Below are 57,671 nucleotides of genomic sequence, written 5' to 3'. Positions count from 1 at the left end.
CCGATCGGGTAGTCGGGGGTGAGCTTGGCTCGCAGCTGCGGGTCCTCGACCTGTTCGGCCAGGTGCCGGGAGGCGATGCGGGCCACCCACCGCGCGATCGCGGGCACCTCGACCAGCCCGAGCGAGACGAACTCGGCGATCGACCACCACCCGAACCGTTCGGCCAGCAACGCGCCCGGCACCCGCGCGAACAGTTTGTGCTGGATCGGCGAGTAATCGGTGTCGAATTTGGGGATCACCCAGGCGGGCGTGCGCTGGAACAGCGTGAGCTGGGCGACCCGTGGCTGGATCTCCGGGATGAACTGAATGGCGCTGGCCCCGGTGCCGATGCAGGCTACGCGTTTGCCGTCGAGGTCGACCTCATGGTCCCACTCGGCCGAATGGAACGACGGGCCCGCGAACGTCTCGACGCCGGGAATGGCGGGCAGAGACGGCCGCGACAGTTGACCCACCGCCGAGATCAGTACGTCTGCGATCCAGCTGCCCCCGTCGGCGGTGCGGACGGTCCACCGGCCGGTGGCGTCGTCGAATTCCGCGTCGGTGACGCCGGTGCCGAAACGGATCGCCGCCAGCACGCCGTGCCGCTCGGCGACGCCGCGCAGGTATCGGTGAATGGCGGCACGCCCCGAGTACCGCTGCGGCCAGTCCGGCTTGGGTTCGAACGAGTACGAGTACAGCGGGGACGGCACGTCGCAGGCGGCGCCGGGGTAGGTGTTCTCCCGCCACACCCCGCCGATGTCGGCGGCGCGCTCCAGGATGGTGATGTCGTCGAAGCCGTTGCGGCGCAGCTCGATCGCCATGCCGATGCCGCCGAAGCCCGCGCCGATGATGAGGATCGATGGCCTGCTGCGCGCTGTCATGTGACACTCCTCACTGCGACCGTAACTGTCTCCACTGTAGGAGCCGCTGTGCCGTGGTATCGAGAAATTCGGCCATAATGTCCGCGTGGAGCGGGTGCAGGATCCGGAAATCCGCGATTGGAACTTTCCGCGCGGGGTGGCCAGCGTGGCGCTGATGGTCGGCTACGCGGCCGAACACGACGTGCCCGTCGCGCGCATGCTGCGGGGCACCGGCCTCACCGAGCAGCAGTTGCGGGATCCGGACGCGCAGATCGACGCACACACCGAACTGGCGGTCATCCGAAATCTCGTTCGCGAACTCGCCGACCGGCCCGCGCTCGGCGTCGAGATCGGCCGCCGCTACCGGATCACCACCTTCGGCATCTTCGGCTTCGCCTGCGTCAGCAGCCCGACGCTCGGCGAGGCGATCAGCTTCGCGCTGCGCTACCTGGATCTCAGCTTCACGTTCTGCCTGCCGGTCGCCGAGTGGGGCGAGGGCGAGTTCGTCGCGGTGGTGCACGACGAATCGGTGCCCGCGGACGTGCGCCAATTCCTCGTCGAACGCGACGTCACCGCCATGCATCAGGTGATGAGCGACCTGCTCGGCACGTGCTTGCCGCTGACGCGGGCCGAATTCCGTTTCCCCGCACCCGCCTACGCGGAGCGGATCACGGAGGTGACGGTGGTGCCGCCGCGCTTCGGCATGTCGCGCAACCTGTTCGCGATCGAACCGATGCTGCTGGAACAACCACTGCCGCAGGCCAACGAGCACACCTGGGCGATGTGCCTGGCGCAGTGCCGGGACTTGGTCCACCGCCGCAGGGCCCGCACCGGCATCGCGGCCGAGGTGCGCGAGCGCCTGGTGCCGCGCGGCGGCGCGGACGGGTTCGCCGCACCACCCGGCATCGACGCCGTGGCGAACGATCTCAATATGAGCACCCGCACGCTGCGGCGCCACCTCGACGCGGCCGGAACCAGTTATCGCGCGTTGCTGGACGAAGTGCGACGGGCATTGGCGGAGGAAATGCTCACCGCCACACCGCTATCGGTGAGCGACGTAGCGATCCGGCTCGGCTACGCCGAAGCCTCGACGTTCATCTTCGCCTTCAAGCGGTGGACCGGTAACACCCCGGCGGCCTATCGCCGCGAACGCGTCGTCCGGCGTTAAGCCCCTTCGCCGCGGCCGCTGCGGCTGCCGGTGTAGGCCAGCTCGCGGATCTTGCCGATGGCTTTGGGGAACAGCTCCACCTCGGGCGGGTGGTTGAGCATCGGATCGAAGTAGTCCGTCCGGTGCTCGGCGGATTCGGCCGGACGCAGCGTGAGTTCGGCGACCCGCCAGGCGGGTCCGCCGAGGCGGCTGGCGGTGAGGGTGAAGCTCACCAGGTCCTCTTGCAGGTGGGCTTGCATCGACTCGAGCGACGCCGACCCTGGCTGCACGCTGTCCGGCTCGGCGAAGAACCAGGTGGGCGCGGAGTTGTCGATCCGGTAGGGCATCAGGCAGCCGTAGCGTGCGCTGGCCCAGCCGCGGGCGGGGGTGATCACCAGCCTGCCCAGCGGTCCGCGGCCGGTGGTGGCCAGCGCGAAATCCCAAGGCTGGTCGTCATGGACGAGCACTCGGAACGCCAAGCCGAGCACATCCGGCAGCCCGTCCGGGAGCCCGACGCCCTTGGACAACCGTGCGATGACCGCTCGCTCGCCACTGCCGAAGAGCGGCTCGAACTCGGGTTCCGCGTGCAGGCGACCGGCCAGGTGCAAACCCGTCGGGTGGAACACTCGCGCATGCCGGATCCGTGCTCCGGCCGCGAACGCGTTCTTCACCACTGCGGCTGGTAGATCGACCATGGCGAATCCTCCCGGGTAGGCGTCGTGTGCCTCCCGATTGCCCCGGCTCGTGCCGGGTAAACCGCCCTCAGGCCGGTTGCACGCCGATCCGGCCGCCCAGCGGAACGGTCCGGAAGTGGGTGGTGATCCGCTGGTCGTCGCCGATGACGTGCAGCGCGACCGCCGGGTCCGGCGCGTAGTCCATGACGTGGTCGGGCATGTCCAGTTCCCACTCGCCGCTCAGCACCGACGCGGTGCTGGGGGCCACCAGCAGCGGGCGGCCCCCGAACGTGGTGGTCGCGGCGGAATGCGCGTGCCCGGTCAGTACCGCGACGATCCGGTCGTCACCGGCTACCAGCTCTGCCAGCCGCTGCGGCTCGGCGAGGGAGATCCCGTCCACGATCGGGCTGAACAGGTGCGCAGGCGGGTGGTGCAGCGCGAGCAGGATCGGCTTGCCCGCAGGGGCCGCGCCGAGCACCTCGTCCAGCCATTGGTAGGTCTCGTCGGCGAGCCGTCCACCCGCCTCCCCGGGAACGCTGGAATCCAGCAGCGCGATGGTGAGGTCGCCGATGCGATGCGTGCGGTTGATCGGGGTGTCCGACGCGGGCTCACCGAGCAGGCGCGTGCGGAAGCCCGCGCGGTCGTCGTGATTGCCGGGGATGGCGTACAGCGGGATCTCGGCGTCGAACGCGAGCCTGGCCTCCGCGTACTGCTCGGGTTTGCCGGATTCGGTGACGTCGCCGGTCACCAGGATGGCGTCCGGTCTGCGGCGCAGGCCGGCGATGAACGCCATCACCCGCTGCACACGCTCGGCATTGCGGGTGCCGAGATCGAAATGTGTGTCGCTGACCTGAGCCACCAGGATCATCGGCATTCGCTTTCGCTAGGGGTTCGCTGCACTGCGTCAGAGTGTGCGCGCGCCGCGGCCGCCGCACGTCATCAGGCTAATTGACCTGCGTATTACGCGTCGTCATGACGCTCGCCACCGTGCGAAAGGTCCCCGTCGAACTATGCTCGAGATCACATTGTGAAATGCGCGGGTGCCGTCTCGCGGATCAGGACGTGGAGCGTTCGGACACCGCGTCGGAGAGTGTGCGCAGGGCGCGCAGGAAGGTGCGGCGGTCCGGTTCGGGAAGCTGCTCGAGTAGTCGGTCCTCACCCGCCTGGATGTCGCGCTGGGCGCGGTCGCGCAGGGCACGGCCCACGTCGGTGATCGACACCAGGTTGACGCGCCGGTCCGTCGGGTCCGGTTCGCGCGTGATCAGGCCGCGGCGCTGTAGCTCGTCGAGCACGCCGATGATGCGGGTCTTGTCCGCGCCGATCGCCTTGGCCAGCGCCGCCTGGGTGTAGACGGGTTCGGCGCCCAGTCCGAGGAGGACGGAGTAGCCCCACATCGACAGCTCGTGGCGCTCCAGGATGGGCAGTTCGGCGGCCATGAGCGTCCGGATGAGCGGCGCGATCATCGCGGCGAGATCGGGACGGGCGTTCGGCATGGACCGACGATACTGCTTGGCAAATTGTAAGCTTGCACATACGATAAGCAAATGCTTACTAACTCGGTAGAAGATTTGCGGGCCAGGCACGCTCGGTCCGTTCGTTTGAGCGTGGACGTCGTCGCCCGTGTGCGCCCCGACCAGCTGGATGCCGAAACTCCCTGTGCGGGTTGGCGTCTTCGTGACCTGCTGGAACACATGATCGCGCAGAACCACGGCTTCGCCGACGCCGCGCGGGGCGGCGACGATCTCGGCGTCTGGGCCGTGCGCCCGTCCGCCGATCCGGTGGCGGATTACCGCGTCTCCGCCGACGACGTCCTGGCCGCGTTCGCCGCCGAGGACGTCTTCGAGCGCGCGCTCGTGCTCGCGGAAATCCTGCCGGACCAGGGCATCCCCGCCGACCGTGTGATCGGCTTCCATCTGGTGGACAGCGTCGTCCACGCCTGGGACGTCGCGCGATCGATCGGTGCGACCGTCACGCTCGATGCCGCCCTGGCGGATGAAGCGCTGAACATCGCACTCACCGTCCCCGACGGCCCCGAACGCTCCGCCCCCGGCGCGGTCTTCGCCCCAGCGCTGACCGTGCCGGGACAGACATCGACCCTCGACCGAATCCTGCTGGCCCTCGGCCGCTCACCGAACTGGCCGAACTGACCTGCTCGAGCGGGTCGGCCAAACCCCTCCTGCCGGGCTTCTGCCCCTCGGGCGGGCCGCTGGGCGATTCGCACTGGGGATGAGTGTGGGCGAACCGCACGCCGGTGGTCGCTCACTGGCCGAGTGATCCGCTTGCGCGGCCCGGCGCACCCCTCGGACAGGCTCCTGGTCCCTCGGACCGGCTGTGTGCCCTGGGTGATCCGGCTGGAGAAGAACGGCGCGGCGGCGGCGCCCTTTCAACTCGTCGAGCTGACCCGCGCGGGTGGCCCGGCGGCCCCTCCTGGGATGCTTCCGCCCTTTGTGCCGACTGTGCGCCCTGGGCAATCCGCCTGGGGACGACTGTGCACGAACTGCGTTCGGGGCGGCTCCTCGAACAGGCCGAGCCGCGCGGGTGGCCCGTCGGACCTTTGCGGCGCTTCTGCACCTGCCGGGCGTGCGCTCCGGGTGATCCATCTGGGGATGACTGTGGAAGAACCGCGCATCGCTGCCTGCGGCTCGAGCGGGACGAAGCGGGTCACACCGCTGGACTTCCTTGCGCACCGTTCCCCGCTCTCGCAGCGGTCGACGGCTTGCGCAGGGGCGAGTCCGTCGCTGAGCCTCACCAGTGTCGCCGCACAGCGTTTGGGATGTTCGCACCCGGCGATGCCCAGGTGGGGCGACGGCAGGAGGTGTGGAGAACGAAAGGGGCGGCGGGTGTGGCTACCGGATTGCGTGCAGGAGGTCGGCTGCGTGGTCCAGCGGGGGCGGTGCTGTGGATTCGCCGAGCGGGCGCCAGAAATCGGTGTCGGGCTCGGCGGTTAGCGACAGTTCGGGCGGGGTGCGCCACGAGGCGGTCAGGGCCAGGCGCCAGGAGTGCAGGTAGGTCCGCTGGTGGGCGGCGGAGCGGTCGAACAGCGGGTCGCCCACGATCGGATGCCCGGTCCAGGCCAGGTGGACGCGGATCTGGTGGCGGCGGCCGGTGACCGGACGCAGCGCGAGCACAGTGTGCGCCGGGCCGCGCAGCACCGTCACGAAGTGGGTGAGCGAGGGGTAGTTCTTGGCCGGGAGCAGGTCGGCGTCGTCGACGAACCAGCGGCCCGCCGAATGGCGGATGCTTTCGCGCGGCGCCGCGATCCGCACCCGGTTCTTCCGTCCCACGCTGAGCGGCAGATCGAACACGCCGGTATCGGGCAGATCGGTGGCCGCGACGACGGCCAGGTACGCCTTGTCGGCGGTCTGCTTGTTGAACTGCCTGGTCAGCTCGCCGTGCGCGCGGAGTTCCTTGGCGAACAGGATCAGGCCGGAGGTCACTTTGTCGATCCGGTGCACCGGATACAGCGTTTCGCCTGCCGCGGCCGCCAGCTCGACGAGGTCGGTGTCGTGGCGCTCGCCGGTGACGGAGATGCCGGCGGGTTTGTGCAGGGCCAGAATCGCCGCGTCCTCGTCGACGAGGGAACGCGCGCGCAGCTGTGACCAGTCCGTGTCCACCGGACGAGCCTAGGGCGGCCGTCGCGGGCAGGCGGCACGCGGTCGCGGCTACTTGCCGTTCTTGCCGTTGTGGCGCAGCAGGTGCGGCCGCAGGCGATTGAAGCCGCGCACCCGGACGCTGCGCAGGTGCCTGATGGTGAATGCCGGGTCGCCCTCCAGTGCGGTGGCAGCGTGGTCATCGATCAGGACGGTGCCCGGCCGCGCGACGCCGGTGAGTCGCGAGGCGATGTTCACCACCGAGCCGTACAGGTCCCCGAAGCGTTGCAGTACCGGGCCGTAGGCGACGGCGACGCGCAGATCCGGGGTGCCGCCGACCATCATGGTGGATTCCTGGATGGCGAGGGCGATGCGGGCGGCCTCGGTGGCGCTCTCGGTGGCGAACATGACTTCGTCGCCGACGTTCTTGATCACCCATCCGCCGTTCTCGGTGATGGCGGCGGTGGTGGTGGATTCGAACGCCTCCAGCAGCATGGACAGTTCGTCCGGATGCAGGTGCCTGGTCAGCCTGGTGTAGCCGACCATGTCGGCGAAACCGACAGCCAGTTCGCGCACCGACTCACCCGCACTCGTCCCCGGGTCCAGCGAGCGCGACAGCGCCGCCGCGAGATGCCGCCGCCACGCATAGGTGTTCAGCTGCTCGAGCGTGGCGATGGCGCCCTCGGTGGCGGCGCGCACCGTCTCCTCCGGGTCGGCGTCGGGATCCGCCCGGGCGATGCGCTCCTCGATCTCCGCCAGCACCAGGTCGACCTGCCATTCCGCCAGACGGGCCATGCCCTGGCCGAGCGTGCGCGCGGTCGCCGACTGCTGCCGGGTGTCCGCCGAGGACAACACGGTCAGCTGCTCGAAGTTGCGCACCGCCGCGACATCGGCGTCGGCGTAGTCGACCGCCTCGTCACCGATGCTCGACGGGAAACCGAGCGCCATCCACAAGCGCGTGGTGAGCGCCGTCGTCGTCCCCGACTGCTCGGCGACCTCGGTGCGGTTGTACCGGCGTGCTCCGTCGAGCAGGTAGGACTCGACGACCGACTGCACCAGCTCGGACCTCTCGGTGGCCATGATCGGTACCTTACGGGCCATATCCGACGACTCGGCCCCCATTGGGGGAGTTCACATACCGCCGACTACCCGACGGCGGATTCGCTTCCGCGGCGACGGCTTTCTCGGCGGTACCAGGCAGGCGGTACTAGGCAGTGGACGGGGTGCGGCCGCGGAAGGTGCGGCGCAGATCCTCGACCCACCGGCCCGGTATCTCCCACGGGATGAAGTGACCGCCGCGATCGTGGACGGTGAGGTTGACGTGGTTGTACCAAGCGCCGCGGTCGCTGTCGCGAAAGTTCTGCACACGGCGGTCGGTGGTGACGCCGGGCGGGTTCTCGTAGCCGACGAAGGTGATGCCGGTGGGGGCCTCGATGGGGGGCTGCCGGTCGTGCGAGGGGGTCCACGGGTAGCGATGGTTGTTGGCGTAGGTGCGGATCGACGTGCCGATGGAATTGGTGACCCAGAAGATCATCGCGTGGGTGAGCAGGTCGTCCTTGCCGAAGACGGACTCGATGTCGCCGCCGTTGTCGCTCCAGCTCACCCAGCGTTGCAGAATCCAGGCGAGCATCCCGGCCGGGGAGTCGGACAATCCGTAGGCGAGGGTGCTCGGTTCGAGCACCTGTGCGGCCAGGTGGACGGCGAAACGGCGTTCCAGCTCGATGATCCGTGCGTGCACGCCGGGAGGTATGCCTTCGGGAATGGGCCTGCCGCCACTGATGTCCCAGCCCCGGTCGCCGTCGAACAGGGTGAGCTTCTGGCCGGAGCCGATGTGGATGCCGTACAGCTCGTCGGCGTACTTGTGCCCGAGCTGGCCGGTGACCAGCGCGCCGACATCGCATCCCGCCGCGGCGTACTTCGGATGACCGAGCGTCTCCGTCATGAGGACGTGCCAGAGGTCGGCGACCTTCCAGAAGTTCATATCCGGGTTGTCGGGCAGCGGTGCGGAGAAGCCGAACCCGGGGAACGACGGGACGATCACGTCGAACGCTTCGGCAGGGTCGCCGCCGAAGGCCCCGGGGTCGGCCAGCGGGTCGACCACCTTCGCCCAGTGCCAGAAGGTCCATGGCCATCCGTGGGTGAGGATCAACGGCGTCGGGTTCGGCCCGACGCCCGGCCTGCGCAGGAAATGCACCGGCACGCCTTCGATCTCGACGAAGTAGTGTTCGTAGGCGTTCATCGCGGCCTCCGCCGCGCGCCAGTCGTAGCCGGTGCGCCAGTACTCGACCAGCTCCCGCAGATAATCTCGCGAGACACCGTAGGACCAGTCCTCGTTGCCCGCGTCGACCGGCCATCGGGTCAGGTCGAGCCGTACGCGCAGGTCGGCCAGAACCTCGTCGGGCACGTGGATGGGTGTGGGATCCAGCGGGAAAGGACGCGTCTCGACTCCATGTGACAAAGGCTCGTGACTCACGCGAAAAGTATGCTCCGCTGACCAGAGAGGTCATCGCACCCCACGGCGCACTCCGATAGCGTCGGGACGAGGGACGGGTCGCTGATCGGAGGACATCGTGGGCAAGAACGGACGGGCTGCCGGGTTCGAGGTCACGGAGGGCGTGTGGGCGCACGGCCTGCCTTATTTCGCGATCGGCTCCGGTCGGCCGCTGGTGTTTCTCCGGTGGTTCAGCCCCGACCACGCGAACCCCCGCGGGTGGATGCGTGACTCCGAGATCAAGACGCTGGGGCCGCTCGCCCGGAACTTCCGCGTCTACGCGGTGGGCCGCGCGCCGGGCATGGCGGAGGGCGTCACGATGGGCGAGATCGCCGCCGAGCACGCGGACGCGCTGCGCGGCGAGTTCGGCGAGCCGGTCGACGTGCTGGGCATTTCCTCCGGCGGCTCGGTGGCGCTGCAACTGGCCGCCGATCATCCGGAGGTGGTGCGCCGCCTCGTCATCGCGTCGTCCGGATACCGCTTGGATCCGATCGCCAAGGAAAGCCAGATGCGCTACGCCGAAGCCGCTCTGCGCGGCCGCCGGGCAATGCACCACCTGGCCTCGAGCGCCGTATCCTCGCCCGTCGCCGCTCGTTTCGCGGCCGCCGCCATGTGGTTGCTCGATCCGCTGAACCGGCCGGCCGACCCCGCCGACACGCATGCCTTCCTCCTCGCCGAGGACGATTTCGACCTCGGCGAGCGCCTCGGCGAGATACACGCGCCCACGCTCGTCGTCGGCGGCGAACGAGACGCCGCCTACAGCCTCGCCACGTTCCGTCGCACCGCCGACGGAATCCCCGATTCCCGCCTCGTCATCTACCCCGGCGCGGGCCACATGGGCGCGATCAAGCACCCCCGCTTCGCCACCGACGTCACCGACTTCCTCACCCGGCGCGCCTGAGTGCCCGTAAACCGCATCACCGGTATCTCGCCCACTACCCCTCGGCGGGCGAGGGCCTGTGCTCGGGCAATGGCTCATGGGACGCCTCTTCGCGTTCGTCGGGACGGTGGAAGTGCGGATCAGAATGCGGGGGTGGGTGTCCAATAGCCGGAGCGGCGATCGCCCGCGGCGGTGCGGAACGCCGTGTGGAGGCGCTCGGCCAGTCGGCCGGGAGCGGACAGGTCGTCCCAGGTCCAGCGGACGACCGTCCAGCCGAGTGCACGCAGTTGGTCGTCACGCAGCATTTCCGCGGTGACCGCCTGTTCGGCGGGCATCAGGGCTCGCGATGTGGTCCGGTACTCGGCCTTTCCGCCGAACTCGCCGATCACCCCGAAGTCGGGGAACAGGAAATCGACCCGACCGACGCATATCTCGCTATCGGAGAAGACGCGTGCTTGCACTTCGGGAGCGAGGAAACCCTGCTGCCGCAGCATGATCCGGCTGCGGGATTCTCCGACGCTCTCGCTACGGCCGTCGAGGAAGTCGAGGACGAGGGCGGCCCTGCGGCATCCCGGCCGGTGCCTGGCCCTGCGGAGATGTTCGCGCAGTTCCGTCGCGGTGGTCAGGCCCTGGCGCAAGGCGGAATCCCCGAGAGCGACGGATTGTTCGAAGCCTTCCGAGCGGGCGATGTCGAGGACGGTGCGCGCCGGGGTGGTCACTCGGATGTCGTCGACCAGGGTGATCTCGTCCGGCTCCACCTGGGCCGAATGGACCACGAGCCGCCTGCTCAGCCGACCGCCGTTGATCCGGTTCCTGGTGAGATGAACGCGGTCCAGCGGGATGCCCCAGATCGCCATTCCGTGCAGGACCGCCGCCGAGCAGTGGCTCGTGATGGCGGACTCGGACGTGGACTCCGCGGTCGCCAACGTCATCAGCAGATGTAGCCCGGTCGCGCCGAGACCGGACGCAGGCGAATCCAGATAGTGCCCGGCCCGCAGCCGCTGCCATTTCCCCGTTCGGCACAACCGGTGCAGGGCCTTGTCGGAGAGACCGGATGCCAGCGCTTGCTTACGCGAGATCAGTTGCGGTGCTTCCATACGACGATCGTGAGCGACCGGCGCCGCCAGGACACCCACCGCGCGGGCGAATGTGGACAACACGCCTGCTGTGGATAACTCCGGTGCGTTCAGCCCATCTGGGTCATGCCCGCCGCGACCACTCGGGCCACGTTCAGCACTTCGTCGGCGGTGGGCAGCGGCACTCCGTCGAGCGCGTGCAGCCGGTCCGTGCTGGCGATGGCGAACATCGCCGAGACCCAGGCCGCGGCGCATGCCCGCAGGGTTCCGGGGCGGACCGGGGCCGGGGCGCTCGCCTGCAGCACCTTGGCGGTCACGTCGAGCATTTGATCGCGCAGGCGGCGCAGTTGCCGTCGCACGTCGGGATGGGTGTCGGCCTCCCGCCACAGGATCACCCGCAGCACCGACGAGTGGTGGTCGCGCAGGTTCAGGGCGGCATCGAGATTGACCAGGCTGGTCGCCGGATCGCCCGGCGCCACCACCGTCCCGATGTCATCGATCGGCTGCGCGGGCACCCGCTCGGACATCAAGGCGGACAGGATCGAATCCTTGGTGGGGAAGTAGTAGAAGACGAGTCCTTTGGGGACGCCCGCCGCGGCGGCGATGGCCGCCGTCGCGGTGGCGTCGAATCCTTGTGCCGCGAAGAGCTTCTCCGCGGCGTCGAGGATGAGCTGCCGGGCGTCGCCGTCGGCTTTGGCGCTGCGGCGACGCCCGGCGCGCCGGGTTTTGGGCATCTGCATCAGTGATGCGGAGCCATGTCGTGCAGACGTCCCGACACCATCGGCAGCGCCGCTACCGCGACCACCGCCGTCACTACCCCGACCACCCATGCGGTCCAGGATGCGCTGCGGTACTCGGTGAAGTCCATGACCCAGGGGGAGATGAACAGCAGTGCGCCGCACAGGCCCATCACGTAGTCCGCCGCCGCCATCTCGGGGCGGGCCATCTGTGCGAGACCGGTGAGGGCGATGAGCACGCCGAGCACGATCAGCGACCACATGGCGTTGTCGTTGGTGTCCACCCAGAGGGGGGACAGTGCGGCGAAGGCTCCGAGCACGACAGCCAGGAAATCTTGCGCGCGGCTCTCGGTGAACATGTGTGCCTCCTCGGGCTGGGAATATGTTCTTTCCTCGGTATAACTCTGATTGACCGCCCGATCAATATCGGAATGGAAACGATTGCGCGACAGTCGCTCGCCCGCCGCGACGTGACCGTCCTCACAGAGGCGTGAACCAAGCAGAGGTTAGGGTGGGCTTCGTCGCACCGCTGGTTTCCCGGGGAATCGGCGGCCGGGTTCCAAAGAAGGGATGGCCGTATGACCGCGCCGATCGTGATCGTCGGAGCCGGCCTCGCCGGCCTGCGCACCGCGGAGGAACTGCGCCGCGCGGGGTACGCCGGTGCGCTCGTGCTGGTCGGTGACGAGTCGCGGTTGCCGTACGACCGGCCGCCGCTGTCCAAGCAGTTCGTGCGCGGCGAAACCGACGACACCACCCTGCGTCCGGGCGAGTTCTACGACGAGAAGCAGATCGAGTTGCGGTTGGGCACCGAAGCGGTCGGCGTCGACACCGCGGCGCGCCGCGTTCGCCTCGCCGACGGCACGACGCTGGACTACGACCAGCTGATCGTCGCCACCGGCCTGCGCCCGCGCCGCCTGCCCGGCCTGCCCGATCTGGCCGGCGTGCACGTGCTGCGCGGCCATTCCGACGCCGTCGCCCTGCGCGCCGATCTGACCGGCGCTGCCACGGCGCTCGTCGTCGGGGCGGGCTTCATCGGCTGCGAGCTCGCGGCGAGTTTCCGGGCGCAGGGGGTGGACGTCGTGCTGGTCGAACCGCAGGCGACGCCGCTGGCCTCGGTGCTCGGCCAGGAAGTGGGCGAACTGGTCGCGCGGACGCACCGTGCGGAAGGGGTCGACCTGCGCTGCGGTATCGGCGTGGAGACTCTTCTCGGCGACGACGCGGGGCGGGTGCGCGGCGCCCGGCTGTCCGACGGCACCGAGATCGCCGCCGATCTCGTCGTGATCGGCGTGGGTTCGCGGCCGGTGACCGAATGGCTGAGCGATTCCGGAATCGCGCTGGCCGAACCGTCGGCCGGTGGCGGCGTGCTCGCCGACGAGGTGGGGCGCACCTCCGCCGAAGGCGTGTGGGCGGTCGGTGACGTGGCGGCGTGGCTGCACGACACCGGTTCGCGCAAACGCGTCGAACACTGGACCAACGCGGGCGAACAGGCCAAATTGGTCGCCTGCGCGCTGCTGGGCGCCGAACCGCCCACGGCGGCGCGCGTTCCCTATTTCTGGAGCGACCAGTACGACGTCAAGATCCAGGCGCTGGGCACCCCCGGCGCGTCCGACGAGGTGCACATCGCCTCCGACGACGGCCGTAAGTTCCTCGCCTACTACTCCCAGGGCGGCAACCTCACCGGCGTCGTCGGCGCGGGTATGACCGCTCAGGTGATGAAGGCGCGCGCGAAGATCGCGGCGGGCGCTCCGGTGACCGAGCTGCTGGCGCCCAGCTGAACGCGCCGGTCGCGCGACAACGTCGCGGCGGGCTGCCGGCGGTTCTGCAGAACGTGCCGGGTGGGCGACAACGTCGCGATCGGTTCGGTCCGGCCGGTGTCCGGCATCGCGCTCGTGCCGGCTCGAATTCCTGAGCATGGTGATCACCGAGAGTTCCGCGCGGTTGCTCGGGCGGACCGGTGGCAGACCTCGCAGCTGGGTGTACTGCCCCGCCGAGTTGCGGGTGGCCGCGATCCCATTTCGCCGATGGAGCCCGGGCGGCGATCGGGTCCCGCTGACGGCACCGCGCGTCTCGGATCGCGGGCGTTCGGCGAAGGTCCGATCCGCCGAGGCCGGGGCGGCCTGCGGCTGTTGCCGGAGGGTGCGCCGGGGCATGAGCGGTCGCGTGGCTGTCGGTGGGGCTGTAATACGGTGGTGCGGTGATCGTCGCGCTCATCGACTCTGGTCTGGGGTTGCTGCCCACCTCCGCCTGGTTACGCAAGTTGCGGCCGGATGTGGATCTGCTGCTGCAACTGGACCCGGATGGCGCGCCGTGGGGGCCGAAGCCGGAGGACTGGGTGGTCGAGCGGGTGGTGAACGCCGCGCGGACGTCGCTCCGGATGGGGGCCGAGGTGATCGTCCTGCCGTGCAATACGGCCAGCGTTACGGCGCTGGAGCACGTGCGCGCGGATGTCGGGCCCGACGTGCCGGTGATCGGCACCGTGCCCGCGATCAAGCCCGCCGCGGCCGTATGCCGATCGGTAGCGGTCTGGGCCACGGCGGCGACCACGGCGAGCCGGTATCAGGCCGATCTGATCGCGAAATTCGGCGGCGACGCCGACGTGGTGGGCGTGGCGTGCCACGGATTGGCCGACGCCATCGACCGCGGTGATCTGGCCACCGCCCACGACGCGATCGCCGACGCCGCCGCGCGGACGCCGCAGGACGTCGAAGGCGTGGTGCTCGGCTGCACCCACTACCCGCTGGTGACCGACGCGATCGTGGCCGCGCTGCCGGACGGCGTGCGCCTGTTCGACAGCGCGCAAGCCGTTGCCGCGCAGACCATTCGGCGCATCGACGCGCTCGGCCGCCCCAGCACCGGCACCGGGGAGGTCCGGGTGCTCAACAGCGGCGAGCCCGGCGCGTTGCCCGCCAGCGCGGCCGCGTTCGAGTCCGGACGCGTTCTGGGCGCACAGGCGTGAGCCGCCGAGCGGTTCGCAACAGGAACACGGTGCGATGACCGACTCGGTGACCGCGGCCGACGTGCAGGCGGCCCTGCGGGAACTGGCGAATCCGGCTGATGCGACGCACCTGCGGCGGTTCTTCAAGACCGGCCCCGGCGAGTACGGCGAGGGTGACGTGTTCGTCGGCGTCCGGGTCCCGGCGAGCCGTGGTGTCGCGAAACGCTTCGCGGCGCTTCCGCTCGACGAGGTCGACAAGCTGCTCGACAGCGAGGTGCACGAGGAACGGTTCGTCGCGCTGGTCATTCTGAACGCCCGATTCGCCGCGGCGTCGAAGCCGCGCTCGTTCGACGATGCCGCCCGCGCCGCCATGGTGGAGCTGTACCTGGCGGCCGTGCGCCGCGGCCGAGTGAACAACTGGGATCTCGTGGACGTGTCGGCGGAGCAGATCGTCGGCCCGTGGCTGCTGGACAAGCCGCGTGACCTGCTGTTCCAGCTGGCCCGAGCCGACTCGCTGTGGGAGCGGCGGGTGGCGCTGCTGTCCACCTTCGCGTTCATCAAAGCGGGCGACGCCTCCACCACCTTCGCGCTGAGCGAACTGCTGCTCGGCGACCGCCACGACCTGATCCAGAAGGCGCTGGGCTGGATGCTGCGCGAAGTCGGCAAGCGCGTCGACCGCAGCCTGCTGACCGGCTTCCTCGACCGGCACGCCACGGCCATGGGACGCACCGCGCTGAGCTACGCGACCGAGCATTTACCGCCAGAAGTCCGCGCGGGATACCGCGCGCGTCGACCGTCGCAATCGATCCGTTAATGCCGCGATTCCGGGCGAACGCAAAATTGCGTTCGGGATCCTGGTCGGCTCAGAACTGGATCTTCAGGTGGTCGGTCACCGGGTGCGCTTGGCAGCCGAGGATATAACCGTTCTCGATATCCTCCGGGTCGAGAATTTCGGCGTTGTCCATTTCGACCTTGCCTTCCAGCACCGTGCAAGCGCACGAACCGCATTCGCCTTCCTGGCAGGAATAGGGCACGTCCAATCCCTTGGCCAGCATGATGTCGACCAGCGTCTGCTTGCGCGGCCATTTCAGCTCGTGCACTTCGCCGTCGAGTTCGACCTCGACGGTCGCCGCGTCGGCCGCCTCCTCGTCGGAGACCTCGACCGGCGCCTGATCGGCGAACGGGTCGCCGGCCAGCGAGTTGAACACCTCGGCGTGCGTGCGCGAGCGGGGCACGCCCAGTTGCGCGAGCGCGTCGTGCACGCGGTCCATGAAGGGCTTGGGCCCGCACATGAACGCGTCGTAGCCGCGATACGGCGCGACGAGGGTGGCCAGCGCGTCGGCGGTCGGCAAGCCCTGCAGGTATTCCAGCCAGTGGATCACGGTGAGGCGCTGCGGGTGCTTGTCCGCCAGGTCGCGCAGCTCGCCGGCGAAGATCACCGACTCGTGGTCGCGGTTGGCGTAGACCAGCACGATGCGGCCGTTGCCGCGGGCCAGCGCCGACTTCAGGATGGACATGACCGGCGTGATGCCGCTGCCCGCGCCGAACAGCAGCAGATCGTCGTCCAGGTCCTTCGGGGTGAAGACGCCCGAGGGCGGCAGCACCTCGATCAGGTCGCCCGCTTGCACGTTGTCGCACACCCAGTTCGACCCGAAGCCGCCGTCGGTCCGCTTGACGGTCACCTTCGGGCGGTCATCGGTGTAGGGCGAGCTGGCCAGCGAGTAGCACCGCGCCACCGAGCCGGTCCGGTCACTGGGGATGCGCAGGGTGAGGAACTGTCCCGGCTGGTAGCGGAACTTCTCGGCCAGCTCGTCGGGAACGTCGAAGACCAGCGAGCGGGTGTCGGCCGTCTCGGCGATGACCGCGGACACCCGCAGCACGACCGAGCGCGAGCCGTGTGGAACCTCGACAGTGGTCATGTCGTCCTCTCGAACCTGGCATGGGCATTCCGCGACGCCAAAACTAGAACGTGTTTCAGTTTCATCGTACGTCGGTGGTCGCCTGACGGACAAGCTGGGCTTCGAGACCGGCGATCAGCACGTCCATGCCGAAGTCGTAGGAATAGCGTCCGCGCAGGTCGCCGATGTAGCGGGTAGCCCGCTCGACAACGGGGGGCAGTGTCACGTCGGCCGGTGCGGAGCGGTCGCGCGGGTTCACCCGGCTGCGACCGAACAGATAGGTGTGGATCGTCGCGTAGGCGGCCAGTATGTTGCGGTCGCCGAAGCCCGCGTCGTCCAGGATGTCCATGATCGCGGCGATCAGGTCCAGCTGTTTGCCGAGCATCTGCTCGATGAGGATGTCGCCGAGACCCGGATGCTTGCGCAGCTTCTCGTCGATCTGGTCGACGAGGTCGCGCAACCGGTGCTGCCACGACCCGGATTCTGGCGGTGGCGTGCGCACTCCGGTCAGCGCCGCGCTGGCGACGAGGTCGAGCAACTCGCGCTTGTCCGCGACGTAGTAGTAGGGCGCCATCGGGGAGACGCCGAGTTCGCGGGACAGTCGCCGCATCGACAACTTCTCCACGCCGTCCTCGCGAACCACCCGCAGCGCGGCCTCGACGATCTCGGACTCCGACAGTGTTCGGCTCGTGGTGCTCGCGGGCCCTCCGTGGTTACGCAAGCTTCCGCCTCCGGGCCTGATGCTCGCACCACGGCGTGCTGCCGCCCCCGTTCGCCTGCATTCGTCCGACTCCCATGCCACCTCTACCACTGCGGGCGTGTGCCGCCCGTCACATTCCGTTCAGCTGCTTGCCACCCGCAGTCTAGAGCGCCGGATGTGGACTCCGTCGCCGCCTGTTCCCCTCGGCGTGCGGCCGAATCGGCCGGTCGTCCCGGGTGTGCGGCAGCCGGTATACGGGCGATCGCCGGTCCGGTAAGTGAAACCTGTTGTTTTGTCAGTTTATGACGTTATTGTGTGAGCACGGACTGCACCGGGCAGTCCGGCACACGGATCGTCCTCGCGGAGGTAGCCATGCCGGAATACGGGTCCATCGGACACGCCGACACCGACAACACCGGACGGATGGAGACCGCCGCGGCGCGGTCGGCCGACGAGGCGCCGCTGGTCGAGGAGAGCCTCATCGAAGAGGTGTCCATCGACGGCATGTGCGGCGTCTACTGACAGGCGGTCGAGAACCATGCTCGATCTCGATACCCGCTGGCAGCTGCACCCGCGCGTGGCGCTGCGGCCGGAGCCCTTCGGCGCGCTGCTCTACCACTTCGGCACGCGCAAACTCTCCTTCCTGAAGAGTCCGCGGATCGTCGAGATCGTGCGCTCGTTGCCGGAGCACGTCTCGGCCCGCACCGCGCTGCGTGCCGCGGGCGTGCCGGAGGCCGGTACCGCGGCCTACGTCGAAGCGCTGACACAGCTCGCCGATTCGGAGATGATCGTCGGTGCTCCGGCCGGCGCACCGGCGGCAGCAGCCGTCGCGAGCGCGGCTCCGGCGCCGTCCACGGCGGGGGTGGTCCCGCCGTCGGACGCGGCGGTGCGCCTGGTGGACCGCTTCGAGTCCGGCCTCGCCGCGCCGATCTGCCTGACCTGGGAACTCACCTACGCCTGCAATCTGTCCTGCGTGCACTGCCTGTCCTCCTCGGGCCGGCGGGACCCGCGCGAGCTGAGCACCGAGCAGTGCAAGGCGCTGATCGACGAGTTCGAGCGCATGCAGGTGTTCTACGTGAACATCGGCGGCGGCGAGCCCACGGTGCGCCCGGACTTCTGGGAGCTGGTCGACTACGCGACCGCGCACCATGTGGGAGTGAAGTTCTCCACCAACGGGGTTCGGATCACGCCCGAGGTCGCGGCCCGGCTCGCGGCCAGTGACTACGTCGACGTGCAGGTGTCGCTGGACGGCGCCGACGCGGCGGTCAACGACGCCGTGCGCGGTCCCGGCTCCTACGACATGGCCATTCGCGCACTGGAGAACCTCGCCGCGGCGGGTTTCCAGGACGCGAAGCTGTCGGTGGTGGCCACCAGGCACAACATCGAACAGCTCGACCAGTTCCGGGCGATCGCCGAAAGGTACGGCGCCACCTTGCGTCTGACCAGGCTGCGGCCGTCGGGGCGGGGCGCGGACGTGTGGGACGAGCTGCACCCGACTCCCGACCAGCAGCGCGTGCTCTACGACTGGTTGCTGCGCAACGGGGAGGGCGTGCTCACCGGCGACTCGTTCTTCCACCTGTCCGCGTTCGGCCAGGCGCTGCCTGGCCTGAACATGTGCGGCGCCGGGCGGGTGGTCTGCCTGGTCGACCCGGTGGGCGACGTCTATGCCTGCCCGTTCGCCATTCACGACCGGTTCCATGCCGGAAACGTGGTGACCGAAGGCGGTTTCGGCGCCGTATGGCGGTCCTCGGAATTGTTCGGGGAGCTGCGCGAGCCCACCGGCGGCGGTGCGTGCGCGTCGTGCAGCCACTACGACGCGTGCCGGGGCGGCTGCATGGCGGCGAAGTTCTTCACCGGGCTGCCCGCCGACGGACCGGACCCGGAGTGCGTCCAGGGCTACGGCGAGGCGGCGCTGGCCGATACCGCGCGGATGATCCCGCGTTCGTCGGTCGACCACTCGCGCCGGGTCGCGCCGCGGGCGGGCGCGCGCAAGGGCGGGCCGATCCCGTTGACCTTGAGCGCGACGCGCCCGGCCGGATTCTCGCCGGACCGGCGTCCGTCGCGGGCCTGCGACGAGAGTCCGCTGGCATGACACCATTGAGTTTGCTGAAAGTATGCTAAATGCCCGGATTCGGCTATTGCCCGGTTTGCTACCGGGTGATAGCCGCCGCGTTGCCGGATGCTGGGACAGGCCCGTTGGCGAACTCCCGGCATCGGCAGCGGGGCGGGTCGCTTCCGGTGGCGGGCCGGTTTCGCCCGGAATTCTGCCGATTTTTCCGGACTGTTGATGTCCGCACCCGAAACTCCGCCTAGCATGCCAGGAATGCGCCATGATCGCCTGCCCGATGGATTCGGGGTGCGGATCGATCCTCGGGTACGCGCATACTCCGGTGGGCGGGTCCTGATCGGCGGTTCGCCCGCCCGGTTGCTGCGACTTGCCCCGGAGGCCGCCGAGATGATCGGCGACGGGTACCTCGAGGTGACCGGCCCGAAGTCCGCCGTCGTTGCCAGACGGCTGCTCGACTCCGGAGTGGCCAATCCCCGCCCCCGGCTGCTGCCTTCGCCGGAGGATGTCACCGTCATCGTGCCGCTGCACAACAACGCGGAGGGGCTGGCGCGGCTGCTGGCCGCGCTGCGCGGGCACAACGTCATCGTGGTCGACGACGGGTCCGATCAACCGGTCCGGATCCCGCGCAATCGCGGCACCCGCTGCCGGGTGACCGTGCTGCGCCACGACCGTAAGCAAGGGCCCGCCGCCGCCCGCAACGCCGGTTTACGCGCGGCGACAACCGACTTCGTCGCGTTCCTGGATTCCGACGTGGTGCCGCGCAGCGGATGGCTGGAGGTGATGCTCGGCCACTTCAGCGACCCGGGAGTGGCGCTGGTCGCCCCGCGGATCGTCGCGCTGGACCCGGAGTCCAACGCGCTGGCGCGCTACGAGCACACCCGCTCGTCACTGGATCTGGGCCGGCGCGAGGCGGCCGTGCACTCGCGCGGCCTGGTGTCCTATGTGCCGAGCGCGGCGCTGCTGGCGAGGCGCAGGGCGCTGCTGGGACAAGGCGGCTTCGACGAGTCGATGCACGTCGCCGAGGACGTCGACCTGTGCTGGCGGCTGGAGCAGGCGGGCTGGCGGCTGCGCTACGAGCCCGCGGCGCACGTGGCGCACGACCACCGGGTGTGCTTCCGGGACTGGTTCGGCCGAAAGCTGTTCTACGGCACCGGCGCCGCGCCGCTGGGCGAGCGGCACGCGGGAACGGTCTCACCGCTGTCGGTGCCGTCCTGGACGCTGCTGGCCGCGTTCCTGTTCGCGACGCTGACCAAGTGGGGACTGCTCGGCGGCGTCGTCACCCTGATCACCGCGCTGGCCCGGCTGCGCCGCGTCTTCGCCGGGCTGGACAACCCCACCCGGATCGCCTCGATCTACTTGGCGCGCGGCTTCTTCGCCGGGCTATGGCGTCTGGCCTCGGCGATGTGCAGGCACTACTGGCCGATCACGCTGCTGGCGATGGTGGTATCGCGGCGCATCCGGCGGATCGCGGTCACCATGGCCATCGCGGACGGACTGGCCGACTGGTTCACCCACCGCGACGCGGGCGGCCTTGATCCGGTGCGCTACGTGGCCTACAAGCGGCTCGACGACATCGCCTACGGCACTGGCCTGTGGCTGGGCGCCTTCCGGGCTCGCAGCCTGGAGGCGCTGAAACCCACCACACCGTCGCGCTGATCCACCCGAACCACCCGCGATGACCTGATCCGGCCCGCACCGACGCCACGCCGCCGCCCGGCGACGCGGGCCGCGCCGAGATACCGAACGGGAGTCCGAATGGCCGACACGCTCATCGTCGGGGGCGGTACCGCCGGGTGTGTCCTGGCGGAGCGATTGAGCGCCGATCCGGCGCACACCGTGCGGCTGCTCGAAGCCGGTGCCCTGTGGGCCGGTCTGGACGCGATGCCCGCCGAGTTGATGGACGCCGCCGCGCTTCCGATCGGGCCGGAGGCGGAGTGGCTGTGGCGTTACGAGGTCGTCCTCGCCGACGACCCGCCGGTGCCGGGAACCATCCTGCGCGGCAGGCTGATCGGCGGCTCGGGGGCGGTCAACGGCGGTTACTTCGTCCGGGGCACGGTGGCGGATTTCGACGCATGGACCCGCGTGCTCGGCGGTTCGGACGCCTGGTCGTTCGCATCCGTGCTGCCGCTGTACTGCCGGATCGAGCGGGACCTGGACTTCGGCGATCAGCCATGGCACGGTGACCGCGGCCCCATTCCGGTGCGGCGCGCGCCGCACCCCGCTCCGGTCAGTGCGGCGTTCGCGCAGGCGTGCCTGGCCGCCGGATTCGCCGAAGTGCCGGATCTCAACGCGCCCGGCAGCGGCGAGGGTGTCGGGGCGGTGCCGTGCAATTGCGACCAGGGCAGGCGGATCGGCCCCGGGGTCGGCTATCTGCTGCCCGCGCTGTCGCGCCCGAACTTGACCGTCGCCGCGGAAACGGTCGTCACGCGCATCCGCTTCGACGGGACGCGGGCGGTCGGTGTGGAGTGCGTGCGCGACGGCGAGACCGGCATCGAGTGGGCCGACCGCGTCGTGCTCTGCGCCGGCGCGATCGAGTCGGCCGCGCTGCTGCTGCGCTCCGGCGTCGGCGACCCACGACAGCTTCGCGCACTGGGCATCCCCGTCGTGCAACCGGCCCCGGTCGGCGCCTGGTTCAGCGACCATCCCGAGGTGGGCATCTCCTACCTGCTCGATGTGGCCGAACCGCCGACCGTTCCGCTGGAGACGGTGCTGGAAGTCGATGACGTCGAAATCCGGCCGTACGCGGTCTCCTTCACGCCGGGCGTGCACCGGCTGGGTGTCACGCTGATGCGCCCCCGGTCGGCCGGGGTGCTGCGTTTGAGATCTGCCGAACCGGATGCCGCGCCGCTGATCGACTATCGCTATCTCACCGCGGAGCAGGATCGTGCCCGGTTACGCGACGCGGTGGCGACGGCGGGCGGGTTGCTGCGAGGAATGAACGCCCGGCCGGTCGATCCGATTCCGGAGCCTGGAGATCTCGGCGCCTGGTTACGCGCGAATCTCGCCACTTCGCAGCATTTGTCCGGGACCTGCCGAATGGGACGGGAAAACGACGCGGCGGCGGTAGTGGACGAGATGTGCCGAGTGCACGGCGTCACCGGATTGTCCGTCGTGGATCTGTCCGTAGTGCCGGTGCCACTCGGTCGTGGACCACAGGCCACGACCATGATGATCGCGGAAAAGGTGGCCGCGCACCTTACCTCGTAAAGTGAAAGGGGGGTGGGTCACAATTTGCGGGGATGTGAATCCGGTGTGACCTGGCGGACAAACGCCACCATCGGTCGGTACCGCCCGGTATGCGCCGGTACAGTTTGGGGCGGAAAGAAAGGCAAATGGTCAGCAACATCGCAGGTGGGCGACCCCCACGGCAGGGCGTCGAGCCGGGCGCCCAACTCGGTGCGCTCGAAGTCTACGCCGCGCAGGCGCACGGATATCTCAGCGCGGGTGGCGATCAACTTGCCCGGCTCGCCGGTTTGCTGCGTCCTGCCGTGCTGGAGTCCTGGCTGCGCAGTGTGCGCGGCGGGGTGGACCCGATGGATGCCCTCGACGGCCGCGGTCTGCGCGGCGCCGATCTGCAGCGCTATCTCCAGGCCCATCCGATTGCCGCGCTGATGCCGCTGATCGACAAACTGCTCGTACAGGACACGGCCAGAACGGGTTTGATCGTCGTGGTCGCCGATCAGTTCGGCCGGGTGCTCTCGGTGCACGGCAACGCCGAGCAGGTCGCGGCGGCCGCCGAGATCGGCCTGCGCGCCGGTGACGATCTGAGCGAGCGCCGCATCGGAACGAATGCGGTCGGCTTGGTGGTGCGCACCGGTCGCGCCGCGTGGATCCACGGACCGGAGCACTTTCTGCACCGTATGCACCAGATCACCGGCGCCGCGGCGCCGGTGCACGATCCGGACGGCAGGCTGGTGGGTGTGCTGATGATCGCGGGCGGCGTCCGCGTGGCCAAGCCGGAGATACTCGCGCTGGTCAAAGCCACTGCCACCGCCGCGGAGATGGACTTGCTGCTCACCGCGATGCGAGCGGGAGAGCGCGGTGCGGACGGCCGGGGCCGTCGTGACCCGGCGCAGCCGCACCCCGCCGGCAGGCTCGGGCTCGACGTGCTCGGCCTCGGGCAGCCGCAGTTGAGCGTCGCCGACGATCGGGTTCCCTTGTCGCAGCGGCACGCCGAGATCCTGCTGCTGCTGGCCGAACATCCGGAGGGGCTCGGCGCCGACCATCTCGCGCTGCTGCTCGACGACACCGATCTGGACAACGGCACCATCCGCGCGGCAGTGTCCCGGTTGCGGGCGGTGGTCGGCCCGGCCGTTTTCGGTTCGCGGCCCTACCGTTTGCGCGTTCCGGTGGCAACCGATGTCGAGGCATTGCGCGCAGCGCTCGACTCCGGTGATGTCGATTCCGCACTGCGACTTTATGCCGGGCCGGTGCTGCCTCGGTCGACCGCGCCGGGAATCATCGACATTCGCGACGAACTGCGGGTGCGATTGCGCACCGCGGTGCTGGCTTCCTGCGATGCCGCGGCGCTGCGCCGGTGGACCGCGTGCCCGGAGGGGCGCGAGGACGCCGCGGCATGGGCGGCCTACCGGGCGACGGTCGATCGTGATTCACCGTTGTATGCGCAGATCGAAGCCAAGATCCGGGTGCTGGACCGCCGCCTGGGCGCCGATGCAACGCGGATGCAACGTTTCGGCTCATAGTCTGCACAGCCATCGGGGCGTGTGCGCGCCGCCGCGGTCGAAATGCGGATCGCGCGGACTGTTTTGCCCGGAGTTCCGGCCCTGGTAGCCGCACTGTACGGTCGCCCAGAAGTTTTTAGGGGAATTAGTTCCTTTTTATTAACGAAGCGCCTAATGTTCGCACTGCACGGATCGCGACCGTGTGACGTAGCTGACATAGCCGTGGCGCCCGATCCGCGGCGATGACGTTGGAGGAATGCCGGATTCCGCGCGAGTGCGCCTCGTACCGCTCGCGCTCTCATCGAATTGCACATGGTGGTCGACGCGCCATGCGCCCGGCTTGGGCAGCCGGGTGCAGCGGCTTGTTCGTGCTGCCCAAAAGCGTTCGGCCAGCGGTTGTTTCGCCGAGTAGGAGGCTCTGGTGCAGGATACGGAGTTGGGTGGGTTCAGCGCGTTGCCGCCGCGTTCGGTCGAGCCGAAGCCGTCCCCGGCCGCCTCCGAGCCGTTCGCGCTGGCGCCCGCCCAGCTCGGCGTCTGGTACGCGCAGCTGCTCGACCCGGACGTGCCGGTCAACGTCGCGCAGTACGTGGACGTGCACGGCGAGCTGGACGCCGCCGCTTATCTGCACCGGGCCATCGACGAATATCCCGTCACTACAGCGCGTCTCGTGACATCGATGCTCGAGGCGTTCCACCCGGGCTCGCCGGTCGCGTACCGGACGTCGCTGCGTTCGGTGTTCGCCTGGGGGGAGACGCGACCAGCCGCACCATCCCAGCGGCTGCGCGTGCTGACCGGCGCTCGCCTACACAAACTGTATGGTCCGACGGAGGCGGCGGTCGACGTCACCTTTCATGAAGTCGCCGATACCGATACCCTCTCGATGCCGATCGGCGCGCCGGTGTTCGACACCAGGCTCTACGTCCTCGATTCGCGGCTTCGGCCGGTACCGGTCGGGGTGCCGGGTGAGCTGTATCTGTCGGGGGTACAGCTCGCCCGGGGCTGTACCCCACCCTATGTGCTGCTCGACACACTTCCCGTCGATGCCTCCGGCGCGCTGGATCGCGGGGTATTACCTGCTTTCAGCAGGGCTTCCGCCGACTACACCGCACCCGCGACGGCCGTCGAGCAGGCGGTCGCGCGTGTGCCCTCCGAGGTGCTCGGTAACAAGCTGGTCGGTCGCAACGACGACTTCTTCGCACTCGGCGGAAACAGTCTGGTGGCCACGCAGGTCGCCGCCCGGCTGTCCGCCGACCTGAACTGCCCGCTCAGAGTCCGCGGCGTGTTCGCCGCCTGCACGGTGGCCGAACTCGCCGCACTCGTCGAGCGGGCCGGTGGATCCAGCGGCGCGTCCTTGGTCGCGCAGCTGCGGGCACGGCCACGGCCGCCGCTGGTTCCGCTTTCTCCGGCGCGGCAGCGCATCTGGTTCCTCAACCGGTTCGAGCGCGTCGGCCACGCCGAGCTGCCCTTCGTGCAGGTGGTCGCGGCGCTCGATCCGCCGCGCTCGCAAGCGCGTCATCCCCTGTTCCACGTGCTGCACGCCTTCGACAATGCCGAGGCAATCGCCGTCGAACTGCCCGAACTGTCGGTTGCCACCAGTACCCTGGACACCGGAGTGACCAAGCTCGATCTGCGGCTCACGGTCACCGAGAACTCCGCCGGTGCCGGACTCGGGGAAGGTTCGGCACCGGCGGGGGTTCCCGCGGAATTCACCTACGCCACCGATCTCTTCGACTCAGCCACCGTCGCGGGCTACGCCCGCATGCTGATCGGCTTCCTGTGGGCCGTGCCCGCCGATCCCGAGATCGCGGTGCTCCACCTGCGCCTCCTCGACTGCGAAGATCAAGCGCGCGTCATCGCGGCCGGACCGGCACCGGTCGGCGCTCACGACTCGGCGCGGACGCTGCTCACCGCCTTCGAGGCGCGGCGAACCCCGGACGCGGTGCTCGATGCCGGTCGGCGGCTGACCCATCCGGAGTTCCCCGGCGTGGTGGCGGCCTCGCTGCGGACCCTGCCCACCACCGCCGAGGCGCTGCTCACCGACCCGGGGTCGGCTGTCGATCCGGAAGGAAACCGCTGATGACCCACGCAGAGGCTGTGTGCCGCGCCTACGGCATCGACGATCTGCCCGGCCTGATCGCGACCGTCGCCGGACGGGAGCCGCAGCGGGTGGCGCTGCGCCACGGGGAACACACCGTCACCTACGCGGCGCTGGCCGCGGAACTCGCGGCGCTGGCCGAGGCCATGGGCGCGGGTGTGGGCGCGGACGCGCTGGTTCCGGTGGTGGTCTCCGGCCGTCTGCCCGCATTGCTCGAATCCGGTGACGGCGCGCTCGGCGCGGTCTTGGCGGCGCTGCTCGATGACGCGCTGTCCGCGGCGCACGATGTCCTGACCGCCACCGCCACCGCCACGCCGGTCGAGACGCTGGTGAGCCAGTTCGAGGAGCAGGTGCGCCGTAGCCCGGACGCGACCGCGCTCGAATGCGCGGGCGTCGCCCTGACCTACGCCGAACTCGACGGCCGGGTCAACGTGCTGGCCTGCCACCTGATCGAACTGGGTGTCCGGCCCGGCACGCTGGTGGGCCTGGCCGTCCGGCGCTCGATCGACCTGGTGGTCGGCATGTACGCGATCCTGAAGGCGGGCGGTGCCTACCTGCCGATCGACCCGGACCATCCGGCGGATCGGATCGCCTACGTGCTGTCGGTCGCGGAACCGGTGATCGTGCTGACCACCACGCACGACGAGCCCGAAATGGGGCGTGCGGTCCCGACTCTGCGGATCGATGAGTTCGCGGGCTCGCCCACCTCGGACGCGCCCGTGGTCGCCCGGTCGGCCGACGCCATCGCCTACGTGATCTTCACCTCCGGCTCGACCGGCCGGCCGAAGGGCGTGGCCGTGTCGCACCGCGCGATCGTGGCGAATCTGCGCTGGCGGCAGCGCATGTACCGGCTGCGCGCCGACGACGTGGTGCTGCAGAAGACGCCGTGCACCTTCGACGTATCGGTGTGGGAGTTCTTCTGGCCGTTGCAGGTCGGGGCCCGGTTGGTCGTCGCGGCGCCGGACGGCCACCGCGACCCGGCGTACCTGGCCCGCGTGATCCGGGAGCGCGGTGTCACCGTGGCGCATTTCGTGCCGTCCATGCTCGCGGTGTTCGTCGCCGAGCCGCAGGCCGCCGCGGCGGACTCGCTGCGGCTGGTCTTCGCCTCCGGCGAGGTGCTCCCGGCCGCCACCGCCGCGGCCTTCCGGAACATCTGCGGGGCGACCCTGCACAACCTGTACGGGCCGACCGAAGCCGCGGTCGACGTGACCGCGCACGAGGTGACCGGCGCGGATATAGCACGGGTGCCGATCGGCGTCGCCGCCGACGACACCGAACTGCTGGTGCTCGACGACAGTCTGCGTCCGGTGGCGCGCGGCGTCGTCGGAGAGCTGTACCTGGCGGGCGTGCAGCTGGCGCGCGGCTACCTCGCCCGCCCCGGCCTCACCGCCGAGCGATTCGTGGCGAACCCGGAGGGACCGGCGGGGGAGCGGATGTACCGCACCGGTGACCTGGTGCGCTGGGCGCCCGGCGCCGAGGGCGGGCCGGACGAACTGGAATACCTGGGCCGCACCGATTTCCAGGTGAAGCTGCGCGGCCTGCGGATCGAACTCGGCGAAGTCGAGGCGGCGCTGCTGCGCCACCGGCAGGTGTCCCAGGCGGCGGTGGTGGCGCACCGGCACGCGAGCGGTGAGCATCTGGTCGGCTACGTCGTGGGTGATCCGATCGATACCGCCGACGTGCTGGATTCGGTGCGGCGCGAGCTGCCCGTGTACATGGTGCCGACGCGGCTGGTCCGGCTGGACGCGATGCCGCTGAACGCCAGCGGCAAGCTGGACCGCCGGGCACTGCCGGAACCGGAATTCGGTTCCGGCGCACCGGCGTATCGCGCGCCGCAGACCGAGGCGCAGGCGGCGGTCGCCGCTGTCTTCGCCGAGGTGCTCGGTGTAGCGCGCGTGGGCGCGGACGACGATTTCTTCGCGCTGGGCGGCAATTCGCTGCTCGCCACCCGCGCCATCGCGCGGATCGCGGCGGCCCTCGGCGCGACCGTGGACGTGCGTGATTTCTTCGCCCGCTCCACTGTCGCCGCGGTGGCCGAATCGGCCGCACAGGCGCGGCCTGCCGGGGCGCGTCCACCGCTAGCGGCGGGTCCGCGCCCGCAGCGCGTTCCGCTCTCGCCCGCGCAGCGGCGCATGTGGTTCCTCAACCGGTTCTGCGCCGACACCGAGCAGGCCCGCGACCTGGGCGCCGCCGCCGTGGACAACATCCCGGTGGCGCTGCGCCTGCGCGGCCCGCTGGAGGTGTCGGCGCTTTCGGCGGCGATCACCGATCTGGTGGCCCGGCACGAAGTGCTGCGCACCGTGTATCCGCAGACCGCCGACGGGCCCGTGCAGTCGGTGCGGCGGGTGCACGCGGTGTTCGACCTGACACCCGCCGAGGTGCCGGAGGACCGGCTGCTCGCGGCGATCCGCCGCGCGGCGGGCCAGGGCTTCGACGTCGCCGAGGAGACCCCCGTGCGGGTGCGCCTGCTGCGCTGCGGGCCGCAGGACCACACGCTGGTGCTCGTCGTGCACCACATCGCGGCCGACGGCGTCTCGCTCGGTCCGCTGATGCGCGATCTGGCCACCGCGTACGCCGCGCGGCACGAGGGCCGGGCGCCGCAGTGGGCTCCGCTGAGCGTGCAATACGCAGACTACGCGCTCTGGCAGCAGCGGGTGCTCGGCGCGGAGACCGACGCGGATTCGGTGGCCGCACGCCAACTCGCCTTCTGGCGTTCCGAATTGGCCGGATTGCCCGCGCAGCTCGAGCTGCCCGCCGATCGGCCACGGCCGGCCACGGCCTCGTATCGGGGCGCGACCCACGAGTTCGCCATCGATGCCGCCCTGCGCGCCGACGTCGAGGCGATCGCGGCGCGGGTTCGCGTGACGCCGTTCATGGTGCTGCACGCGGCGCTGGCAGCCCTGCTCGCGCGGCTGTCGGGCACCGCCGACATCGCGATCGGCACGCCCGTCGCGGGCCGGGGCGAGGCCGCGCTCGATGATCTGGTCGGCATGTTCGTCAACACCCTCGTGCTGCGCACCGAGGTCGACGGCGCCCGCCGCTTCGCCGAGTTCCTCGCGCAGGTCGCCGACCGCGACCTGCGCGCGTTCGCGCACGCCGACATCCCGTTCGAGCAACTGGTGGAGGCGCTGAACCCGGCCCGTTCGGCCGCTCGGCATCCGCTGTTCCAGGTCGCGTTGTTCATGCAGAACATCGGGCCGATCACGCTGGCCATGCCCGGCCTCGACACCGGCCTGGTCGACTTCGATCCCGGTTTCGCGAAGTTCGATCTACAACTCACGGTGTCCGACGCGGCGGCGGGCTATCGCGCCGAATTCACCTATGCCACCGATCTGTTCGACGCCTCGACCGTGCGCGAGTTCGCGGCGAAGTTCGTGCGGCTGTTGCGCGCGGCGGTGCGCGACCCGGACGTGGCGGTCGGGGACATCCCGCTGCTCGACGCGGGCGAGCTGGACTACGTCACCGCGAGCTGGAACGCCAGCGGGCACCGAGTGCCCGACCGTTTCCTGCACGAGGGTTTCGACGCGCAGGTGCGCCGCACCCCGGATGCCGTCGCGCTGGTCACCGACACCGAGCGGTACAGCTACGCCGAACTGTCCGACCGGGCCGACCGGCTGGCCAGGATGCTCATCGGGATCGGCGTCGGCCCGGAAGCGCTGGTCGTGCTGGCCCTGCCGCGCTCGGTCGACCTGGTGGTGGCCATGTACGCGGTGGCACGGGCGGGCGGGGCGTACGTTCCGGTGGACCCGGCGCATCCGGCCGAGCGGGTCGGTCACATTCTCGACACCGCGCGCCCGCATGCGGTGCTGACCACCAGAGCGGCCGGATTCGTCGCGGCGGCAACCGTTTCCGCTCCGGTGTACCACCTGGACGAAGTCGATCTCTCGGCGTATCCCTCCGGCAGGATCGGCGACCGCGAACGCCTCGGTGCGCTGCACCCGCAGCATCCGGCCTACGTGATCTTCACCTCCGGGTCGACCGGTAAGCCGAAGGGCGTGGCGATCAGCCATCAGGCCATCGCCAACCAGCTGGCCTGGATGCACGCCGAATACCGTCCGCGCACCGGCGATGTCTACTTGCAGAAGACCGCGAGCACCTTCGACGTCTCGCTGTGGGGATATTTCCTGCCGCTGCGGGCCGGCGCCACCCTGTTGCTGGCCGCACCCGACGGGCACCGCGATCCGCGCTACCTCGCCGAAACCATCGCCCGCCACCGCGTCACACTCACCGACTTCGTGCCGTCGATGCTCGCGGTCTTCGCCGCGCACGCGGAGGCGGGCGAACTCGACTCCCTGCGCGAGGTGTTCGTCATCGGTGAGGCGCTGCCGCCGGAGACCGCCGCCGCGTTCCGGCAGGTGTGCGACGCGGGCCTGCACAACCTCTACGGTCCGACCGAGGCGGCGGTGTCCATCACCTACCGCGCGGTCACCGAGACGGATACGCCGCAGGTGCCGATCGGTGAGCCGGAATGGAATTCGCAGGTCTACGTGCTGGACGGACGGTTGCGGCCCGCGCCGATCGGCGTGCCGGGCGAACTGTACCTGGCGGGGGCGCAACTGGCGCGTGGCTACCACGGCCGCGTCGACCTCACCGCTGATCGATTCGTCGCGAACCCGTTCGGCCCGCCGGGCGCGCGCATGTACCGCACCGGTGACCTGGTGCGCTGGAGCCGCGATGGCGAGCTGATCTATCTGGGCCGGACCGACTTCCAAGTGAAATTCCACGGCCGCCGCATCGAACCGGCCGAGATCGAAACCGCGCTGCTGGCGGCGGCCGAGGTGAGCCAGGCCGCGGTGCGGCTGGTCACCGGACCGACGGGTGAGTTCCTGGCGGGCTACGTGATCGAAGCGCCCGGCGCGACAGTGGATCTCGACCGGCTGAAAACGTCTGTCGCCCAGCGCCTTCCCGCCTATATGGTGCCGGCCGTGCTCGTCCGGCTGGCCGAGTTCCCGATGAACACCAGCGGCAAGCTCGATCGCGCGGCACTGCCGGTCCCGGTGCTCGCGGCGGAGCGCTTCCGCCCGCCCGTGCACGCCGCGCAACGTCTGGTCGCCGGGGTGTTCGCCGAGGTGCTCAGAGTTCGACGGGTCGGATTGGACGACGATTTCTTCGCCCTCGGCGGCAGCTCGCTGGACGCCACCCAGGTCACCGCTCGCGCGGGCGAGGCCGCGGGCGTGCGCATTCCGGTGCGCGCGCTGTTCGACGCGCCCACGGTGGAGGGCTTCGCCGCCGCCGTCGAGCGGCTCCGCACCGCCGGGTCGACCCGGCTTCCGCTGGCCCGCCGGGCCCGGCCCGAGCGGGTGCCGCTGTCGCCCGCACAGCAGCGACTGTGGTTCCTCAACCGGATCGAGAGCCAGGACGGCGCCGACAGCGTCTACAACCTGCCGATCGTGCTGCGGCTGACCGGCCGCCTCGACGTCACCGCGCTGGAGCGCGCCGTGCTCGACGTGCTGGCCCGACACGAGACCCTCCGCACCACATTTCCCGAAACCGAAAGCGGCCCCTACCAATCGGTGCTCGATGCCGCCGACATCGGCCTGAGCCTGCATCCGGTGCCGATCGACCGTCGCGGAGTCCGGGAAGCCGTCGCCGGGATTGTCAGCGCGGGGTTCGACGTCACCGCCGAGTTGCCGTGCCGGGTCGCCCTGCTGGCCGTCGACCGGGTGGACGAGGCGCGCGGCCTCACCAGTGACGAATACGTGCTGGTTTTCGTCGTGCATCACATCGCCGCCGACGCGTTGTCGATGGTTCCGCTGGTCACCGATCTGGTCCGGGCCTACCTCGCGCGCCTGACCAGCAGACGCCCGGACTGGGCGGCGCTGCCCGTGCAATACGCCGATTACAGCCTGTGGCACCGGGAACTGCTCGGCGCCGAGGACGTCCCCGGCGACCTGGCCTACCAGCAGCTGCGTTTCTGGCGCGACGTCCTCGACGGCGCGCCCGCGCAACTGCCGCTACCGGCCGACCGGCCGCGGCCCGCCGTGCCCTCCCACGAGGGAGCCGCCGTCGATTTCGTCATCCAGCCCGAGGTGGCCGCGGGCCTGCGGGCACTGGCCCGGCGCAGCGGCGCGACACTGTTCATGACGCTGCACGCGGCGTTCGCCGCCACCCTGGCCCGGTTGAGCGGCAGCGCCGACATCGTGATCGGCACGCCGGTCGGCGGGCGCGGGGAACCGGCGCTGGACGCGCTCGTCGGCATGTTCGTCAACACTCTCGCGCTGCGCACGCGGGTCTCGGGCGACGCGGCGTTCGCCGCGCTGCTGGCGGACGTGCGCGAGGGCGACCTGGCCGCGTTCGCCAACGCCGACCTGCCGTTCGAGCGCCTGGTGGACGCCATGGCGGTGGACCGTTCCGCCGGCGCGCACCCGCTGTTCCAGGTGATGTTCAGCTTCGAGGCCGCGACGCCCGCCTTGGACGGGAAGGCCGTGCAAGTGCCGTGGCTGTCGGTGCGTCCGGTCGAGATCCCCGATACGGGAGCGAAATTCGACCTGCACCTGGTCGTGCAGGAGCGGGCCGGGTCGGCGGAACTTTCCGGCACCCTGCGCTACGCGACCGATCTGTTCGATGCCGCGACCGCCGAGTCCTACGTCGTCCGGTTCCGGCGGCTGCTCGTCGCCGTCGCGGTCGATCCCGGCGCGCGTATCGGTGACATCGAACTGCTGTCGGACGCCGAACGTCATCAGGTCCTGCGGGAATGGAATGCCACCGAGCATCCGGTGCCCGAATCGGACACCCTCGCCTCGCTGTTCGCGGCCCAGGCCGCGCGCACCCCGGACGCGCCCGCGGTCACCTTCGAGGGGACTACGCCGGCCCACCCGTCGCCCGACCACCACCCCTCGACGAGTCGCTACGCGACGCTCGCCCACCCGTCGCCCGACCACCACCCCTCGACGAGTCGCTACGCGACGCTCGCCCACCCGTCGCCCGACCACCACCCCTCGACGAGTCGCTACGCGACGCTCGCCCACCCGTCGCCCGACCACCACCCCCCAACGAGTCGCTACGCGACGCTGACATATTCCGAGTTCGCCGGTCGGGTAAATCGGCTGGCACGCTGGCTCGTCGAACAGGGCGTCGGCCCGGAGTCGCTGGTGGCATTGGGTATTCGCCGCTCGGTCGACCTGGTGGTCGGCATGTACGCCGTCACCGTGGCGGGCGGCGGCTACCTGCCGCTCGACCCCGACCACCCCGCCGAGCGCACCGCGCACATCCTCGCCACGGCCGCGCCCGTGTGCGTGCTCACCGCGGGCACGGACCTGCACTGCGGTCTCGCCGAGACGCGGATCGATCGGCTCGACCTGTCCGCCTACTCGGACCGTCCGCTCACCGATGCCGACCGGCGCGCGCCGCTGCGGCCGTCGAATACCGCGTACGTGCTGTTCACTTCCGGTTCCACGGGCAGGCCGAAGGGCGTGGCGATGAGTCACCGCGGCATCGTGAACCGGCTGCGCTGGATGCAGTCCGCGTACGCCGGGCTCGGGCCCGGCGATGTCCTGCTGCAGAAGACGCCCGCCACCTTCGACGTCTCGGTGCCGGAGTTCTTCTGGCCCCTACAGGTCGGCGCCCGCATGGTGCTGGCCCGGCCGGACGGCCACCGCGACCCGGCCTACCTGGCCCGGCTCATCCGGACCGAGGGCGTCACGGCAGCGCACTTCGTACCGTCCATGCTGGCCGTCTTCGCCGACGAGGCGCTCGACGTACCGACGCTGCGCGAGGTGTTCTGCTCCGGCGAGGCGCTGCCCGTCGGCGTCGCCCAGCGGATGCGCGAACGCACCGGCGCACGGGTGCACAACGGCTACGGCCCGACCGAGGCCGCGGTGGAGGTGACCTTCCACCAGGTGTGCGACACCGATTTCGAGACGGTGCCGATGGGCAAGCCGATCTGGAACATCCGGACCTACGTGCTCGACGCGCGGTTGCGTCCGGTGCCCGTCGGGGTGCCCGGTGAGCTGTATCTCGCGGGCGTCCAGCTGGCGCGCGGCTACCTGGGCCGCCCCGACCTGACCGGAGACCGGTTCGTCACCGACCCGTTCGGCCCACCCGGCGAACGGATGTACCGCACCGGCGACCTGGTGAAGTGGACCGCCGCGGGCGAGCTGGAGTTCCTCGGCCGCACCGACTTCCAGGTCGAGATCCGCGGCCTGCGCGTAGAGCTCGGCGAGATCGAGGCGGCCCTGCTCGCGACGCGCGGCGTCACGCAGGCCGCCGTCCTGGTACGCGACGATCGCGGCACCGGAGAGCGACTCGTCGCCTACCTGGTGGCGGACGGGCCGATCGAGATCACGGTGGTGCGTGACGCGCTGGCCGAGCGGCTGCCGGGCTACCTGGTGCCGCAGGCGTTCGTGGTGCTCGAACGGTTCCCGGTGAACGCGTCGGGGAAGCTGGACCGCACGGCACTGCCCGCGCCCGCGCTCGCGCCCGCGGTGTTCCAGGCGCCCAGTGGCGAAGCGGAAACACTTGTCGCCGAAACGGTCTCGACCCTGCTCGGAGTGGCCGACGTGGGCGCCGAGGACGATTTCTTCGCCCTGGGCGGCAACTCGCTCAGCGCCACCCGGCTCGCCGCGCGACTGGGCAGGGCCACCGGCGCCGAGGTGGCGGTGCGCACGATCTTCGACGCGTCCACGGTGCGCGCGCTGGCGCGGCGGATCACCGTCGACGGCCCGATCGATGACACCCCCGTTCCGCTGCCGCCACTCACGCCGCAGGAGCGCAGCGGGCCGGTCCCGCTGTCGATCGCCCAGCAGCGCATGTGGTTCCTGAATCGGTTCGACACCACCACCGGGGCGTACAACATCCCGTTCGCGCTGCGCCTCACCGGGGCGTTGAACGTGCCCGCCCTGGCGGCGGCGATAGCCGATGTGATCGCCAGGCACGAGACGCTGCGCACGATCTATCCCGAACACGACGGCGGCGCGACACAGGTGGTGCTCCCCGCCGGGACGAAACTGGTGGAGCTGGTCGCGCGGCCGGTCCCGGCGGCGCAGGTGCCCGAGCTCGTCGCCGCCGCGGCCCGCGCCGGGTTCGACGTGACCGCCGAGGTACCGCTGCGCGTTCGTCTGCTGCGCGTCCAGGACGAGTCGGGGCCGGGCGGGCAACAGGTCCACGTCCTGCTGTTCGTCGTGCACCACATCGCCGCCGACGGTTGGTCTTTCGCGCCGCTGACCCGGGACCTGGCCAACGCTTACGTCGCGCGGTGCGCGGGCATCGCACCGGCCTCCGGGCCGCCGCGGGTGCAGTACGCCGACTTCGCCATCTGGCAGCGTGCCGCACTCGGCTCCGCCGACGACCCGGCCTCGGTCCTGTCCCGCCAGCTGGCGTACTGGACCGATCGGCTGGCGGGGCTGCCCGAGGTGCTGACGCTCCCGTCCGATCGGCCGCGCCCCGCGGTCGCCACCAACCGGGGCGGCGCGTCGACCGCGCGGCTCGACGCCGGCTTGCACGAGCAGATCCAGGTCCTCGCCGCCGCGCACCGGGCGACCCCGTTCATGGTGCTGCACACCGCGCTGGCGGTGTTGCTCAGCCGCTACGGCGCCGGCTCGGACGTCGTGATCGGCGCGCCGGTCGCCGGACGGGGCGCCGAAGCGCTGGACGAACTCGTCGGCATGTTCGTCAACACGCTGGTGCTGCGCACCGAGGTCCGGCCGGACGCGACCCTCGCCGAACTGCTGGCGTCGGTGCGCGCGGCCGACCTGGCCGCCTTCGACCACGCCGCGGTGCCGTTCGAGCAGTTGGTCGAGGTCGTCAACCCGGTCCGCTCGCAGGCGCACGCCCCGCTGTACCAGGTCGCGCTGACCTTGCAGAACCAGGCGGCGCCGGAGTTCCGGCTGCACCGGCTGGCCATCGCCGCGCTCGAGGTGGGCGCGGCGCCGATCCAGCTCGACCTGGACTGGACGCTGACCGACCGCTACACCGCCGACGGCGCTCCGGACGGCATCGACGTGCACCTGCACTACGCGCTCGACCTGTTCGACGAACCGACCGCGGCCGGGTTCCTCGCCGCCTTCGAACGCGTGCTGCGCGCCATGGTGCGTGACGCCCGCACCCCGGTCGGCGCGGTCGAGCTGATGTCGGTGGCCGAGCGCGGCATGCTGCTGTCGGACCGCAACGCCACCGCGCACGCCCTGCCCGCCGAGACACTGGACGACCTGCTCACCGCCCGCGTGGCCGCCACCCCCGACGAGATCGGCGTGCGCTACGAGGACACGGCGGTGACCTACGCCGCGTTCGCGTCCCGGGTGAACCGGCTGGCCCGCAGGTTGATCGAGGCGGGCGTAGGCCCGGAGGACGTCGTCGGACTGGCCGCGTGGCGCTCGATCGACATGCTCGTGGCGATGTACGCGATCGTGCGGGCGGGCGGCGCGTATCTGCCGATCGACCCGGCGCAGCCCGCCGAGCGCCTGGCGCGGATCGTGGTGAGCGCCGCGCCGCGGCTGGTGCTCACCGCGGGCGGCGCGACGCTGCCCGCCCTGGACGGCGTGCCCGTGCTCGACCTCGCCGATCTCGACCTCGACGGCGTACCCGACGGTCCGGTCGCCGATGCCGAGCGGGTCGCCGCCCTGCGTGCGGACAACACCGCCTATGTGCTGTTCACCCCCGGTTCCACGGGCACGCCGAAGAGCGTCGCGGTGATGCACCGGGCGATCATGAACCAGCTGCGCTGGCTGGAGCACCGCTACGAGGTCACCGCGTCCGACCGCATCCTGCAACGGGCCCCGCTGATCTTCGACGTGTCGGTGTGGGAGTGCTTCCTGCCGATCGCCGTCGGCGCACCGCTGGTGATCGCGCGGCCCGGCGAGCACCTCGACCTCACCTATCTCGCGGATCTGCTGCGCGAACACCGAATCACCATCGGCGAGTACGTGCCGTCGGTGCTGGCCGCGCTGATCGGTGAGGGCATGGGCGACGCGCTGCGGTCGTTCCGGCACCTGCACTGCGGGGGTGAGGCGCTCACCCCGGATCTGCTCGCCGCGCTGCGCGGCAGCTTCGACGGCGCGGTGCACAATGCCTACGGTCCGACCGAGGCGGCGATCTCGGCGATCTATCACGAGTTCGCCGACGCCGCCGCCGAATCCGGCCGGGACGTGGCGATCGGCCGCCCGTGCTGGAACACCAGGGCCTACGTGCTGGACGCGCGGTTGCGTCCGGTGCCGATCGGCGTCCCGGGGGAGCTGTACCTCGCGGGCGACCAGCTGGCGCGCGGCTATCACGCCCGTCCCGGGCTGACCGCCGAGCGATTCGTCGCCGACCCGTTCGGCGTCCCCGGCCGCATGATGTACCGGACCGGCGACCTGGTGCGCTGGAACCGCGACGGCGATCTGGTGTATCTGGGCCGCAACGATTTCCAGGTCGAGCTGCGCGGTCAGCGGATCGAGCTGGGCGAGATCGAGGCCGTGCTCGCCGCCGCGCCCGGAGTGCGCAACGCGGCGGTGCTGGTGGCTCGCGACAGCACGGGGCAGCGATGCCTGGTCGGTTATGTCACCGGCGCGGCCATCGCCCCCGAGGCGGTGCTCGACGCGCTGCGCGCTCAGCTGCCCGCCTACATGGTGCCCGCCCACGTCGTCGTGCTCGGGCAGATGCCGTTGACCACCGTGGGCAAGCTCGACCGCTCGGCGCTGCCCGCCGTCGAATTCACCGGCGCGGCAGCGGAGTTCCGCCCGCCCCGGGAGGGGACCGAAGCGGTGCTCGCCACGCTGGTCGCCGACCTGACCGGCACGGCGCGCATCGGCGCGGACGACGACTTCTTCGCCCGCGGCGGCAATTCGCTGCTGGCCATGCGGCTGGTCGCCAGGGCGAACGCCGCCTTCGGCTGCGCGCTGACCGTGCGCGAGGTGTTCGAGGCGCCGACCGTGGCGGGGCTCGCACTGCGGGTCACCCGGCCGGAGCGCCCGGACGCCGACGGGCCCGCGCTCGTCCCGGGCGAGCGGCCCGCACGGATACCGTTGTCGCTGGCACAGACCCGGATGTGGCTGCTGCACCGGCTCGATCCGGATTCGGCGGTCTATCACATCCCGATCACCATTCGGCTCACCGGCGATTTGGACGTGGCGGCGTTGCGGGCGGCGGTGCGCGACGTGATCGGTCGGCACGAGTCGCTGCGCACCGTCTTCCCCGCGGATGCCGAGGGACCAGCCCAGGTGGTTCTCGCCGACACCGACCTGCCCGAGCTGCCGCTGCACCCGATCGAGGTGACCGAGCCGCACCTGCGCGACGCGGTGCTTGCGTCGACCGGCGGGAGTTTCGATCTGCGCACCAGTATCCCGTTGCGGGCGAGCCTGTTTCGTGTCGGTCCGGATGACCATGTGCTCGCGGTGGTGGTCCACCACATCGCCGCCGACGGCGTCTCCACCGCCCCGCTGGCCCGCGACCTGATGACGGCCTACTCCGCGCGCGTCGCGGGGGAGGAGCCCGCATGGCGTCCGCTGCCCGTGCAGTACCCGGATTTCACCCTCTGGCAGCGCGCGGCACTCGGCTCGGCGGACGACCCGGATTCGGTGCTGTCCGGCCAGATCGCGTACTGGCGAGCCGAACTCGCCGGACTGGCCCCGGTGCTGGAGCTGCCCGCCGATCGCCCGCGCCCGCCGGTGGCCTCCGGCCGGGGCGCTACCGTCGAATTCGCGATCCCCGCCGACCTCACCGCGGCGATCACCGGTCTCGTGCGGCGGCACGGGGTCTCGACGTTCATGGTGCTGCACGCCGCCTACGCCACGCTGCTCGCCCGGCTCGCCGGAGTGGACGACGTCGCCGTCGGCACGCCCGTCGCCGGACGCGGCGAGCAAGCGCTGGACGACTTGGTCGGCATGTTCGTCAACACCCTCGTGCTGCGCACCCCGGTCGCGGCGGACGCGTCCTTCGCCGAGCTGCTCGCCCGGGTGCGCGAGGTCGACGTGCGGGCCTTCGCGCGCGCCGACCTGCCGTTCGAGCGCCTGGTGGAGGAGCTGAACCCGGTTCGTTCGCAGGCGCACGCGCCGATCGTGCAAACCCTGCTCACCTTCGAGCACCACGACGACACCGTGCTGCGGCTGCCCGGCCTCACGGTGTCGGCCTATCCGCTGGACAACGGCGTCGCGCAGGTCGATCTGGCAGTGGAGCTGGCCGAGCACCGCACCGACGCCGGAGCCGCGCTGCGCGGCGTGCTGCGGTACGCCACAGACCTGTTCGACCGCGACACCGTCGCCACGTTCGGGGCTCGGTTCGTGCGCGTGCTGCGCAGCGTGGTGGCCGATCCGTCGGTGCGCGTCGGCGACCTCGAGCTGCTGGACGACGCGGAGCGGGCGCTCGTGCTGGACCGGTGGAACGACACCGCCGCCCCGGTCGACCCCGCGGCCACGCTGATCTCGCTGTTCGAGGCACAGGTGGCCAGGACCCCGGACGCGCAGGCGGTCACCGTGGAGGGTCGCACGCTCACCTATGCCGAGTTCGCGGAACGGGCCCGACGCCTCGCACGCTGGCTGGCCGGGCAAGGCGTCGGCCCGGACGCGCCGGTCGCGCTCGGTATGCGCCGCTCGCTGGATCTGGTGGTCGGCATCTACGCGGTCACCCTGGCCGGCGGCGCGTATGTCCCGCTCGACCCCGACCACCCCGCCGAGCGGCTGGAGTACGTGCTGGCGACCGCCCGGCCGGTGTGCGTGCTCACCTCGGGCCTCGACCTGGACGCGGGCGCCGCGCGGCAGGTACGGATCGACCGGCTCGATCTCACCGGCTACTCCGGCGATCCACTGACCACGCCGGACCGGCTCGGTACGCCGGGGCCGGGCCACACCGCGTATGTGATCTTCACCTCGGGATCGACCGGCCGCCCGAAAGGCGTGGCGGTCACCCACGCGGCGATCGTGAATCGCCTCACATGGATGCAGTCGGCCTATCCGCTGGCCACGGACGACGTGGTGCTGCAGAAGACCCCCGCCACCTTCGATGTTTCCGTCTGGGAGTTTTTCTGGCCCTTGGCTTTCGGTGCGCGGCTGGTGGTCGCACGTCCAGATGGCCATCGCGGCCCGGGTTATCTGGCTCGGCTGATCATCGAGCAGCGCGTCACGACGGTGCACTTCGTCCCGGCCATGCTGGGGGTTTTCCTGGCAGACCCACGTTCAGGAGAGTGCATTACGCTGCGCAACGTCTTCGCGTCGGGCGAGGTATTGCCCGCGGTTGCCGCGCAGCGGGCGCGAGAGGTGATCGGAGCGCGGGTGCACAACCTGTACGGCCCAACGGAGGCCGCTGTCGACGTCACCTACCACGAGGTGACCGATACGGACCTGGAGTCCGTGCCGATCGGCAGGCCGGTGGCCAACACTCGCCTGCTGGTGCTGGACGCCCGGATGCGGCCGGTGCCGGTCGGCGTGCCCGGTGAACTGTACCTGGCGGGCGCGCAGCTGGCCCGGGGTTACGTGGCGCGCCCGGAGCTGACCGCCGACCGGTTCGTGGCCGATCCGTTCGGTCCGTCCGGGGCGCGGATGTACCGCACCGGCGATCTCGTGGCGTGGCGCGGCGACGGCGAGCTGGAGTACCTGGGGCGCACGGACTTCCAGGTGAAACTGCGCGGCCTGCGCATCGAGCCGGGCGAGATCGAGTCGGCGTTGCTGGCGCTGGACGCGGTCGCGCAGGCGGTGGTGCTGGTCCGTTCCGACGAGCGGTTGGGCGATCAGCTCGTGGCCTACCTGGTTGCCTCGGGCCGCCCCGTGCTCGACACCGAGGACGTGCGCGCCGCGCTGGGCGCCGCGCTGCCCGCGTACCTGGTGCCCACCTCGTTCGTCGTGCTGGAACGGCTCCCGGTCAACGCCTCCGGCAAGGTGGACCGCGCGGCGCTGCCCGCGCCGGAGTTCACGACCGTGGGCTACCGGGCTCCGGCCACGCGCGAGGAGGCGACCGTCGCGCGGATCGTGGCGAACCTGCTCGGTGTGCAGCGCGTCGGAGTGGACGACGATTTCTTCGCCCTCGGCGGCAATTCGCTGATCGCGACCCAGGTCGCCGCCCGGCTGGGGGCCGCGCTGGACACCGAGATTCCGGTGCGCCTGCTGTTCGAGGCGCCGACGGTGTCCGCCCTGGCCGCGCGTGCCGAACGCCTCGCGGGCCGCGGCGGCAGGCCCGCGCTCACGCCCCGGCCGCGCCCCGAGCGCATCCCGCTCTCGCCCGCGCAGCAGCGCATGTGGTTCCTCAACCGCTTCGACCCCACCGAGACCGTGCACAACATCGCGGTGGTGGTACGCCTCACCGGCTACCTGGACCCGGACACCCTGGCCGCCGCCGTCGGTGACGTGGTCGGCAGGCACGAAACGCTGCGCACCGTCTACCCCGACCTCGATGGCGTCGGCTACCAGCGCATTCTCGACCCCACCCAGGTGCCGGTGATCCAGCGCTTGGACGCGGTGGGCGCGCTGCGCGAGTTCGTCGCCGCCCCGTTCGACCTGATCGCCGAGGTGCCGCTGCGCGTCGGCCTGGCCGCCCGATCCGAGCGCGATCACCTGCTGGCCCTGGTGGTGCACCACATCGCCGCCGACGGGTTCTCCATGGGCCCGCTGGCCCGCGATCTCGCCGCCGCGTACGCGGCCCGCGCGACGCGCACCGCGCCGGTCTGGACCGAACTCGACCTGCAGTACGCCGACTACGCGCTCTGGCAGCGCGAGGTGCTCGGCGCGGAAGACGTTCCCGACTCGGTGGCCGCGCGCCAGCTGGAGTACTGGCGCGAGACGTTGCGCACCTTGCCCGCTCAGCTCGACCTACCGGCCGACCGGCCGCGTCCGGCAGTCGCCTCCCACGCCGCGGCGAGCACCACCGTGGTCCTGCCGGACGAGGTCCGCGCCGGTATCGCCACCGTGGCGGCGCGCTACGAGGCCACGCCGTTCATGGTCGTGCACGCCGCGCTGGCCACCCTGCTGGCCAGGCTGTCCGGCACGGCCGACATCGCGATCGGCGCGCCCGTCGCGGGCCGTGGTGACGCGGCGCTCGACGATCTGGTCGGCATGTTCGTCAACACCCTGGTGCTGCGCGCGCAGGTGCCCGGCTCGGACACCTTCGCCGCCGTGCTGCACCGGGTGCGCGAACACGACCTCGACGCCTTCGCCCACGCCGACGTGCCGTTCGAGCGCCTGGTCGAGGTGCTCGACCCGCCGCGGTCGCGGGCCAGGCACCCGCTGTTCCAGATCGCGCTGTTCTTCCAGAACCTCGCGCCGGTCACCTTGGACATGGCCGGGGTGGCGGTGACCGAGCACGAATTCGACTACGAGACCACCCCGTTCGATCTCCAGCTGACCGTCGCCGGTGACGAGCTGCGCTTCACCTACGCCACCGATCTGTTCGACGCCGCGACCGTCGAGACCTTCGGCGCGCGCTTCGCCCGCCTGCTCGCCGTGGTCACCGCCGACCCGGAACAGGTGGTCGGCGACATCGATCTGTTCGGCGCGGGCGAGCTGTGTCGCGTGGTCACCGAGTGGAACGACTCCGCGCACACCGCCTTGGCCGACGAACTGCTGCTCGACGAGTTCGAGGCGCAGGCCGCCGCGACGCCCGACGACCCGGCGCTGGTGTTCGTTCCCGACAGCGCGACGCCTCCGGCCACCGTGTCCTACGGCGAGCTGGACCGGCGTGCCAACCGGCTGGCCCGCCACCTCATCGCGGCGGGCGTCGGCCCGGAAGCGCTGGTGGCGCTGGCGATCCGGCGTTCACCCGAGCTGGTGATCGCGATGTACGCGGTGCTCAAGGCGGGCGGCGCGTACGTGCCGATCGACCCGGACCACCCCGCGCGGCGCATCGCGCACATCCTCGGCACCGCCGCGCCCGTGGCCTTGCTCACCACGACGGCGGATCGGATCGACCTCGACGACGTCCCCACCGTCCTGGTCGACGCCCTCGCGCTGGACGGCTACTCCGACGACCCGATCGCGGTCGACGAGCGTCCCGAGCCGATCCACCCGGACAGCCCCGCGTACGTGATCTTCACCAGCGGCTCCACCGGAAAACCCAAGGGCGTCAGCGTCTCGCACGCCGCGATCGTCAACCAGATGACCTGGATGCAGTCGCAGTACGGCCTCACCGCCGACGACGTGTACCTGCAGAAGACCGCCACCACGTTCGACGTGTCGCTGTGGGGCTACTTCCTGCCGCTGCGCGTCGGCGCCACGCTCGTGCTGGCCGCCCCGGACGGTCACCGTGACCCCGGCTATCTCACCCGGGTGATCGCCGAAAGACAGGTGACGGTCACCGATTTCGTGCCGTCGATGCTGAGCGTCTTCGCCGGGCACGTCGCCTCCGCCGGAGCGAGCGCCGCACTCGAGTCGCTGCACACGGTGTTCGTGATCGGCGAGGCGTTGCCCGCCGAGACGGTGCGGGCGTTCGGCGCGGTGAGCGCCGCACGGCTGCACAACCTGTACGGCCCGACCGAGGCCGCGGTGAGCATCACCCACCGCGACGTCACGGGCGAGGGCGGCCGCACCGTGCTGCCGATCGGCAACCCGGCCTGGAACAGCCGCGTCTACGTGCTGGATTCGCGACTGCGCCCGACGCTTCCCGGCGTCGCGGGCGAGCTGTACCTCGCGGGTGTCCAGCTCGCGCGCGGCTACCACGGCAGGCCGGACCTGACCGCGGACCGCTTCGTGGCCAACCCGTTCGGCGCGCTCGGCGAGCGGATGTACCGCACCGGCGACTTGGTGCGCTGGGACACCGGCGGCGGCGCCGCCGAACTGGTGTATCTGGGCCGCAGCGACTTCCAGGTGAAATTCCGCGGCCAGCGGGTCGAACTGGGCGAGATCGAAGCCGCGCTCGTGGCCGCGCCCGGTGTGGCGCAGGCGGCTGCCCGGGTGGTCACCACCGTCACCGGCGACGACCACCTGGTCGGCTACGTCACCGCCCAGCCGGGCGCCGCGGCGTCCGATGCCGAGGTGCTGCGCGCCGCCGCGGCCACGCTGCCGTCGTACATAGTTCCGTCGGCGCTGGTCACTCTGGATGCCTTCCCGCTCAACCCCTCCGGCAAGCTGGACCGGAACGCGTTGCCGGAACCGGTTTTCGACCGCGTCGCTTATCGCGCCCCGGTCGCACCCGCCGAACGGGCGGTGGCCGACGCCTTCGAATCGGTGCTCGGCGCCGGGCCGATCGGCGTCGACGACCATTTCTTCGCGCTGGGCGGCAACTCGCTCAGCGCCACCCGGGTGCTGGCCCGGCTCGGCGACCGGCTCGGCCGCCGAGTTCCGGTGCGGCTGCTGTTCGAGGCGCCGACGGTGCGGGCTCTGGCCGAACTGCTCACCGCGGAGGCCGCGGCGAGCGAGCAGGTGGTTCCGCTGGTGGCGGGCCCGCGCCCGGAGACGATTCCGCTCGCGCCGGTCCAGCGCGGCATGTGGTCGCTCAACCGGCTCGATCCGGCTTCGCCCGCGCACAACATCCCGGTCGCGCTGCGCATCGAAGGCGCACTGGACACCGACGCCCTGGTCGCCGCGTTCGCCGACGTTGTGGCGCGGCACGAGAGTTTGCGCACGGTATATCCGGCCGACAAGACCGGCGCCGGTCACCAGGTGATCCTGCCTCCGGACGCCGGGGCACGCTTGACGGTCGAAGCGTTGAACGGCCGTGCGGCCGACGACCGGATCGCCGAATTCCTCGGCGCTGGTTTCGATGTGACCGCCGAAGTCCCGGTGCGCGCGGCGCTGCTGCGCGAGCACGACACCCGGCACGTGCTGGTCGCGGCGGTGCACCACATCGCGGCGGACGGCTATTCGATGGGCCCGCTGCTGCGCGACCTGCTCGCCGCCTACCTTTCCCGCGTCCTCGGCACGGACCCGGCCTGGCCCGCGCAGGCGGCCCAGTACGCCGACTACGCCCTGTGGCAGGCCGCCGAGCTGGAAACCACGGGCGCCGCGCGGCTTTCGTTCTGGGCCGAGACGCTGCGCGACCTGCCCGGCGAGCTCGAGCTGCCCACCGACCGCCCACGTCCCGCCGTCGCGAGCAAGCGCGGCGCGAGCGTGCGGGCCAGGATCGGCGGCGGCGTCGCCGCGCGCGTGCGCGAACTCGCGCTCAGGCACGACGCGACGCCGTTCATGGTGGTGCACGCCGCCCTCGTCGTCCTGCTGGCCCGGTTGACGGGCTCCGGCGACATCCCGATCGGCGCCCCGGTGGCCGGGCGCGGCGCGGCGGCACTGGACGACCTGGTCGGCATGTTCGTCAACACCGTGGTGCTGCGCACCCGGCCGGATCAGGACCGCCCCTTCGCCCATCTGCTCGCGCAGACCAGGGCCGTCGACCTCGCGGCATTCGAGAACGCGAGTGTGCCGTTCGACCGGGTGGTCGACGAACTCGGCGTCGAGCGCTCCCTGGCCCGGCATCCGCTGTTCACCGTGGCCCTGAGCTACCTGGACACCGAGCCCGACGCCTTCACCGTGCCCGGCCTCGAGCTCTCGGCGGTCGAATTCGACGAGCGGGTGGCTCGTTTCGACCTGCAGTTCACCGTGTCCGCCGAGCCCGATGCCGACGGTCACCTCGCGGTGGAGCTGGACTACGCCACCGACCTGTTCGACGCGGCCACCGCGAGCGCGCTGGTGCGCCGCTTCGGCAGGCTCCTCGGCGCGCTCACCGCCGCACCCGACCGGCCCGTCGCCGAAGCCGACCTGCTGGCGCCCGCCGAACGCGCCGACCTGCTCGGCCGCCGCGGCGACGCCCCGGTGCCGCCCCGCACCCTGGCCGAGCTGATGGCTGCGGCGGCCGCGGTCGACCCGGACGCGGTGGCGCTGATCGCGGGCGAGCGGCGGCTGACCTACCGGATGCTCGACGAGCAGTCCTCGCGGCTGGCGCGCATGCTCATCGGGCACGGTCTCGGCGCGGAGGACGTGGTCGCCGTCGCGGTGCCGCGCTCGATCAGCTCCGTGGTCGCGGTGTGGGCGGTGGCCAAGACGGGCGCGGCGTTCGTCCCGGTGGATCCCACCTATCCGGCCGAGCGGATCGCGCACATGCTCACGGATTCCGGTGCGGCGCTGGGCTTGACGATCGCCACCTGCCGCGCGGCGCTGCCCGGCGAGGTCGACTGGCTGGTGCTCGACGCGCCGTCCACCGCCGCCAGGATGCGCCGCAACAGCGGGCAAGCGGTCGACGCGGCCGAGCTGATCCGTCCCGTCCGGCTGGAGAATCCGGCCTGGATGATCTACACCTCCGGCTCGACCGGAACGCCCAAGGGCGTGGTCGCCACCCACGGCGGACTCGCCGGAGTGGCCGCCGCGCAGCGGGATCGGTACCAGGTCACCGCGGACGCGCGCGTGCTGCACGTGGCCTCGCCCAGCTTCGACGCGTCCATGCTCGAACTGCTGCTGGCGCTGTCGGCGGGGGCGGCGGTGGTGATCGCACCGCCCGGCGTCTACGGCGGCGCCGAGCTCACCGCGCTCATCCGCGACCAGCGGGTGACGCACGCGTTCCTCACCCCGGCCGTCCTGCCGACCCTCGACCCGGCCCAGCTGGGGTGTCTACGGCAGCTCACCGTCGGCGGCGAGTCCTACGGCCCCGACACGGTGCGCCGCTGGGCGGAGGGCCGCTCGTTCCACAACACCTACGGACCCACCGAGACCACCGTCATCGCCACCATCAGCGCGGCGCTGCGCCCCGGCGACCCGCTCGATCTCGGCGCGCCGATCCACGGCATGTCCGTGGTGGTGCTGGACAGCCGGTTGCGTCCGGTGCCGATCGGTGTCACCGGCGAGCTGTACCTGCGCGGTCCCGGCCTTGCCCGGGGCTATCACGCGCGGCCGGGGCTCTCGGCGTCCCGATTCGTCGCCGACCCCTACGGCCGCGCGGGGGGACGGCTCTACCGGACCGGTGATCTGGTGCGGTGGAACCGGTCCGGCGCGCTGCACTACGTCGGGCGTTCCGACCACCAGGTGAAGGTGCGCGGCCTGCGCATCGAACTCGGTGAGATCGACACCGTGCTGGCCGCGCACGAAACGGTGGAGACGGCCGTCACCGTGGGCCACACCGACGCCTCGGGCGCGGTATCCCTCGTGGCCTACGTGGTCGCGGCGGCCGGCCACACCGTCGACACCGCCGCCCTACTGACCCATGCGGCACGCTCGCTCGCGTCGTACATGGTGCCCAGCGTTGTCCTGACGCTCGACGAACTGCCGTTGACACCGGTCGGCAAGTTGGATCGGAACGCGTTGCCACGGCCCCGGCTTCGTGGCGCGCCGTTCCGCGCGCCCCGCACCGAGGTCGAGCGGGTGGTGGCGCAGACGGTCGCGGAGGTGCTCGGACTCGACGGCGGTGTCGGCCTGGACGACGACTTCTTCGCCCGGGGCGGCAACTCGCTGACCGCGACCCAGCTGGCCGCCCGGCTCGGTGACCGGCTGGCGGTCACCGTCGGCGTCCGCGCGGTGTTCGAGCATCCGTCGGTCGCCGCCCTGGCCCGCATGCTGACGACCGCCTCCGGCGCGGCCGGGCGTCCCGCGCTCACCCGGCGCGCGGGCACCGGGCCGGTGCCGCTCTCGCTGGCCCAACAGCGCATGTGGTTCCTCAACCGCCTCGATCGGCAGTCCACGGCCTACAACATTCCGCTGGCGGTGCGGCTGACCGGCGAACTGGACGTGGCCGCGCTCGCCGCCGCGATCGGCGACGTCGTCGCCCGCCACGACGTGCTGCGCACCGTGTACCCGCAGCACGCGTCCGGACCGGTGCAGGTGGTGCTGCCCGCCGAGACGAGCACTCCCGTGCTCGCGCCCGTCGCCGTCCCCGCCGACGATCTCGGCGCCGCGGTGGCCGATTTCGTCGGCGGCGGTTTCGACGTCACCGAGACCGTCCCGGTCCGCGCCCGGCTGTTCGCTCCGCTCGACGGCGACGCGACCGCTCCGGTCACCGAACACGTGCTGGTGGTGGTCGTGCACCACATCGCCGCCGACGGCTCGTCGCTGGCGCCGCTGGCCCGCGACGTGATGCTCGCCTACGCCGCCCGCAGACGCGGCGTCGCACCCGACTGGCCGCCGCTCGCGGTGCAGTACACCGATTTCAGCGTGTGGCAGCGCGAATTGCTCGGTGCGGAGGACGATCCCGGCTCGCTGCCGGCCCGGCAGATCCGGTTCTGGACCGAGACGCTGGCCGATCTGCCCGCGCAGCTGAATCTGCCCACCGATCGCCCGCGCCCCGCCGTCGTCGCCACGCGTGGCAGGCACGTCGACTTCGCGATCGCACCCGACGTGCACGCCCGGCTGACCGACATCGGCCGGGAATCCGGCGCGACGCTGTTCATGGTGCTGCACGCCGCGTTCGCGGTGCTGCTCGCCCGCCTGTCCGGCACCCCGGACATCGCGGTGGGCACTCCGGTCGCCGGGCGCGGCGCGGCCGAACTCGACGACGTGGTCGGCATGTTCGTCAATACGCTGGTGCTGCGCGCCCGGGTCGACGCGGGCGACGGATTCGCCGATCTGCTCGCCCGCGTCCGCGCGGCCGATGTCGCGGCCTTCGCTCACGCCGACGTGCCGTTCGAGCGTCTGGTCGAGGTGCTCGACCCGGAGCGGTCCACCGCCCGCCACCCGCTGTTCCAGGTCGGGTTCTCCTTCCACAACCAGGCGGAGGCCGACTTCGGCCTGGACGGATTGACCGTGACGGCCGCGGACTTCGAAACCGAGGTCGCCCAGTTCGATCTGCACTTGGTCGTCACCGACCGCTACGCCTCCGACGGGACGCCCGCCGGCATGGCCGCCTCGCTCACCTACGCGACCGCCCTGTTCGACGAGTCCACGGTGGCCGGGTTCGCCACCCGCCTGCAACGGTTGCTCGGCGCGGTGTGCGCCGACCCTCGGCTGCCGGTCGGAGATCTCGCGCTGCTGGACCCGGCGGAGACCGAGCGCATGCTGGTCACCTGGAATCAGGCCGATCGCCGCTTCGCCCCGGATACGCTGCTCACCGCCTTCCAGGCGCAGGTGGCCCGGACACCCGAGGCGATCGCGATCGTCGACGACGCGCGAACGGTGACCTACCGTGAGTTCGGCGCGCGGGTCGACCGCCTGGCCAGGGTGCTCATCGAACACGGGATCGGCCCGGAATCGCTGGTGGCGCTCGCCATTCCACGTAGTCTCGACCTGCTCGTCGCGATGTACGCGGTGGTGACGGCCGGTGGCGCCTACGTGCCGCTGGACCCGGCCCATCCGCTGGAGCGCACCGCCAGCGTGCTCGCCGCCGCCGCGCCGCGCTTGGTGCTCACCTCGGCACGGGTGCCGATGCTGCCCGCGGCGGCATCGGAACACAGTGTGGTGCTGGATATCTCGACGGTCTCCGCGACCGTGGCCGACGGGCCGGTGCGCGACGACGAGCGGATCGCCCGCCTGGCGCCCGCGAACACCGCGTACGTCGTTTTCACCTCCGGGTCCACCGGCGCGCCGAAGGGCGTCGCGGTGCCGCACGCGGCGGTCACCCACCAGCTGGACTGGATGCAGTCGGAATACGGGCTCGGCCCGGACGACGCGGCGATGGTCTCGACCTCGGCGGCTTTCGACCTGTCGGTATGGGAGTACTGGTGGGCGCTGCGGACCGGCGCCCGGCTGGTGCTCGCACCGCAGAACGCGCAACGCGACCCGGTGGGTGTGCTCGACCTGGTGCGCCGCGCCTCGGTGACGACGCTGACGCTGGTGCCGTCGCTGCTGGCGATGCTGGCCGAATCGTCCGGCGAACGGCGCATGCCGCGCTCGCTGCGCAGGCTGCTGGTCATCGGCGAGGCGTTGCCCGCCGCGACGCTGCGCCGGGCCACAGCGCTCACCACGGCCAGGATCGACAACCTCTACGGCCCCACCGAGACCGCGGTCTCGGTGACTCGGTTCCGCACCGGCGCGGCCACGCGGCACGCGGTGGTGCCCATCGGCACACCCGAGCCCGGCACCCGGGTCTACGTCCTCGATGATCGCCTGCATCCCGTGCCCGCCGGGGTGACCGGCGAACTCTATCTGGGCGGCGCGCAACTGGCCCGCGGCTACCACGGCAGGGTGCACCTCACCGCCGAGCGGTTCGTGGCCGACCCGTTCGGTCCCGCGGGAGCACGCCTGTATCGCACCGGCGACATGGTGCGCTGGGGGGTGGACGGCAACCTGGAGTACGTCGAGCGGCGTGACTCCCAGGTGAAGGTGCGCGGCTACCGCATCGAACTCGCCGAGATCGAGCACGCCCTGCGCTCGCGGCCCGAGATCGGCGAGGCGATCGTTCTCGCCTACGACACCGACGACGCGAATGCCGTGCTGGCCGGCTATTTCACCGCCGTGCGGCCGCTCGACCCGGGCGCGCTGCGCGCCGCGCTGGCGGAGGTCTTGCCGAGCTACATGGTGCCCGCGGTGCTGCGGCAGGTGCAGGCGTTGCCGCTCACCGCGAACGGCAAGGTAGACCGGGCCGCGCTGCCGCGTCCGCGGCTGCGCGGCCGGGAATTCCGCGCCCCCGGCACCGACTTGGAACGTGCCGTGTGCACGGGCTTCGCCGAGGTACTCGCCGCCGAGCGGGTCGGCCTGGACGACAACTTCTTCGAACGCGGCGGCAACTCGCTGCTGGCCACCCGGCTGGCCGCGCGCCTGAGCACGGCACTCGGCGAACAGATCCCGGTGCTCTGGCTGTTCGCCGCGCCGACGCCCGCCCGCCTGGTCGCCCAGCTGGAGCAGCACCGGTCCGGCCGCGGCCGGGTCGACGCGGCCGCCGCGTTCGACGTGGTACTTCCGCTGCGCACCGGAGGCGCTCGAGAGCCGCTGTTCTGCATCCATCCGGCGAGCGGTGTCGCGTGGTCGTTCGCCGGTCTGGCGGCGCACCTGGACCCGGAACGGGACGTGTACGGCATCCAGTCGCCGGTGCTCGACGCCGCCGCGCGCCTGCCGGAATCCATCGACGACTGGGCGCGCGAGTACGTGCGCGAGATCCGCGCCGTTCAGGCCGAAGGCCCGTATCACCTGCTGGGCTGGTCGCTCGGCGGCGTACTCGCGCATGCCGTCGCGGTGCGCCTGCAGGAACAGGGCCAGCGGGTCGCGGTACTGGCCATGATGGACAGCTCGTTGCGGGCCGGCGCCGACGCGAACGCGCCGCTGCCGGTCGCCGACCTGCTCGGCGGTTTGCTCGGCGGTTTGCTCGGCGAAGCCGCCGACGAGGAGGACGCCGCACTCGACCTGCCCGGGCTCGCGCGCCGGATCGCGGAACTGCCCGAACCGTTCGCCTCGTTCGGCGCCGACCGACTCGATCGCGTGCTGCGCGCGGGAGCCGGGTCACTGGAGCTGATCCGGCGCTACCGCCCGCGCCCGTACAAGGGCAACCTCGTCTACTTCACCGCCGCGCTGGACGATCCGATCGGCGCCACGGGTGCCGCGAGCTGGGCGGATGCCGTGGACGGCACCGTGCACAACCACGCGGTGCACGCCTCGCACTGGCGGATGACCTCCGAATCCGCGCTGGCCAGGATCGGCCACGTCCTCACCGCGGTACTGGCCGACACCGGCCCCCACTGAGCCCCCCATCCCTGACCCGACCGGAAGAAGGAAATCGAGATGAAGAATCCGTTCGACGACGACGACGCCAAGTTCTACGTCCTGATCAATCAGGACGGCGAACACTCCCTGTGGCCGGTCTTCGCCGCCGTCCCCGGCGGCTGGACCATCGCCTACGGCGCCGCCAACCGCAAGTCCTGCCTGGAGTACGTGGAAACGCACTGGGTGGACATGCGCCCCAAGTCGCTCATCGAGGCCATGTCCAGCGAGGCGAACTGACCACCTGAATACGCGGGGCGCGCCGGTCCACACCCCCCTGCCGACCGGCGCGCCCCGCCCGGGCGTCGGGCGCGGTACTCAGGCCCGGCGCGCGGAGTCCTTCCTGGCGCCCGCCTTGCCTCTCCGGCACGAACGCGAGCCCCGGCGTGCGCGGAATCGTTCATCGAGCGCGGGTCCGGCCTTGTCTCGGCGCGGGCTCGGGTTTGACGTGCGCTGCGGCTGTAGCCGATTGCGCGTGCCGCCGCGTCTCCGGGTGCGGGACTCAGACTTCGGCGTGCGCGGAGTCGATCACCGCGTGCGCGTGCTGCCGCCATTCGCTGACGGCTCTGGTGCGCAGGCCGCCCAGCGCCGAGTCGAATTGTTTGGCGCGTTTGGTGACGGTCAATCCAACGTAGGTGCGCGCGTTCGTGATCGCGCCGGTCGCCACCGCGCAGGCTTCGTCGATCTCGCCGGAGGCCAGCAGCGCTGTGGCGTGCTCGAAGCGGACCAGGGCGGGTTCCATGGTCTCCGACGGGTCGTACAGCGCCATCGCGCGCGCGGCCGCCACGGCGGTCTCCTCGGCGCGGCCGAGCCGGGAATATCCGATCGCCTGATAAAAAGCGAGTTTCTCCGGGCGGAAAGAAAAAATACCGACCGAAAGGTCTTCCTGTCCGACGTCTTCCAGAGCCGAAGCCGATCGCGCGATACACCGTGCGAATTCATCGGCGTGCCCGAGGCTGGCGTGCGCGCGCGCCGCCATTCCCCACAACCATGCGGCGGCCGGGCCGTACGACGGATTTTCTTGCAAGCGACCGTCGAGTAACTGCAAGACTTCCTTTGGTTTATCGCTATAGGTCGGCAAATACGCGAGTCCGGCCAGGGCGATGTCCTCCGAATAGCGATCGCCGATGTCCTGCGCGGCATGGATCGCGGTGGCGTACCACATGCGCGCCTGACCGAAATGACCCTCGTTGAACAGGATCTCGCCGACCACGTTCGCCAGCCGGCCCGCGGTGCGCACCAGCCGGACCTGATGATGGGTGGGCTGCCGTTCGCCGAGACAGCCACGCACCATACGGAATTGCTCGAGCCCGGTCTGCAGCAGTTCGTGCGGCGGCACCTGGACCACCCGCGTGCCGAGGACCTCGGCCGACTGCTCCAAGAACGCCAATCGCCGTTCGCTGATCGACCCCGCGTCGAGGGTTGCCAGCATCCGCTCCGGTTCGCTCGCCACCAGGTCTGCCGCCTGGCCTGCCAGGCCTGCGCCGATGCAGGCCAGCAGTTCTCGCCTTCTCACGTCGTCTTCCTCGACTTCCTTGTCGAGCCCGATTTCCCTACCGAGCTTGGTGTGCCTTTCCGGCGCCGAATCGGCGCTTTCGTAGTCGTGGGCCGTCGTCCGGCCCGTGGTGATCGCACGCTCGAATCGTTCGGAGACGACGGAATCCACCTGCGACAGGACCCTGTCGAGGAGACGCTGGCTAGCGGCGTGCATCCGGGTCGTCCGGCCGTTCTCCCACAGGACCACGGTGCGCGGTGTGACGCCCACCAGACGCGCGAATTCGTAACGGCTCCGCTTCATCGCCGTGCGAAGCGCATGTACAGCTTCACCCGTCCAGTCGACCTCCACCATAGGTCTCTGTTCCTCCCTCCAGGCCGCTACAAACGGAAAGTACTCGCAATTACCGCATTCGGGTCTGTTATCTACCGAATCGCAACGCGCACTGTTGAATCGCACCCGGCATCGGGGGTCCGCCCAAACCCTGTCGAGGGCGCCCGATGTCCGGAACCCGGCGCACGGTCCCGGCACGGCCCGATCCATCCGTGTCGAGCGCGGTCCGGCGGCGCCTTCTCGGTGCCGGGTGCACTGCCCTAATGGAGGTGAAAGATGGACGTGTTGCCCTCGGATGTCCGGGAGCTGTGGCTGATCCAGAGCCGCGATTGCACTCAGGAACCGCTCGGTCTGACCTATGAGCGCGCGCGTTTCCTCTGCGCTGTCCACGGCGGGCACGGCGCGACCTGTCATCAATACCTAGCCGCCTCGGCGTTCTGTTCCGGGCAGGCCACCGGTCGGTGACCGGCCGTGGAACCGCTGCTGAGCATGCTCGGCGCTTGCACACTGCTGGTGGTGGCGATAGTCGCCGTGGGCTCCTGTCTGTCGCACGGCGGCACCGAGGACTCGCACCGTCCACCCGATGAGCCGTTCACCATCGAACAGGCACACCGGGTGATGCAGGGCCACCGCCCCTGCCGCGCGGACGCCTGCCCCCGCAAGCAGGCGGCCTTCCGCACCCTGGTCGCGTCCGGCCGCGTGGTCCCCGACAGCCGGGCCGAGGGATACTCGCGCTGACCAGCGCCAGCGCGCCGAACTCGTTGCCGTTGAGCGTGATCCGCGCGGCAGCGAGTGTCACCTGCTGATCGGGACTGTGGCGAGGGAATCCCGAACAGCACCGGGTCCTCGTATCGCCGTACGACGGGGATACGAGGACCCACCGGTGGTCCGCTCGAGCCGCCCGTATGACTGCCTGCCGCCCGCCGTGCTTTTCGAATCCGAGTCGATGTCGGAGGGGAACATCTACCCGAACATCTGGCACGAGGGCGGCGAAGCGCTCGACTGCTTCCGAGTGAATCGCGAGGAGTCGGTGCGTCATGCGATGCGACAACGGCCGAACCCGCGAGTTGCGGGAGACGCGTCGGGGCGTCAGAAGTACACGATCTTTTCGACCCCCGATCCGGACGAGTGCCGCTGCGCGATCAGCGCTCGAATCCGGTAATCGGTGCGGTTACGAAGCCGATCAGGGGCTCGGGAGCGATCGCGGGAGCCCGAACGAAGCGAGCACGTTGTTGTCGAAGCGGGTCATGGCGCTGATCCGGTCACCGGTGAGGGTGAGGACGTAGAGGCCGGTCCCGTAGCGGATGCCGGTCGGCGTGCGCAGATAGGCTCCGAACGCCGGTTGACCGTTGGCTCGTGTCGCGATGAGGTCGAATCTCCTGCCTGCGCGGAAGATCTCGGCACAGAAGCCGACCACGACGTCTCGGCCTCGGTACTCGAAGGGCATCGGTGGCATCGATACGAAGACGTCGTCGGTCAGCAGGGCCACCAGCGCGTCGACATCGGCGGATTCCCACGCGCGGACGAATCTCGCCACGATCGCCTCCTGCGCGGGTGCGTCCGAGGCGGGCCGGGGTTCGCCGTCGGTCGTGGGCCGTCGGTACTGCATACCCGCGCGTGCCCGTTTGAGGGCGCTCTTGACCGAGTCGACGGTCGAATCCAGCATGGCCGCCACCTCGTCGGCGTGGAATCCGAGGACATCGCGCAGGATGAGCACGGCGAGCTGGCGCGGGGGCAGGAGTTGAAGGGCGGTCACGAAGGCCAGGGAGATGGCTTCGGTCTGCTCGTAGCGGGCCGCCGGGCCGAGCGGCGCCTCGACGACACCATCGGCCAGCGCATCGGGAAACGGCTCCAGCCAGACGATTTCGCCGAGCCGGGTCGGCTCGGGCGGTTCGACACCGGGCACATCCCACGCTTTGGCCGGGCGGCGGCCGGCCGACCGGCGCGCGTTGAGGCACCGGTTGGTGGCGATTCGGTAGAGCCAGGTGCGCAGCGAGGCGCGTCCCTGGAACTCGCCGAAGCCTTGCCAGGCGGCCAGCAGCGTCTCTTGCAGGATGTCCTCGGCGTCTTGGAACGATCCGAGCATCCGGTAGCAATGCACCTGCAGCTCCCGGCGGTACGGCTCGATCAGCTCCCGGAACGCCTCGCCGTCTCCGGCTCGCGCCCGGGACATCAGGTCGTCGGCCACCACCCTCGCGTCACCTTCTCCCGCATCTCGGGGCACTTCCATCGTGTACAGACACCACCCGGGGCGCAAAGGGGTCGGTCGGCGGGCGCCACTTTCCTGACGTAGCGGTGTCTACCTCAGTGGTAGCTGTCGACACCGAAGGAGCAACCCGGATGGGAAAGATCATCATCAGCGAGAACGTCTCACTCGACGGAGTCGTCCAGGACCCGACCGGTGAGGAGGGCTTCGGGCGTGGCGGTTGGTTCCTCGGGATCGGGGACGAGGACCGCGAAGCGTGGGCCGAGCTCTTGCTCGGTGAGGCGCTGGCCGCCGAGGCCCTGCTGCTCGGCCGGCGCAGCGACGAGTGGTTCGCCGCGCGCTGGCTGTCCAGGAGTGGCGCGTGGGCGGACAGATTGAACAGCCTGCCCAAGTACGTGGTGTCCTCGACGCTCCGGCAGCCCGAGTGGAGCAACTCGACCGTCCTCGCGGGTGAGGTGGTGCACGAGGTCTCGAAGCTGAAGCGGGACGTGGGTGGTGACATCGTCGTCTACGGCAGCGCTCAGCTCGTCCACACGCTGATCGAGCACGACCTCGTCGACGAACTGCGGCTGACCGTGTATCCGGTCGTGCTCGGGGCCGGTCGACGCCTCTTCGGCGAGATCGGCGACGAGAAACCCCTGCGCCTCGTCGAGGCCCGCACCGTCGGCGCCGGCCTCGTCTTCCTCGTCTACCAGGCCGTCCGACCCGCATAGAGCCGCCGTTCCCCGACACCGACGTTGACTGACCCGGCCGGATCGGGGCGCCGGTCCATCAGCCCCACTTCGACGAACCAGTCGAGCCGGGCGGCGAGGATGTCGAACTCGGACCGCACGGCACCCGGGTCGTGTGCCTGCACGCCGCGGGGATGCCGGAATCGCCGCAGCTTTCCGAGGTGTACGGCCTGCACGCCGCGGCCTACGGCATCAGCCGCGACGCATTCCGGTCCCGCATGGAGGACCGGACACTTTGCAAACGGTTGCCCACGATCGCAGAGATCGCCGACGTGGCCGCCTTCGTCGCCTCCGACCGCGCCGCCGCGATCACCGGGGCAGTCGCCAACCTCACCGGCGGCATGATCGTCGACTGACCCGGCAAAGCTCCGCGAAAGTCACGTGATCGATGCCGGGTTCGTTGGGATACTGGCGCATCCCTACAACCAGGAGGATCTGTCCCGTGACCCATTCCGGGGTTCTGCCATTGCTCGATCAGGTCGCCGCCGCTGTCTCCGACGCGATCGACCGAACCCGACCGGAGACGGCGGGAGCAGACCCGGTGGTGCGCCGATCCACCCACGCCGACTTCCAGTCCAACGCCGCGCTCGCACTCGCGAAGCGGCTGAAGGTCCGGCCGTCGGATTACGCGGCCGAACTGGCCACGGCATTGGCTTCCGCGCCCGAGGAGGCGATCCGATCGGTCGAGTTGTCCGGCCCGGGATTCCTGAACATCACGGTGCCCGATCGAGCCGTATGGCGGCAGGTCGCGGCGCGGCTGGGTGACGACCGCCTCGGCGTGGCGGCCACCGAAGACGGCCGCCGCACCGTGGTCGACTACTCCGCGCCCAACATCGCCAAGGAGATGCACGTCGGGCATCTGCGCACCACGATCATCGGTGACAGCCTCGCCCGCGTGCTGGACTTCCTCGGCGCGCGGGTGATCCGCCAGAACCATCTCGGCGACTGGGGAACCCAATTCGGGATGCTCATCCAGTATCTCGACGAGCATCCCGACGCGCGGTGGCGCCACGACGACCTCGGCGGTGCGACGTCGGCGGTCTCGGCCCTCGACGGCCTCTACAAGACCGCGCGTGCAGCCTTCGACGCCGACCCGGAGTTCGCGGACCGGGCCCGCGCGCGGGTGGTCGCCTTGCAGGCCGGTGACCCGGCGACGTCGGCGCGCTGGAGCGAAATCGTCGCCGAGTCGGAGAAGGCGTTCCGCGACATCTACGACCGGCTCGGTGTTCTGCTCACTCCCGACGACAACGTGGGCGAGTCGTTCTACAACCCGATGCTCGCCGACACCATCGATGAGCTGGTCACCAAGGGCATCGCGGTGGAGAGCGACGGTGCGCTCGTCGTGTTCTCCGAAACGGTGACCGGCCCCGACGACGAGCCGGTGCCGCTGATGGTGCGCAAACGGGACGGCGGATACGGCTACGACACCACCGATCTCGCGACCATTCGCTACCGGATCGGCGCTCTGCGTGCCGAGCGGCTGCTGTATGTGACCGACTCCCGTCAGGCCCTGCACTTCCAGTTGGTGTTCGAGACCGCGCGCCGCGCCGGTTGGCTCACCGAGGCGGTCGAGGCCGAGCACATCGCCTACGGCACCGTCCTGGGCCCCGACGGCAAACCGTTCAAGACCCGGGCTCTGTCGCACTCTTCGTGATGCC

Annotated in this window: 33 protein-coding genes (1 of these 33 running past the window's edge); 19 read left to right on the top strand and 14 right to left on the bottom strand. The window is 70.7% G+C overall.

Going from position 1 to position 57,671, the window contains the following annotated elements; genetic code table 11:
- Window positions 1–860 carry the 5' portion of a flavin-containing monooxygenase gene (locus ON19_RS26695; RefSeq protein ID WP_043698711.1) on the bottom strand. It extends 607 nt beyond the left edge of the window, so 860 of the gene's 1,467 nt are visible here — the first part of the coding sequence; its start codon is at window positions 858–860; its stop codon lies beyond the left edge, outside the window.
- Window positions 861–945: 85 nt separating this feature from the next.
- Between ON19_RS26695 and ON19_RS26690 the strand changes: the two genes are divergently transcribed.
- A complete protein-coding gene (locus tag ON19_RS26690; RefSeq protein ID WP_043698709.1) occupies window positions 946–2,007 on the top strand; it encodes an AraC family transcriptional regulator in 1,062 nt (353 codons plus the stop codon).
- On the opposite strand, the gene ON19_RS26685 is transcribed toward ON19_RS26690, so the two are convergent.
- The 3 genes from ON19_RS26685 to ON19_RS26675 all read right to left on the bottom strand — a co-directional run bounded on the left by ON19_RS26685 (window position 2,004) and on the right by ON19_RS26675 (window position 4,153).
- Window positions 2,004–2,681, bottom strand: coding sequence for a hypothetical protein (locus ON19_RS26685; protein ID WP_043698707.1), 678 nt, complete (start codon window positions 2,679–2,681; stop codon window positions 2,004–2,006). The two genes, ON19_RS26690 and ON19_RS26685, sit on opposite strands and share 4 nt — an antisense overlap.
- 67 nt (window positions 2,682–2,748) lie before the next feature.
- Window positions 2,749–3,534, bottom strand: coding sequence for a metallophosphoesterase (locus ON19_RS26680; RefSeq protein ID WP_227954600.1), 786 nt, complete (start codon window positions 3,532–3,534; stop codon window positions 2,749–2,751).
- Between the two features lie 181 nt (window positions 3,535–3,715).
- A complete protein-coding gene (locus ON19_RS26675) occupies window positions 3,716–4,153 on the bottom strand; it encodes a MarR family winged helix-turn-helix transcriptional regulator (RefSeq protein WP_043698705.1) in 438 nt (145 codons plus the stop codon).
- Window positions 4,154–4,204: 51 nt separating this feature from the next.
- Here ON19_RS26675 and ON19_RS26670 point away from each other — a divergent pair, with 51 nt between their 5' ends.
- Window positions 4,205–4,807 (top strand): TIGR03086 family metal-binding protein, encoded by a 603-nt coding sequence (locus tag ON19_RS26670; protein ID WP_043698703.1) that lies wholly within the window; start codon window positions 4,205–4,207, stop codon window positions 4,805–4,807.
- Between the two features lie 699 nt (window positions 4,808–5,506).
- Here ON19_RS26670 and ON19_RS26665 read toward each other — a convergent pair.
- From ON19_RS26665 to ON19_RS26655, 3 genes are all read right to left on the bottom strand, one after another.
- Window positions 5,507–6,274, bottom strand: coding sequence for an RluA family pseudouridine synthase (locus ON19_RS26665; protein WP_043698701.1), 768 nt, complete (start codon window positions 6,272–6,274; stop codon window positions 5,507–5,509).
- Window positions 6,275–6,322: 48 nt separating this feature from the next.
- On the bottom strand, window positions 6,323–7,330 hold the full coding sequence (locus ON19_RS26660; protein WP_043698737.1) for an adenylate/guanylate cyclase domain-containing protein: 1,008 nt from the start codon (window positions 7,328–7,330) through the stop codon (window positions 6,323–6,325).
- A gap of 127 nt (window positions 7,331–7,457) precedes the next feature.
- Entirely contained in the window at window positions 7,458–8,723 is a 1,266-nt protein-coding gene (locus ON19_RS26655) for an epoxide hydrolase family protein (RefSeq protein WP_083899655.1), read from the bottom strand.
- A gap of 97 nt (window positions 8,724–8,820) precedes the next feature.
- On the opposite strand from ON19_RS26655, the gene ON19_RS26650 reads away from it, so the two are divergent.
- The gene (locus ON19_RS26650) at window positions 8,821–9,642 is read left to right on the top strand and encodes an alpha/beta fold hydrolase (protein WP_043698697.1); all 822 of its coding nucleotides are present in this window, start codon (window positions 8,821–8,823) and stop codon (window positions 9,640–9,642) included.
- A 119-nt stretch (window positions 9,643–9,761) separates the two neighbouring features.
- Here the strand turns inward: ON19_RS26650 and ON19_RS26645 are convergent, their stop codons facing one another.
- The 3 genes from ON19_RS26645 to ON19_RS26635 form a co-directional block, all read right to left on the bottom strand.
- Window positions 9,762–10,718 carry a type IV toxin-antitoxin system AbiEi family antitoxin domain-containing protein gene (locus ON19_RS26645; RefSeq protein ID WP_043698695.1) on the bottom strand — a complete coding sequence of 319 codons (957 nt, stop codon included), beginning with the start codon at window positions 10,716–10,718 and terminating at the stop codon, window positions 9,762–9,764.
- 89 nt (window positions 10,719–10,807) lie between these two features.
- Window positions 10,808–11,431 (bottom strand): TetR/AcrR family transcriptional regulator, encoded by a 624-nt coding sequence (locus tag ON19_RS26640; RefSeq protein WP_169334225.1) that lies wholly within the window; start codon window positions 11,429–11,431, stop codon window positions 10,808–10,810.
- Between the two features lie 5 nt (window positions 11,432–11,436).
- Window positions 11,437–11,793 (bottom strand): SPW repeat domain-containing protein, encoded by a 357-nt coding sequence (locus tag ON19_RS26635; protein ID WP_043698691.1) that lies wholly within the window; start codon window positions 11,791–11,793, stop codon window positions 11,437–11,439.
- Window positions 11,794–12,012: 219 nt separating this feature from the next.
- Here ON19_RS26635 and ON19_RS26630 point away from each other — a divergent pair, with 219 nt between their 5' ends.
- The 3 genes from ON19_RS26630 to ON19_RS26620 all read left to right on the top strand — a co-directional run bounded on the left by ON19_RS26630 (window position 12,013) and on the right by ON19_RS26620 (window position 15,183).
- Window positions 12,013–13,209 (top strand): NAD(P)/FAD-dependent oxidoreductase, encoded by a 1,197-nt coding sequence (locus ON19_RS26630; RefSeq protein ID WP_043698689.1) that lies wholly within the window; start codon window positions 12,013–12,015, stop codon window positions 13,207–13,209.
- A gap of 419 nt (window positions 13,210–13,628) precedes the next feature.
- Complete coding sequence (locus ON19_RS26625) at window positions 13,629–14,390, top strand: glutamate racemase (protein ID WP_043698687.1); 762 nt, start codon at window positions 13,629–13,631, stop codon at window positions 14,388–14,390.
- Between the two features lie 34 nt (window positions 14,391–14,424).
- Entirely contained in the window at window positions 14,425–15,183 is a 759-nt protein-coding gene (locus tag ON19_RS26620; RefSeq protein WP_043698686.1) for a DNA alkylation repair protein, read from the top strand.
- A gap of 49 nt (window positions 15,184–15,232) precedes the next feature.
- Here the strand turns inward: ON19_RS26620 and ON19_RS26615 are convergent, their stop codons facing one another.
- Together ON19_RS26615 and mftR2 are read right to left on the bottom strand one after the other, a co-directional pair.
- A complete protein-coding gene (locus tag ON19_RS26615; RefSeq protein WP_043698684.1) occupies window positions 15,233–16,288 on the bottom strand; it encodes a ferredoxin--NADP reductase in 1,056 nt (351 codons plus the stop codon).
- 61 nt (window positions 16,289–16,349) lie between these two features.
- Complete coding sequence (mftR2, locus tag ON19_RS26610; RefSeq protein ID WP_083899654.1) at window positions 16,350–16,988, bottom strand: mycofactocin system transcriptional regulator MftR2; 639 nt, start codon at window positions 16,986–16,988, stop codon at window positions 16,350–16,352.
- A 402-nt stretch (window positions 16,989–17,390) separates the two neighbouring features.
- Here mftR2 and mftA point away from each other — a divergent pair, with 402 nt between their 5' ends.
- The 8 genes from mftA to ON19_RS26570 all read left to right on the top strand — a co-directional run bounded on the left by mftA (window position 17,391) and on the right by ON19_RS26570 (window position 51,488).
- Window positions 17,391–17,489 carry a mycofactocin precursor MftA gene (gene mftA / locus ON19_RS42240; protein ID WP_157229860.1) on the top strand — a complete coding sequence of 33 codons (99 nt, stop codon included), beginning with the start codon at window positions 17,391–17,393 and terminating at the stop codon, window positions 17,487–17,489.
- Between the two features lie 16 nt (window positions 17,490–17,505).
- Window positions 17,506–19,059, top strand: a complete 1,554-nt coding sequence (gene mftC, locus ON19_RS26600; RefSeq protein ID WP_083899653.1) for a mycofactocin radical SAM maturase — start codon at window positions 17,506–17,508, stop codon at window positions 19,057–19,059.
- Window positions 19,060–19,290: 231 nt separating this feature from the next.
- On the top strand, window positions 19,291–20,691 hold the full coding sequence (mftF, locus tag ON19_RS26595; protein ID WP_043698680.1) for a mycofactocin biosynthesis glycosyltransferase MftF: 1,401 nt from the start codon (window positions 19,291–19,293) through the stop codon (window positions 20,689–20,691).
- Window positions 20,692–20,790: 99 nt separating this feature from the next.
- Window positions 20,791–22,242, top strand: coding sequence for a mycofactocin dehydrogenase MftG (gene mftG / locus ON19_RS26590; protein ID WP_043698678.1), 1,452 nt, complete (start codon window positions 20,791–20,793; stop codon window positions 22,240–22,242).
- Window positions 22,243–22,367: 125 nt separating this feature from the next.
- A complete protein-coding gene (locus ON19_RS26585) occupies window positions 22,368–23,738 on the top strand; it encodes a GAF domain-containing protein (RefSeq protein ID WP_043698676.1) in 1,371 nt (456 codons plus the stop codon).
- A 400-nt stretch (window positions 23,739–24,138) separates the two neighbouring features.
- The gene (locus tag ON19_RS26580; RefSeq protein WP_043698674.1) at window positions 24,139–25,794 is read left to right on the top strand and encodes an AMP-binding protein; all 1,656 of its coding nucleotides are present in this window, start codon (window positions 24,139–24,141) and stop codon (window positions 25,792–25,794) included.
- A complete protein-coding gene (locus ON19_RS26575; RefSeq protein WP_043698672.1) occupies window positions 25,794–51,230 on the top strand; it encodes a non-ribosomal peptide synthetase in 25,437 nt (8,478 codons plus the stop codon). Before ON19_RS26580 ends, ON19_RS26575 begins: the two co-directional genes overlap by 1 nt.
- Before the next feature lie 39 nt (window positions 51,231–51,269).
- Window positions 51,270–51,488 carry an MbtH family protein gene (locus tag ON19_RS26570; RefSeq protein WP_043698670.1) on the top strand — a complete coding sequence of 73 codons (219 nt, stop codon included), beginning with the start codon at window positions 51,270–51,272 and terminating at the stop codon, window positions 51,486–51,488.
- Between the two features lie 262 nt (window positions 51,489–51,750).
- Here ON19_RS26570 and ON19_RS26565 read toward each other — a convergent pair whose 3' ends face one another.
- Entirely contained in the window at window positions 51,751–53,286 is a 1,536-nt protein-coding gene (locus ON19_RS26565; protein ID WP_157229858.1) for a helix-turn-helix domain-containing protein, read from the bottom strand.
- A gap of 66 nt (window positions 53,287–53,352) precedes the next feature.
- On the opposite strand from ON19_RS26565, the gene ON19_RS26560 reads away from it, so the two are divergent.
- A complete protein-coding gene (locus ON19_RS26560) occupies window positions 53,353–53,541 on the top strand; it encodes a hypothetical protein (protein ID WP_043698666.1) in 189 nt (62 codons plus the stop codon).
- Between the two features lie 6 nt (window positions 53,542–53,547).
- Window positions 53,548–53,814: a hypothetical protein gene (locus ON19_RS26555; RefSeq protein WP_043698664.1), complete on the top strand. Its 267-nt coding sequence runs from the start codon at window positions 53,548–53,550 to the stop codon at window positions 53,812–53,814.
- A gap of 445 nt (window positions 53,815–54,259) precedes the next feature.
- On the opposite strand, the gene ON19_RS26545 is transcribed toward ON19_RS26555, so the two are convergent.
- Window positions 54,260–55,267, bottom strand: a complete 1,008-nt coding sequence (locus ON19_RS26545; RefSeq protein WP_043698734.1) for a sigma-70 family RNA polymerase sigma factor — start codon at window positions 55,265–55,267, stop codon at window positions 54,260–54,262.
- A gap of 149 nt (window positions 55,268–55,416) precedes the next feature.
- Here ON19_RS26545 and ON19_RS26540 point away from each other — a divergent pair, with 149 nt between their 5' ends.
- The 3 genes from ON19_RS26540 to argS all read left to right on the top strand — a co-directional run bounded on the left by ON19_RS26540 (window position 55,417) and on the right by argS (window position 57,667).
- The gene (locus ON19_RS26540; protein ID WP_043698661.1) at window positions 55,417–55,995 is read left to right on the top strand and encodes a dihydrofolate reductase family protein; all 579 of its coding nucleotides are present in this window, start codon (window positions 55,417–55,419) and stop codon (window positions 55,993–55,995) included.
- Window positions 55,996–56,036: 41 nt separating this feature from the next.
- Window positions 56,037–56,369, top strand: coding sequence for an SDR family oxidoreductase (locus ON19_RS40730; RefSeq protein WP_083899652.1), 333 nt, complete (start codon window positions 56,037–56,039; stop codon window positions 56,367–56,369).
- An 86-nt stretch (window positions 56,370–56,455) separates the two neighbouring features.
- Window positions 56,456–57,667 (top strand): arginine--tRNA ligase domain-containing protein, encoded by a 1,212-nt coding sequence (gene argS / locus ON19_RS26525; RefSeq protein WP_083899651.1) that lies wholly within the window; start codon window positions 56,456–56,458, stop codon window positions 57,665–57,667.
- Window positions 57,668–57,671 lie beyond the last annotated feature (4 nt).

The organism is Nocardia abscessus NBRC 100374 (assembly GCF_000308455.1).
GTDB lineage: Bacteria > Actinomycetota > Actinomycetes > Mycobacteriales > Mycobacteriaceae > Nocardia > Nocardia abscessus.
This window is presented reverse-complemented; position numbering and strand designations above follow the sequence as displayed.

Coding starts and splice junctions, on each gene's coding strand:
- ON19_RS26685 (WP_043698707.1), bottom strand. CDS start 2,681: ATGGTCGATCTACCAGCCGCAGTGGTGAAGAACGCGTTCGCGGCCGGA.
- ON19_RS26680 (WP_227954600.1), bottom strand. CDS start 3,534: ATGCCGATGATCCTGGTGGCTCAGGTCAGCGACACACATTTCGATCTC.
- ON19_RS26675 (WP_043698705.1), bottom strand. CDS start 4,153: ATGCCGAACGCCCGTCCCGATCTCGCCGCGATGATCGCGCCGCTCATC.
- ON19_RS26670 (WP_043698703.1), top strand. CDS start 4,205: ATGCTTACTAACTCGGTAGAAGATTTGCGGGCCAGGCACGCTCGGTCC.
- ON19_RS26660 (WP_043698737.1), bottom strand. CDS start 7,330: ATGGCCACCGAGAGGTCCGAGCTGGTGCAGTCGGTCGTCGAGTCCTAC.
- ON19_RS26645 (WP_043698695.1), bottom strand. CDS start 10,718: ATGGAAGCACCGCAACTGATCTCGCGTAAGCAAGCGCTGGCATCCGGT.
- ON19_RS26640 (WP_169334225.1), bottom strand. CDS start 11,431: ATGCCCAAAACCCGGCGCGCCGGGCGTCGCCGCAGCGCCAAAGCCGAC.
- ON19_RS26635 (WP_043698691.1), bottom strand. CDS start 11,793: ATGTTCACCGAGAGCCGCGCGCAAGATTTCCTGGCTGTCGTGCTCGGA.
- ON19_RS26630 (WP_043698689.1), top strand. CDS start 12,013: ATGACCGCGCCGATCGTGATCGTCGGAGCCGGCCTCGCCGGCCTGCGC.
- ON19_RS26620 (WP_043698686.1), top strand. CDS start 14,425: ATGACCGACTCGGTGACCGCGGCCGACGTGCAGGCGGCCCTGCGGGAA.
- ON19_RS26615 (WP_043698684.1), bottom strand. CDS start 16,288: ATGACCACTGTCGAGGTTCCACACGGCTCGCGCTCGGTCGTGCTGCGG.
- mftA (WP_157229860.1), top strand. CDS start 17,391: ATGGAGACCGCCGCGGCGCGGTCGGCCGACGAGGCGCCGCTGGTCGAG.
- mftC (WP_083899653.1), top strand. CDS start 17,506: ATGCTCGATCTCGATACCCGCTGGCAGCTGCACCCGCGCGTGGCGCTG.
- mftF (WP_043698680.1), top strand. CDS start 19,291: ATGCGCCATGATCGCCTGCCCGATGGATTCGGGGTGCGGATCGATCCT.
- mftG (WP_043698678.1), top strand. CDS start 20,791: ATGGCCGACACGCTCATCGTCGGGGGCGGTACCGCCGGGTGTGTCCTG.
- ON19_RS26585 (WP_043698676.1), top strand. CDS start 22,368: ATGGTCAGCAACATCGCAGGTGGGCGACCCCCACGGCAGGGCGTCGAG.
- ON19_RS26575 (WP_043698672.1), top strand. CDS start 25,794: ATGACCCACGCAGAGGCTGTGTGCCGCGCCTACGGCATCGACGATCTG.
- ON19_RS26570 (WP_043698670.1), top strand. CDS start 51,270: ATGAAGAATCCGTTCGACGACGACGACGCCAAGTTCTACGTCCTGATC.
- ON19_RS26565 (WP_157229858.1), bottom strand. CDS start 53,286: ATGGATCGGGCCGTGCCGGGACCGTGCGCCGGGTTCCGGACATCGGGC.
- ON19_RS26560 (WP_043698666.1), top strand. CDS start 53,353: ATGGACGTGTTGCCCTCGGATGTCCGGGAGCTGTGGCTGATCCAGAGC.
- ON19_RS26540 (WP_043698661.1), top strand. CDS start 55,417: ATGGGAAAGATCATCATCAGCGAGAACGTCTCACTCGACGGAGTCGTC.